The organism is Bradyrhizobium sp. (assembly GCF_049519115.1).
Taxonomy (GTDB): Bacteria; Pseudomonadota; Alphaproteobacteria; order Rhizobiales; family Xanthobacteraceae; genus Bradyrhizobium.
This window is the reverse complement of the sequence record NZ_JBEKRB010000002.1, coordinates 288,358-344,216: the sequence shown is the minus strand read 5'-3', so window position 1 is coordinate 344,216 and position 55,859 is coordinate 288,358. Positions and strand designations below refer to the sequence as shown.

At 61.1% G+C, this 55,859-nt stretch carries 53 protein-coding genes (1 of these 53 running past the window's edge); 27 read left to right on the top strand and 26 right to left on the bottom strand.

The genetic code is table 11. The features are described from left to right. Window positions 1-38: 38 nt before the first annotated feature. The 4 genes from ABSE61_RS03355 to ABSE61_RS03340 all read left to right on the top strand — a co-directional run bounded on the left by ABSE61_RS03355 (window position 39) and on the right by ABSE61_RS03340 (window position 2,795). Complete coding sequence (locus ABSE61_RS03355; protein ID WP_423869642.1) at window positions 39-716, top strand: Crp/Fnr family transcriptional regulator; 678 nt, start codon at window positions 39-41, stop codon at window positions 714-716. A 166-nt stretch (window positions 717-882) separates the two neighbouring features. After that, complete coding sequence (locus tag ABSE61_RS03350; RefSeq protein ID WP_423869641.1) at window positions 883-1,065, top strand: hypothetical protein; 183 nt, start codon at window positions 883-885, stop codon at window positions 1,063-1,065. Window positions 1,066-1,576: 511 nt separating this feature from the next. Beyond that, on the top strand, window positions 1,577-1,873 hold the full coding sequence (locus tag ABSE61_RS03345; protein WP_423869640.1) for a hypothetical protein: 297 nt from the start codon (window positions 1,577-1,579) through the stop codon (window positions 1,871-1,873). A 244-nt stretch (window positions 1,874-2,117) separates the two neighbouring features. Beyond that, window positions 2,118-2,795: a Crp/Fnr family transcriptional regulator gene (locus tag ABSE61_RS03340; RefSeq protein ID WP_423869661.1), complete on the top strand. Its 678-nt coding sequence runs from the start codon at window positions 2,118-2,120 to the stop codon at window positions 2,793-2,795. 80 nt (window positions 2,796-2,875) lie between these two features. Here the strand turns inward: ABSE61_RS03340 and ABSE61_RS03335 are convergent, their stop codons facing one another. Next, window positions 2,876-4,441 carry a DHA2 family efflux MFS transporter permease subunit gene (locus tag ABSE61_RS03335; RefSeq protein WP_423869660.1) on the bottom strand — a complete coding sequence of 522 codons (1,566 nt, stop codon included), beginning with the start codon at window positions 4,439-4,441 and terminating at the stop codon, window positions 2,876-2,878. 99 nt (window positions 4,442-4,540) lie between these two features. After that, the gene (locus tag ABSE61_RS03330; protein ID WP_423869639.1) at window positions 4,541-5,758 is read right to left on the bottom strand and encodes an HlyD family secretion protein; all 1,218 of its coding nucleotides are present in this window, start codon (window positions 5,756-5,758) and stop codon (window positions 4,541-4,543) included. A gap of 152 nt (window positions 5,759-5,910) precedes the next feature. Between ABSE61_RS03330 and ABSE61_RS03325 the strand changes: the two genes are divergently transcribed. Next, window positions 5,911-6,627, top strand: a complete 717-nt coding sequence (locus ABSE61_RS03325) for a TetR/AcrR family transcriptional regulator (RefSeq protein WP_423869638.1) — start codon at window positions 5,911-5,913, stop codon at window positions 6,625-6,627. Here ABSE61_RS03325 and ABSE61_RS03320 read toward each other — a convergent pair. Genes ABSE61_RS03320 through ABSE61_RS03310 form a run of 3 tightly spaced genes read right to left on the bottom strand, consistent with a single transcriptional unit; the run spans window position 6,601 to window position 9,046 of the window. Then, window positions 6,601-7,050, bottom strand: coding sequence for a tautomerase family protein (locus tag ABSE61_RS03320; RefSeq protein WP_423869637.1), 450 nt, complete (start codon window positions 7,048-7,050; stop codon window positions 6,601-6,603). The genes ABSE61_RS03325 and ABSE61_RS03320 overlap by 27 nt on opposite strands. Window positions 7,051-7,083: 33 nt before the next feature. Beyond that, complete coding sequence (locus ABSE61_RS03315; protein ID WP_423869636.1) at window positions 7,084-8,652, bottom strand: MFS transporter; 1,569 nt, start codon at window positions 8,650-8,652, stop codon at window positions 7,084-7,086. A 13-nt stretch (window positions 8,653-8,665) separates the two neighbouring features. Continuing rightward, window positions 8,666-9,046 (bottom strand): tautomerase family protein, encoded by a 381-nt coding sequence (locus tag ABSE61_RS03310; protein ID WP_423869635.1) that lies wholly within the window; start codon window positions 9,044-9,046, stop codon window positions 8,666-8,668. A gap of 95 nt (window positions 9,047-9,141) precedes the next feature. On the opposite strand from ABSE61_RS03310, the gene ABSE61_RS03305 reads away from it, so the two are divergent. The 3 genes from ABSE61_RS03305 to pdxA all read left to right on the top strand — a co-directional run bounded on the left by ABSE61_RS03305 (window position 9,142) and on the right by pdxA (window position 12,122). Further along, window positions 9,142-9,621, top strand: a complete 480-nt coding sequence (locus tag ABSE61_RS03305) for a MarR family winged helix-turn-helix transcriptional regulator (protein WP_423869634.1) — start codon at window positions 9,142-9,144, stop codon at window positions 9,619-9,621. 333 nt (window positions 9,622-9,954) lie between these two features. After that, entirely contained in the window at window positions 9,955-11,043 is a 1,089-nt protein-coding gene (locus tag ABSE61_RS03300; RefSeq protein ID WP_423869633.1) for a four-carbon acid sugar kinase family protein, read from the top strand. Window positions 11,044-11,099: 56 nt separating this feature from the next. Continuing rightward, window positions 11,100-12,122, top strand: a complete 1,023-nt coding sequence (gene pdxA, locus ABSE61_RS03295) for a 4-hydroxythreonine-4-phosphate dehydrogenase PdxA (protein WP_423869632.1) — start codon at window positions 11,100-11,102, stop codon at window positions 12,120-12,122. Window positions 12,123-12,151: 29 nt separating this feature from the next. Here the strand turns inward: pdxA and ABSE61_RS03290 are convergent, their stop codons facing one another. The 8 genes from ABSE61_RS03290 to ABSE61_RS03255 form a co-directional block, all read right to left on the bottom strand. After that, complete coding sequence (locus tag ABSE61_RS03290; protein ID WP_423869631.1) at window positions 12,152-13,537, bottom strand: MFS transporter; 1,386 nt, start codon at window positions 13,535-13,537, stop codon at window positions 12,152-12,154. 174 nt (window positions 13,538-13,711) lie between these two features. Continuing rightward, on the bottom strand, window positions 13,712-14,173 hold the full coding sequence (locus tag ABSE61_RS03285) for a DUF2478 domain-containing protein (protein ID WP_423869630.1): 462 nt from the start codon (window positions 14,171-14,173) through the stop codon (window positions 13,712-13,714). Between the two features lie 78 nt (window positions 14,174-14,251). Continuing rightward, window positions 14,252-15,658, bottom strand: coding sequence for an aldehyde dehydrogenase family protein (locus ABSE61_RS03280; RefSeq protein WP_423869629.1), 1,407 nt, complete (start codon window positions 15,656-15,658; stop codon window positions 14,252-14,254). Between the two features lie 390 nt (window positions 15,659-16,048). Further along, window positions 16,049-17,101: an ABC transporter substrate-binding protein gene (locus ABSE61_RS03275; protein ID WP_423869628.1), complete on the bottom strand. Its 1,053-nt coding sequence runs from the start codon at window positions 17,099-17,101 to the stop codon at window positions 16,049-16,051. Window positions 17,102-17,144: 43 nt separating this feature from the next. Beyond that, on the bottom strand, window positions 17,145-18,077 hold the full coding sequence (locus ABSE61_RS03270) for an NAD(P)-dependent oxidoreductase (RefSeq protein WP_423869627.1): 933 nt from the start codon (window positions 18,075-18,077) through the stop codon (window positions 17,145-17,147). A gap of 36 nt (window positions 18,078-18,113) precedes the next feature. Further along, window positions 18,114-18,914: an N-acyl homoserine lactonase family protein gene (locus ABSE61_RS03265; RefSeq protein ID WP_423869626.1), complete on the bottom strand. Its 801-nt coding sequence runs from the start codon at window positions 18,912-18,914 to the stop codon at window positions 18,114-18,116. Window positions 18,915-18,917: 3 nt separating this feature from the next. Next, window positions 18,918-19,901 (bottom strand): NAD-dependent epimerase/dehydratase family protein, encoded by a 984-nt coding sequence (locus ABSE61_RS03260; protein ID WP_423869625.1) that lies wholly within the window; start codon window positions 19,899-19,901, stop codon window positions 18,918-18,920. 40 nt (window positions 19,902-19,941) lie between these two features. Then, window positions 19,942-20,661, bottom strand: coding sequence for an enoyl-CoA hydratase/isomerase family protein (locus ABSE61_RS03255; RefSeq protein ID WP_423869624.1), 720 nt, complete (start codon window positions 20,659-20,661; stop codon window positions 19,942-19,944). A gap of 305 nt (window positions 20,662-20,966) precedes the next feature. On the opposite strand from ABSE61_RS03255, the gene ABSE61_RS03250 reads away from it, so the two are divergent. Continuing rightward, the gene (locus ABSE61_RS03250) at window positions 20,967-22,463 is read left to right on the top strand and encodes an aldehyde dehydrogenase family protein (protein ID WP_423869623.1); all 1,497 of its coding nucleotides are present in this window, start codon (window positions 20,967-20,969) and stop codon (window positions 22,461-22,463) included. 72 nt (window positions 22,464-22,535) lie between these two features. Here the strand turns inward: ABSE61_RS03250 and ABSE61_RS03245 are convergent, their stop codons facing one another. Genes ABSE61_RS03245 through ABSE61_RS03235 form a run of 3 tightly spaced genes read right to left on the bottom strand, consistent with a single transcriptional unit; the run spans window position 22,536 to window position 23,903 of the window. Then, a complete protein-coding gene (locus ABSE61_RS03245; RefSeq protein ID WP_423869622.1) occupies window positions 22,536-22,706 on the bottom strand; it encodes a hypothetical protein in 171 nt (56 codons plus the stop codon). Window positions 22,707-22,717: 11 nt separating this feature from the next. Then, a complete protein-coding gene (locus tag ABSE61_RS03240) occupies window positions 22,718-23,110 on the bottom strand; it encodes a hypothetical protein (protein WP_423869621.1) in 393 nt (130 codons plus the stop codon). Between the two features lies 1 nt (window position 23,111). Further along, window positions 23,112-23,903 carry a sterol desaturase family protein gene (locus ABSE61_RS03235; protein WP_423869620.1) on the bottom strand — a complete coding sequence of 264 codons (792 nt, stop codon included), beginning with the start codon at window positions 23,901-23,903 and terminating at the stop codon, window positions 23,112-23,114. 96 nt (window positions 23,904-23,999) lie between these two features. Here ABSE61_RS03235 and ABSE61_RS03230 point away from each other — a divergent pair, with 96 nt between their 5' ends. Then, window positions 24,000-24,317 (top strand): DUF6166 domain-containing protein, encoded by a 318-nt coding sequence (locus ABSE61_RS03230; protein WP_423869619.1) that lies wholly within the window; start codon window positions 24,000-24,002, stop codon window positions 24,315-24,317. 23 nt (window positions 24,318-24,340) lie between these two features. Beyond that, window positions 24,341-25,450, top strand: coding sequence for a Zn-dependent alcohol dehydrogenase (locus ABSE61_RS03225; RefSeq protein WP_423869618.1), 1,110 nt, complete (start codon window positions 24,341-24,343; stop codon window positions 25,448-25,450). Here ABSE61_RS03225 and ABSE61_RS03220 read toward each other — a convergent pair whose 3' ends face one another. The 4 genes from ABSE61_RS03220 to ABSE61_RS03205 form a co-directional block, all read right to left on the bottom strand. After that, complete coding sequence (locus ABSE61_RS03220; protein ID WP_423869617.1) at window positions 25,451-26,116, bottom strand: GntR family transcriptional regulator; 666 nt, start codon at window positions 26,114-26,116, stop codon at window positions 25,451-25,453. It lies immediately after the preceding gene. A gap of 187 nt (window positions 26,117-26,303) precedes the next feature. After that, the gene (locus ABSE61_RS03215; protein WP_423869616.1) at window positions 26,304-27,710 is read right to left on the bottom strand and encodes an MFS transporter; all 1,407 of its coding nucleotides are present in this window, start codon (window positions 27,708-27,710) and stop codon (window positions 26,304-26,306) included. Between the two features lie 168 nt (window positions 27,711-27,878). Next, on the bottom strand, window positions 27,879-29,318 hold the full coding sequence (locus ABSE61_RS03210; protein ID WP_423869615.1) for an amidohydrolase family protein: 1,440 nt from the start codon (window positions 29,316-29,318) through the stop codon (window positions 27,879-27,881). Window positions 29,319-29,334: 16 nt separating this feature from the next. Continuing rightward, on the bottom strand, window positions 29,335-30,366 hold the full coding sequence (locus tag ABSE61_RS03205; protein WP_423869614.1) for an ABC transporter substrate-binding protein: 1,032 nt from the start codon (window positions 30,364-30,366) through the stop codon (window positions 29,335-29,337). Between the two features lie 296 nt (window positions 30,367-30,662). On the opposite strand from ABSE61_RS03205, the gene ABSE61_RS03200 reads away from it, so the two are divergent. From ABSE61_RS03200 to ABSE61_RS03180, 5 genes are all read left to right on the top strand, one after another. Further along, window positions 30,663-31,493: an ABC transporter substrate-binding protein gene (locus tag ABSE61_RS03200; RefSeq protein WP_423869659.1), complete on the top strand. Its 831-nt coding sequence runs from the start codon at window positions 30,663-30,665 to the stop codon at window positions 31,491-31,493. Further along, window positions 31,493-33,088, top strand: a complete 1,596-nt coding sequence (locus tag ABSE61_RS03195) for an amino acid ABC transporter permease/ATP-binding protein (RefSeq protein WP_423869613.1) — start codon at window positions 31,493-31,495, stop codon at window positions 33,086-33,088. The genes ABSE61_RS03200 and ABSE61_RS03195 overlap by 1 nt, the downstream gene beginning before the upstream one ends. A 63-nt stretch (window positions 33,089-33,151) precedes the next feature. Beyond that, window positions 33,152-34,393 (top strand): acetamidase/formamidase family protein, encoded by a 1,242-nt coding sequence (locus ABSE61_RS03190; RefSeq protein WP_423869612.1) that lies wholly within the window; start codon window positions 33,152-33,154, stop codon window positions 34,391-34,393. 290 nt (window positions 34,394-34,683) lie between these two features. Next, window positions 34,684-37,032: an acetamidase/formamidase family protein gene (locus ABSE61_RS03185; protein WP_423869611.1), complete on the top strand. Its 2,349-nt coding sequence runs from the start codon at window positions 34,684-34,686 to the stop codon at window positions 37,030-37,032. Window positions 37,033-37,042: 10 nt separating this feature from the next. Continuing rightward, a complete protein-coding gene (locus ABSE61_RS03180) occupies window positions 37,043-37,435 on the top strand; it encodes a RidA family protein (protein WP_423869610.1) in 393 nt (130 codons plus the stop codon). Window positions 37,436-37,458: 23 nt separating this feature from the next. Here the strand turns inward: ABSE61_RS03180 and ABSE61_RS03175 are convergent, their stop codons facing one another. The 3 genes from ABSE61_RS03175 to ABSE61_RS03165 all read right to left on the bottom strand — a co-directional run bounded on the left by ABSE61_RS03175 (window position 37,459) and on the right by ABSE61_RS03165 (window position 41,267). Then, window positions 37,459-37,839 carry a DUF779 domain-containing protein gene (locus tag ABSE61_RS03175; protein ID WP_423869609.1) on the bottom strand — a complete coding sequence of 127 codons (381 nt, stop codon included), beginning with the start codon at window positions 37,837-37,839 and terminating at the stop codon, window positions 37,459-37,461. An 86-nt stretch (window positions 37,840-37,925) separates the two neighbouring features. Continuing rightward, entirely contained in the window at window positions 37,926-39,446 is a 1,521-nt protein-coding gene (gene adh, locus ABSE61_RS03170; RefSeq protein ID WP_423869608.1) for an aldehyde dehydrogenase, read from the bottom strand. 348 nt (window positions 39,447-39,794) lie between these two features. Beyond that, window positions 39,795-41,267 (bottom strand): aldehyde dehydrogenase family protein, encoded by a 1,473-nt coding sequence (locus tag ABSE61_RS03165; RefSeq protein ID WP_423869607.1) that lies wholly within the window; start codon window positions 41,265-41,267, stop codon window positions 39,795-39,797. A 243-nt stretch (window positions 41,268-41,510) separates the two neighbouring features. Between ABSE61_RS03165 and ABSE61_RS03160 the strand changes: the two genes are divergently transcribed. Further along, a complete protein-coding gene (locus ABSE61_RS03160) occupies window positions 41,511-42,524 on the top strand; it encodes a helix-turn-helix domain-containing protein (protein WP_423869606.1) in 1,014 nt (337 codons plus the stop codon). Here ABSE61_RS03160 and ABSE61_RS03155 read toward each other — a convergent pair. Beyond that, window positions 42,409-43,056 (bottom strand): TetR/AcrR family transcriptional regulator, encoded by a 648-nt coding sequence (locus ABSE61_RS03155; RefSeq protein ID WP_423869605.1) that lies wholly within the window; start codon window positions 43,054-43,056, stop codon window positions 42,409-42,411. The two genes, ABSE61_RS03160 and ABSE61_RS03155, sit on opposite strands and share 116 nt — an antisense overlap. 74 nt (window positions 43,057-43,130) lie before the next feature. Between ABSE61_RS03155 and ABSE61_RS03150 the strand changes: the two genes are divergently transcribed. The 4 genes from ABSE61_RS03150 (at window position 43,131) to ABSE61_RS03135 (ending at window position 47,834) form a co-directional block, all read left to right on the top strand. Beyond that, window positions 43,131-43,871 (top strand): crotonase/enoyl-CoA hydratase family protein, encoded by a 741-nt coding sequence (locus ABSE61_RS03150; protein ID WP_423869604.1) that lies wholly within the window; start codon window positions 43,131-43,133, stop codon window positions 43,869-43,871. 447 nt (window positions 43,872-44,318) lie between these two features. Next, window positions 44,319-45,191 carry an IclR family transcriptional regulator gene (locus ABSE61_RS03145; RefSeq protein ID WP_423869603.1) on the top strand — a complete coding sequence of 291 codons (873 nt, stop codon included), beginning with the start codon at window positions 44,319-44,321 and terminating at the stop codon, window positions 45,189-45,191. Between the two features lie 23 nt (window positions 45,192-45,214). Continuing rightward, the gene (locus ABSE61_RS03140) at window positions 45,215-46,381 is read left to right on the top strand and encodes a zinc-dependent alcohol dehydrogenase (RefSeq protein ID WP_423869602.1); all 1,167 of its coding nucleotides are present in this window, start codon (window positions 45,215-45,217) and stop codon (window positions 46,379-46,381) included. A gap of 124 nt (window positions 46,382-46,505) precedes the next feature. Further along, entirely contained in the window at window positions 46,506-47,834 is a 1,329-nt protein-coding gene (locus ABSE61_RS03135; protein WP_423869658.1) for a cation:dicarboxylate symporter family transporter, read from the top strand. A gap of 9 nt (window positions 47,835-47,843) precedes the next feature. On the opposite strand, the gene ABSE61_RS03130 is transcribed toward ABSE61_RS03135, so the two are convergent. Together ABSE61_RS03130 and gspD are read right to left on the bottom strand one after the other, a co-directional pair. Continuing rightward, window positions 47,844-48,323 (bottom strand): tetratricopeptide repeat protein, encoded by a 480-nt coding sequence (locus tag ABSE61_RS03130; protein ID WP_423869601.1) that lies wholly within the window; start codon window positions 48,321-48,323, stop codon window positions 47,844-47,846. Continuing rightward, window positions 48,304-50,703 (bottom strand): type II secretion system secretin GspD, encoded by a 2,400-nt coding sequence (gspD, locus tag ABSE61_RS03125; RefSeq protein ID WP_423869600.1) that lies wholly within the window; start codon window positions 50,701-50,703, stop codon window positions 48,304-48,306. The genes ABSE61_RS03130 and gspD overlap by 20 nt, the downstream gene beginning before the upstream one ends. 285 nt (window positions 50,704-50,988) lie before the next feature. Here gspD and ABSE61_RS03120 point away from each other — a divergent pair, with 285 nt between their 5' ends. The 6 genes in view from ABSE61_RS03120 to ABSE61_RS03095 are tightly spaced (at most 18 nt apart) and all read left to right on the top strand, a layout consistent with a single transcriptional unit that may run on beyond the window. Then, window positions 50,989-52,674 (top strand): GspE/PulE family protein, encoded by a 1,686-nt coding sequence (locus ABSE61_RS03120; RefSeq protein ID WP_423869599.1) that lies wholly within the window; start codon window positions 50,989-50,991, stop codon window positions 52,672-52,674. Between the two features lie 10 nt (window positions 52,675-52,684). Next, a complete protein-coding gene (locus ABSE61_RS03115; RefSeq protein ID WP_423869598.1) occupies window positions 52,685-53,899 on the top strand; it encodes a type II secretion system F family protein in 1,215 nt (404 codons plus the stop codon). A gap of 18 nt (window positions 53,900-53,917) precedes the next feature. Then, window positions 53,918-54,409: a type II secretion system major pseudopilin GspG gene (gene gspG / locus ABSE61_RS03110; protein ID WP_423869597.1), complete on the top strand. Its 492-nt coding sequence runs from the start codon at window positions 53,918-53,920 to the stop codon at window positions 54,407-54,409. Next, window positions 54,393-54,863 carry a prepilin-type N-terminal cleavage/methylation domain-containing protein gene (locus ABSE61_RS03105; RefSeq protein ID WP_423869596.1) on the top strand — a complete coding sequence of 157 codons (471 nt, stop codon included), beginning with the start codon at window positions 54,393-54,395 and terminating at the stop codon, window positions 54,861-54,863. Before gspG ends, ABSE61_RS03105 begins: the two co-directional genes overlap by 17 nt. Further along, on the top strand, window positions 54,838-55,251 hold the full coding sequence (locus ABSE61_RS03100) for a PulJ/GspJ family protein (RefSeq protein ID WP_423869595.1): 414 nt from the start codon (window positions 54,838-54,840) through the stop codon (window positions 55,249-55,251). Before ABSE61_RS03105 ends, ABSE61_RS03100 begins: the two co-directional genes overlap by 26 nt. Next, window positions 55,248-55,859 carry the 5' portion of a PulJ/GspJ family protein gene (locus ABSE61_RS03095; protein WP_423869594.1) on the top strand. It continues 153 nt past the right edge of the window, so 612 of the gene's 765 nt are visible here — the first part of the coding sequence; its start codon is at window positions 55,248-55,250; its stop codon lies off the right edge, out of view. The genes ABSE61_RS03100 and ABSE61_RS03095 overlap by 4 nt, the downstream gene beginning before the upstream one ends.

The window sequence follows — 55,859 nt, the reverse complement described above, 5'->3', positions numbered from 1 at the left end:
TGAGACTAGTTTGGCAATTACGAGCCGCAGGAGTTCGGATGGGGAAGCCCGCCAAGAGTGCATTTGATGCCCAGGCCTTTTTGGCCAAAGTGGGCGAAGGCAAAAACATCCTTCAATTCAAAAAAGGTCAGAACGTCTTTATGCAAGGCGACCGCGCCGACACCGTGTTTTACATCCAGAAAGGCAGGATTAAACTCACGGTCCTATCCGATCAAGGCAAGGAAGCCGCGGTCGGTATACTGGGACCCGGCCAGTTTTTCGGTGAAGGTTGCTTGAATGGCCAAAAGCAGCGCATCGCCACGACGACGGCAATCGAAAATTGCGTCATCACAGCGATTACCAAGACTGCGATGATCGCCACGCTTCATGACCAGCCGCAATTTTCCGAGATGTTCATGGCCTATCTTCTGACCCGCAACAGGCGGATCGAGGAAGACCTGATCGACCAATTGTTTAATTCAAGCGAGAGGCGGCTTGCGCGTCTGCTGTTGCTACTCGCCAATTTCGGGAAGGAAGGCGGCCCCCAGCCGATCAATCCAACCATTGGTCAGGAAACACTGGCCGATATGATTGGCACCACCCGATCCCGGGTCAGCTTTTTCATGAACAAGTTTCGCAAACTTGGGCTCATCGACTACAACGGACACATTGAGGTTCACAATTCGCTGTTGAGCGCAGTCTTGCATGAAAAGCCCCAGCTAAAGCAGGACGCGTAGATACGACGGCTCTCCTCGCTTTGGCTTAAAAAACCTTGTGGAATTGAGCAAATTTGAGCAGCGGCCGATATTGAGGGAGATAACGTCTGTTATCACCGAGCGGCGCATTCGGCATTTACCGGTGACAGAGAGTGTTGTGCTCCCGCCCTTGTAAGGGAGCGGCGGAATGCCGGTATATCAGAGTATTCCCGAGCTTGACTTGTCTGAGAGATATCATCTGAAAGCGGTCGGCTGTGAGCGACAGGCCGAACACGCCTCCGACCTGACGACCGAACGGGAATGGCGAGAACTGGCGGCGCAGTGGCATGCGATGGCGGATCATGCCGCCACGATGTCAGACGAGGCTTAGCGGCCAAACTGGTCCGTTGTCGGTGGCCAATCTTTTTATTTTTTGAACAACTGACCAATTTTGCACAGCGAATCAAATTTCGAAGATTCATGATGGGCCATCACCGCTCGAACCATCCTATCAGCGACCCGTTCCCCGCGTTAAACGCCAAGGGAATCATCATGCCAAACATCCGCATCTCGCTTGTTTCCAGCCTCGTTCTGATTGAGCACTCGCTTTGCCCAAAGTGCGGCGGGCAAATGTTGCTGTCCGGTATGGTCCGCACGTTTGAGTGCATAGCGTGCGTCGAAGAGATTGCGACACGGACACGTATGATGCGCTGGATCAATTCCAGCGGATTACGACCGCCAAGGTAACTACTTGTAGCGATCAGGAATACACACCGCCGAATTGCCTGACATGGAACGCGTCATCCACAGGGGTCAAAAAAACTTGTGGCGATGAGCAATTTTGTACAGTGCAACGTGAGCTGTTTAGCTCAAATCGGTTTTTTCAAACATGGGAGGGCCTAATGCACACCAAACTCGTTCTTGCTTCCGCGCTGCGCGAAGCCGGCTTGCCGCTCATGGCTTTGAGAGCCGCAGAGGGCTATTATCACGACTACTTATCTCCGCTTGCGATGCCCGAAAAAACACTGTGCGACGAGTTGACGATCATCGGCACCTCTGCCGCTCTCGCGCTTTGCGAGCGCGTGAAGCAAGGGGACTATGACGCCAGCGACGAAGAACAGGAAGAATGGGCGAAAAGCCCTGACGGCCTTGCTGCAATGCAGGCGTGTGCGGAGAAACTCGACAGGAAGAGAGCTTAGGGAAAACAGGCGGCAGCGGCTGTCTGCGGTATTATACACGCGGCGAGCTTTCGGGACCCTCAGGGTTGATCACGGAGAAAGCTCGTATTCTGACGATTTGCTGCCCACGCTTCATTCGCTTGCTCGGTCAATTGCTTCGAGTTGAGCAATATTGAGCAGCTTTCCGACGGCAATGGGTCTAAGCCCGATCACCACCGCCCCGATTGACGGCGATTGGCGCGGCTTTTGTGCCAGAAGGTTCGGGATGAAAACACCAACGGAGAGAAAACTTGACGCTCAAGCTTTTTTGGAAAAAATGGGCGCAGGCAAGGCTGCCCTTACATTAGCAAAGGATGACACCGTGTTCGTGCAAGGCGACGCTGCCGAAACGGTATATTACATCCAAAAAGGCAAGATAAAGGTCACGGTCTTATCGGATCAGCACAAGGAAGCGGTCGTCGGCATTTTGGGGCCGGGCCAGTTCTTTGGCGAAGGTTGCATGAATGGCCATCGGCAGCGCATCTCGACCACAACGGCGATGGACGACTGCGTCGTCACGTCAATTACGAAACAGGCGATGAAAGACGAACTTTATAACCAGCCTGCTTTTTCCGAGTTGTTCGTGGCATTTCTTCTGACCCGGAATAGCCGGATCGAGGAAGATTTGATCGACCAGCTTTTCAATTCGAGTGAACGTCGGCTTGCCCGCATGCTTTTGCTGCTCGCAAACTTTGGTAAAGACGATAGATCTCAGCAGATCAGTCCGAACATCAGTCAGGAAACATTGGCGGATATGATTGGCACCACCAGATCGCGCGTCAGCTTCTTCATGAACAAGTTTCGTAAACTCGGCTTGATCACTTACAACGGGCACATTGAAGTGAACAACGCGCTATTGGACGCTGTCTTGCGTGACAAGCCTGAGTTAAAACAGGACGAGTAGAACGCGATCGATTTGTCGACCCTTAGGGTGGGGCTTTCGGAGGCGGTTTCGAAAACTTGTATCGCTCGATCGGCATACGTTCAGTGCCCACCACCCGCAGCCGCTCCACCTTTCGGTTTTCCCGTGAGCAGGATGGCGATGCCGGAAATCACCAGCACGACGCCGACCACCGCAAAGGCGTCGCTGAAGCCCATCACCAGCGCCTGCCGCTTGACGGCGTTGCCAAGCGCAATGATCGCCTGCTGATGCGCGGTCGCCGGATCGCTCACGCCGTGGGCGAGAAAGAAGTTGGTCATCTGATCGATTCGCGCGCGGACTTCCTCACGGCCCAGATGGACCGACTGGCCGATGATGTTGGAGTGGAACTGCTCGCGCTTGGTCACGATGGTGGAGAGCAGGGCGGTACCGATGGCGCCGCCGAGGTTACGCATCATGTTGGAGATGCCCGAAGCTGCCGCCGCATCCTGCGGCGCCACGCTGCCGAGCGAGATCGCGCTGAGAGGTGCAAGCGTCAACGCCTGGCCGATCGCTCGGATGATGTTGGGCACGAACAGCTGGTCGCCGGAATAATCGAGCGACATCTCGATGTTCATGAAGGCGCTCAGTGCAAACAGAGCCAGGCCCGCAAACGCGATGTAACGAATGTCGAAGCGCTGCATCAGCTTCGGTACCAGCGGGATCAGCAGAAGTTGCGGCAGGCCGGTCCAGGCCAGCACGGTGCCGATCTGCTCGGCGTTGTAACCCTGCACCTGGCCGAGATAGGCCGGCAGCAGATAGACCGTACCGAACAGGGCGAAGCCGAGAAAGACGGCGGAAATGGTGCCGAATCCGAAGCTGCGCTGGGTCAGCAGGCGCAAGCGCACCAGCGGCTTCTCGACGACGAGCTCATTGACGATGAACAACGCAAGACTAACTGCGGCGACAACGGCGAGCTTCACGATGAAGGGCGAGCCGAACCAGTCGTCCTTGTTGCCTTCCTCGAGCACCGCCTGCAACGAGGCCAGCCCAACCGCCATGGTGACAATGCCGAACCAGTCACCTTCGGCGAGAAGGCCGAGCTGCATCGGCTGGCGTTCCAGCGTGAAATAGAGCGTCGCCACCATGACGATGGTCGGGATCACGTTGACGAAGAAGATGGTCTGCCAGCCGTAATTTTCTGTGAGGTAGCCGCCGATGGTCGGGCCGATCGCCGGCGCAAAGGTCACGGCGAGAGCGAACATCGCCAGTCCGATCGACTGTTGGGGTTTCGGCAGTTTGGTGAAGACCAGCGTGAAGGCCATCGGAATCAGCACGCCGCCGAAAAAGCCCTGGAAGCCGCGCATCGCGATCATCGAGGGCAGATCATGGGTGAACGCACAGGCGACCGAGAAGACCGCAAACAGCGTCGCAAAGGACAGGATCACGTTGCGGTAGGAAAACATCCGGCTGAGATAGTCGGTCAGCGGGATCACCACGATCTCGCCGATCAGGTAAGACGTCGAGATCCAGGATCCATTGTCGACGCCGGTTCCGATGCCGCCCTCGATATTGAGCAGCGAGGCATTGGTGATCTGAATGTTCAGGATCGCCATGAAGGCGCCGATCATGGCGGCCGTCACGGAAATCCAGACCGTCGCGCTGGCGCGGTCGGCAGCCGCCGGCGTCATAGGGGCGCGGCGGGGAGGAGAGGAGGTCGCGAGTGCAAGGTCTGACATGACATCACCTTTGGTCTCTGTGTAGGCGCCGTCTCTTCGTCTCTCCCGGGGTTACTTCTGCAACCCAAGCAGCGCCACGCTGGAATGCGTGCCGAGAGGCGGTGCACTCACCGACACCGGTTCATGCTTTTGCGTTTGAATGGTCGGGATCACCGACATGCCCGGGCGAAGCTCGACGCTCGATGCGTCCAGCATGATCTTGACCGGAATGCGCTGCACCACCTTGGTGAAGTTGCCGGTGGCGTTGTCCGGCGGCAGCAGCGCGAACTCCTGGCCGCTGGCGGGCGCGAGGCTGTCGACATGGCCGTGCACGGGTTTGCCCGGGAACATGTCGACGTCGATGTCGACGGGCTGACCGGCCTGCACGTTCGTGAGCTGCGTCTCCTTGAAGTTCGCGATCACATAGGCGCCGCTGGCGGGCACCACCGACATCAATTGCGTCCCGGCTTGCACATATTGGCCGGCGCGGAGCGTCCGGTTTCCGACGACGCCATCGATCGGCGCGATGATCGTGGCATAGGAGAGGTTGAGTTCAGCCTGGTGCTGCAAGGCATTGGCGCGCGCGGCCGCCGCAACGGATTGCGCGATCTCCGCCTTGAGCAATTCAACCTGCTTTAAGGCCGAGGCGAGATTTGCCTTGTCGCGTTCGATTGCGGCCAGCGCGCCGGCATTGCGCGACTGGGCAGACTGCGCATTCTGCACGCTGCCGTAGCCGGTGGCGGCCAGATCCGTATAACGCTTGTTCTCTTGCGTGGTGAAGGTCGAGGACGCGGTGTCGACGTCCAGCGTCGCCTTGGCCGCGTTGATAACGGCTTGCTGCACATCGAGTTGGGCCTGCTTGCTGGCGATAGCGGCTTCTGCTGCGGCGACGTCGGCCTTGGCCTGGTCGAGCGCTACTTTGAAATCGCGGTCGTCGATTCGCGCCAGCACCTGGCCACCCCTGACGCGCTCGTTGTCGCCCACCAGCACTTCATGGAGATAGCCGGAGACCTTCGGAGCGACGGTGGTGTTGTCGGCCTTTATGTAAGCGTCGTCGGTCGAAACCAGGAAGCGACCGGTCGTCCAATAGTCCCAGCCATACCAGGATGCGCCGGCCAGCACCGCGACAGCGGCACCAGTCAATAAAAGCCGGCGAAATCCACCGTTCTTGGCGGCTTTTGCCACGGGTTGACTGGCTTCCACTGCCGGCGAAGGCGAGGGGTCCAGTTTTTGTATGGTGTCGGCCGGAAGCGCCTGTTCGGCCTCGAAATCGGTGGAATGACGGGTCATGGCGGTCCTCTTTGGCTTAACCCCTTGCCGTAACAGCAGAATTCATTTCCACGGCGGTCAAGGGTAATTAGGAAACTTGACATTTTCCAAAATACGCCGCATATTAGGATTGTCAATGGGATGATAGTCATCATTCAAATGCATGGCTCGCGATGACCAAGACGACCACCGAAGTTGAGCGGCAAGATCCTTGCGCCGAAGTGCGGCGCGGCCGTGGGCGGCCGCAGGCGCGATGCGACGATGAAACGCGCGCCGTTATCTTCGACGCAGCGCGGCACGAATTTGCCGCGAGCGGCTATGCCGCAACCAATATGGAGAGTGTGGCGCGCCGGGCCGGCGTTTCCACCAAGACGCTCTACCGGCTGATCCCCAACAAGGCGGCCTTGTTCGAGGCCATGATCACCGATCGCATCGATACCTTTGCCTCGGTCGTCCGGCTAAAGGCGTGCGACGACAGGGGCATCGAGGCGGCGTTGCGCGAGGCGCTGATCGTTTGCGGCGAACTTATTTTGGATAACGACGTGATCACGCTTCAGCGCGTGATACTGGGTGATAGCGAGAAATTTCCGGAGATCGCGGAGACCTTCTATCACAAGGCGATCCGGCGGACCGAGCACACGCTTGCCAACTGGTTGCAGGCGCAGAGCGAGCGCGGCCTGATCAAGGTCGACGATGCGGAAACCGCCGCCGGTATGTTGCTCGGCATGTTGGTTTTCCAGCCGCAGCGCGCGGTGCTGTTTGGCCATGCGCCGATCCCGTCCCGTGAAGAGCTGGAGCGGCGTGCGGAAACGGTCGCTGAATTATTCCTGCGCGGTTGCAACGCCCACTGTGCGCGGCAACACTCACATCGCAACGCCGGCCGCAGCTAATTGCTGGCGCTTCGATGGGCTCAATGCCTCCTGCCATTGCGCTTCGGCTCCGGGCGCCGGCAACACGCGTCCGAACTCGACCATCTGCTCCGGCGGAAGGTCCTGGACATAAACCCAGATGTCCTCGGCGCCGACGCCGGAAATTTCTCGTACCTTCAGTGTGATTTGCTGGATCAAGCCGGTCTTTGTCGTGGCGCTACGGCCGGCCCGTATCAGGCCGTGAATAAAGATATGCGGCGTAGAGTTGGGCTTGCCGCCGATATAATGTTTTCGCTCCGGCAGCGTGACGAACAACACCTGCGCGAAGAAGCCCGGTGCGCCCGTATTCTGGTGATGCGCCTCGGTGATGGCCGCCGCAATCTCACTTTCCTGCGCTGAGGTCAGCACGACGTTCGCGGTCGTAACGGTGTAGGTCGGCATCATTCCCTCCTTTGTTTCCGGCTTCTTGCTTATCTTTTAACGTTTCCGGGCTGGATTGGCTGAAGCATGGGCCGGCGGCGTTTCGGCCGCGCTGACGAGCCGCCAAGTCAATAACGTGGAGACCAGCATGAACAAAGCGGCGGCCAGAAACAGCCACCGATATCCGCTGGCGAAACTGGCCTCAGCGATGCTGTGGATGGCGGCAGCGTCATGGCCTGCCAACGTGCCTCCAGCCAACTGACCTGCGGTGATGTCTTGCACCAGCCGCAGCGAGTCTAAGCCGCTAACCTCGGGCAAAGCGTGTCTGACCGCCTCTGTAACGCCGCCGTACAGCACGGCGCCGAGCGCCGCGATACCGATCACCAGACCGGAGAAGCGCACCGTTCCGGAGACGCCGGACGCCATGCCGGAGCGTTCCTTTGGAATGACAGTCATCCCGACCTTGGTGGTCTCGCCGTTGAGGAGGCCCGCGCCGATCCCCGTCAGCAACATGCCGCCGATCATTGGACCGTATGCGAGTTCACGCACAACGGCTGCGAACCAGAAAAGACCGAGACACACAAGGAACAGGCCGAGGGTTAGTAGCGCGCGCCCGGACCAGCGATAGGCAAGATAGCTCGCCACCATGCGCGGCACGATAAAGAGCGGTATCACCATCGGCAGCATCATCAGACCCGCGATCGCGGAGGGGTGACCCAGGCCATTCTGCAGGAAAATCGGAATGAAGGTGAGCATGGTCAAAAGGCCGGCCGAAAAGGAAAGCTGCGCCAGATTGGCGCCGAGATAGGTGGGTTTGCGAAAGTACGACAGATCCAGCATCGGCCGCGTCTGCTTCCGCTCAACGATGATGAACAGCCCAAACAGAACCACAGCACTTGCCAGCTCAGTGACGATCCAGCGATCGCTCCAGCCGCGATGATTGCCTTCGATCAAAGCGAGTGTCGTCAGGAACAGGGCGCCGGCGAAGCAGGCGACGCCGGGCAGGTCGAGCCGCACCGCGCCGGGATCCTTCGAGGATTCGATCACCCTCATGATCAACGCGATCAAGGCAATGCCGATCGGGAGATTGACATAGAAGGCCCACTCCCAGCCAAGGCCTTGCGTGATCAGCCCCCCGACAACCGGACCGCATGCGATGCCGATCCCGACCACTGAGCCCCAAAAAGCAAAAGCTCGCGCGCGGGCTTCCCCCTGGAAAGCATGCGACAGCGTGGCAAGCGCGGAGGAGAGCTGCATCGCGGCGCCCGCGCCCTGGAGCGCCCGTGCCGCGATCAATACCGTTAGATTCGGCGCCGCGCCGCATACGAAAGACGCGAAGGTGAACACCGACAACCCGGTGATGAGCAGTCGCTTGCGCCCAAAGCGATCCGCCAGCGCGCCCGCCGGCATCAGCAGCGAGGCAAAGCTGAGCATATAGGCGGTGATGACCCACTCGATGCCGGCGAAGCTTGCGTTCAACGAATGGGCGATCGAAGGCAACGAGACGGAGACGATGTTGGCATCGAGCTGAAGCATGAAGGACGGCGCCGAGGTGCAGATCAGCACCAACAGCGCCTGACGTTTTGCCGAAGCTGCAACCTCGACCGGGTCGACTGCGATGTGCATGCGACGCTCACCATCACGTCGCGTATTGCGCGATGCCGTTACCGAATGACCAGTTCTCTTTCTTGACCTCGACGAGGTCGATGAGGACGTCTTCGGTTCGCAGGCCGATGGCGGCCTTCAGGCCGTCGGCGATGGCTTTGAATAGCGCTTTCTTCTGCTCGACCGTACGGCCTTCGTTCCATGTGATCTGGATCATCACGAGGTCGTCGCTGCGATGAATGCCGAGATAGTCGGCGTCGAACAGAAAATTATCGGCGTCGTGCTCGTTGATGACCTGAAAGCGGTCCTTCTGCGGCACGCCGACGCTGACCAGCGCCTCGTAGACGACGCGGCCGATTTCCCGGCGATAGGCGGCGTCCTTGCCTTTGCGAAGGTCGATGCGAGCGAACGGCATGGTCAGTTCTCCTAGAGTTATCAGCATAGTCTTGCAATTATCGGAAATATCTGCATATGCTGATATCAAGAGTCAAGGGGGCACTGGAGAGAACGATGGCAGGAAGGAAAGGGGCTGCGGACGCGATCAACGCCAGCCGTTGTAACTGCACCGCCTTGCGCAAGGCGACGCGCCGGATCTCGCAGCTCTATGACACGGCGCTGGCGCCAAGCGGCCTCAAGACCACGCAGCGCGCGATCCTCGCCCAACTCGGCCGGTCAGAACCGGTCACAGTCGGTCAATTGGCCGAGGCGTTGGTGATGGACGCCGGCGCGTTGGCGCATACGCTCAAGCCGCTGGAGCGCGAGCGTCTCGTCGCTGTCACGGTTGATCCGGGCGACAGGCGAAACCGGTTGATCAAGTTAACCCGGCAGGGCCGCGCCAGGCTCGCCGAGAGCGATGCGCTCTGGGCAAAGGCCCAGAGAGGCTTTGAGGTCGCCTTCGGGCGCGTTGAATCGGAAGCGCTGCGCCAGGCGCTGCAATTGCTGGTTTCAGAACGATTTAACTCGACCTTTGAAGAAGCTTTGTCAGCATAGCCACACGCTCACGACAGATCTTTCGTGGCCAGCCAGCGCGTTATTGCCAGTTTCGCGGGCCTTGCTCTCAGGTCGGATTTTCGGGGTGAAGTCCTGTTTCCGGTTCGATTCCTGGGAAAACCGGCGCCGGAAAGCGATTGAGCGGAAAGTCTTTAGCCTTCCTTTACGGAGGGCGTGTATCTGAAATTATTAAGGTAATTCAGTGCTTTTCGGTCCGGGCGCCGCAAAGGCTTGCTGCACAGGAGCAATCTACTTATAGTTGTTATTTGAAATAATACTCGTAAGAGGTATCTTGGCGGCGCGGGTGAACGCCCGTTGGGAGATACTGATCGCATGTCTTCATTGAGGCTTCTCGCCGACGATTTGACTGGTGCGCTCGATACGTCGGCCGAACTGGTCGGCAAGTTCGGCCCGTTGGAAGTGTGCTGGTCCATCTCATCGATCGCGCCGGCCCAGCCGAGTTTTTCGATCGATAGCGGCACGCGGGAACGCGCAGCCGACGATGCCTTCGCCATCGTGCAAAAGCTCGCGCCGCGGCTTGCCGGCGCCGCCACCGCCTACAAGAAGATCGATAGCCTGCTTCGCGGCCATTGGGCAGCAGAACTGGATGCCTGTTGGCAAACCGGGTTTTGGGATGCCTGCATCCTTGCGCCGGCCTTTGCCTATCAGGGCAGGCGTACGCTCGACGGCCAGCAATATGCACGCGGTGCGGATGGAAGGTGGAGTGCGGTCGGCAAAAGTCTCGTCGAACAGCTTCACGACCGAAAGCTCGATGCCCGGCGAACCCGGCCCGCGGACGGTCTTCGGCCCGGGATCAATGTCTTTGACGGCGAAACCGACAATGATCTGGATTGGGTCGTGAAGGCCGGTCAAACTTATTCCGGGCGGGTGTTGTGGTGCGGCAGCGGCGGACTTGCGAGCGCACTTGCGCGCGGAGCCGATGTCTGGGTCTCCGATAAACTAAAGAGCCCGGTACTCGGCGTGTTCGGGTCCGATCATCGCACGACGGCTCTGCAACTCGACGCGTGCGGCGCCGTCGTTATACCGAGCGGCGATGTCGAGCGTGATATCAATCGGATCAAGCAAGCCCTGGACAAGGGTGTTGCCTTCGTCAGACTGGAAGCGCCGGATGCGCATTCGCGCGACGGCGTCGCGCAGCATTTCTCGCGCGAGATTTTGCGGTTGAGCCGATTGATCGATCCGCCGGGCAGCCTCGTGGTTGCCGGTGGTGAAACCGTCAAGGCTCAGATGATCGCCGTCGAGGCGCGGGCGCTGAGACCTCTGGGGCGGTTGGAGCCCGGCATTCCCAAATCGGTGATTGAAGGCGGCGATTGGTCAGGCGTTGAAGTGGTCTCGAAATCCGGGGCCTTTGGCTCGGTAGACGTGTGGGCCAAGCTTTTGAAACAAAATGGCTTGATCTAGGGGGCCAGATTCGGCATTCGCTGGATACGCTTGCCTCTCTGGGATAAGAAAAATAAATGACCAAACGACATCTGGCGATCACGATGGGCGATCCCGCCGGCATCGGCCCTGAGATCATCGTCAAGTCCGGCGTCAGGCTGCGCGATCGTCTGGCCAGCGGCGACCTCAAGCTTCTGATTATCGGGAGCCGGCGTGCCTTCGATCAGGCCTATCGCCAGATCGGGGCCGATCTCGATGTGCCACAAGTCGCTGCCGACGCCGCCGATTGGCCGAATCTAGGTTTTTTGCAGGCCGATACCGAGAGCGACCATCTTGCGCCGGGCGTGTTATCCGCAGACGGCGGACGTTTTGCCTACAAGGCTGTCGAGCAGGGGGTCCGTCTTTCGCTGTCGGGACGGGTCGGCGGCATCGTGACCGCGCCGCTCAACAAGGAAGCCTTGAACAAGGCCGGCTATCATTATCCCGGCCACACCGAGATGCTTGCGGAACTGACCGGCGTTCGCGGCTCGGTGATGCTGCTTGCCCACGGCAACATGCGCGTCAGCCATGTCTCGACCCATGTCGCGCTTGCGGACGTTCCGGCGCGATTGACGCCGCAGCGTTTGCGCCTCGTCATCGACCTCACGAACAAGGCGCTGCTCGGTCTCGGGTTCGCGCGGCCGAAAATCGCGGTGGCTGCACTCAACCCGCATGCGGGCGAGGGCGGTTTGTTCGGCCGTCAGGACATCGACGTCTCTCAGCCGACCATCGAGAAGGCGGTCGCCGACGGGCTTGACGTGGTTGGCCCGGTCCCCGGCGATACCGTGTTCGTCAAGCTGCGCGCGGGCCAATACGACGCGGTGGTGGCGATGTATCACGACCAGGGCCACATCCCGGTCAAACTGCTCGGATTCGAAATCGATCCGAAAACCGGCAAGTGGCAGGAGCTTTCCGGCGTCAACATCACGCTCGGCCTGCCGATCATCCGCACCTCCGTCGATCACGGCACCGCCTTCGACATTGCCGGCAAGGGCATTGCCAACGAGCGCAGCATGATCGAAGCGATCGAATATGCCGAGCGTCTGGCCGGCAACGCCTAAAGCAACTCGCCGGCGGCAGCCAGTTGCCGTCAGGTCGCGATCGGTTCAAGCCGCGCGGCCTTGGGGGGCTCTTCACCGCCGACCCGTTCGATCGGGCCCATGACAAACAAGAACAGCAGGGCGGCCACGATGCAATGCGCGCCGACGAAGTAGAGCCCGGCGCCGTAATTGCCGTCCGTCATCGCCACGATGTAGCCGAACACAATCGGTGTCACGATGCCGGCGATGTTGCCGATGCAGTTAAAGATGGAGCCGGCCAAGCCGACCGCTTCCTTCGGCGCGGTGTCGGTCACCACGGCCCAGGTACCGGAACCGGCGGCGAGGCCCTTGGCGAAGTAGGCGAACGACATCAGTGCGACAATCAAGATGTTGCTGTCGGAGAGCGCGGCGAAGATCAGACTGGAAGCCGCAAACATGCCGACAATGTAGGGCGTCTTGCGTGCAAAAGTGACCGACCAGCCGCGCTTGATCAGCCAGTCGGAAATCCAGCCGCCCGAAATGCCGCCAGCGAAGCCGAACAATGCCGGCGCAACGGTGGCGAAGCCGGCGGACATGATGTCCATGTGACGCGCCTGCACCAGATAGATCGGGAACCAGGTGATGAAGAAGTAGCTGAGTGCAATCGTGGCATACTGGCCGAGATAGACGCACCACAGCATGCGGCTGGTCAGCAGTGTCCGCACGACTGCGCCGGAGACGTGAGGCTTCGTCCGCAGTTCCTCGCTGTCATCGATGTCCACCAGCGCACCGCCGGCGATGATGTAGTCCAGCTCTGCCTGCGACATCATGGGGTGGCGGCGCGGCTCATGCATGAACCAGACCCAGACGAACGCAGCGGCGAAACCGATCGCGCCCAGCACGAAGAAAGGCCAAGGCCAGCCGAAGCTCGACACCAGCCAGCCGGCGAGCGGCGAGAAGATGCCCACCGCGAAATAGGAGGCCGAAGCGAACAGCGAGGTGACCCGGCCACGCTCAAGCTTGGGAAACCACATGACGGCGATGCGGGCGTTGGCCGGAAAGCTCGGCGCCTCGATGAAACCAAGGATGAAGCGCAGCGCGAACAGAAGCGCAACGACCCCGGCGACGCCGCTGGCGAACTTCCCGACAAAGCCGAGCAGGAATGTCGCAAGAGACCAGATAACCAATGTAACGCCGTAGACACGCTTGGTCCCGAGTCGATCGAGAAGCAGCCCACCCGGAACCTGGCCGATGACATAGGCCCAACTAAACGCCGACAACACAAACCCGAGCTGGACCGTGGTCAGGCCAAACTCGTCCTTGATGCCGGACGCCGAGATCGAAAGGATCGACCGGTCGGCATAGGCCACAGTCGACAGAAGCAAGATCAGCGCGCAGATCCAGACACGAACATGCGTTCTCTCGCCTGCAGTGGTTCGAGGCTGCGCGGTTTCCATGAATATCGTTGTATCCGACTGCTTGCGATCAAGCTATCAATTCGCTCAATCGACGCAAGCGCGCTGCCCGCGGGCGAATGCGGCCCGGGATGCTCGGCACGCGCGGAAGGTTTCGAGCGTGATGCGGTGGATCGCATTGAAACGCCGTGCCACCACGCCTCCAGGGCACGCTTATTACATGCCAGTTTCACGGTCATGCCTTGGGCGATTGATCCACTCGGCAAAATGGCGGCTTGAGACCGCGATCACCGCAGGCAGGTCCGCATCGATCGCGCGCTCGATCAAATAGATCAGGCCCTTGCCGTCCCGTTCCCGCTTTCCAAACCGGTTGACGATGACGATGTCAGCGCCTGCCTCGAGTGCGCTGGCGATCCTGAGGCCCGCATGGTGAAGCCGGTCGACGTCCAGGTGGCAACCTTTGGCGTTGGGGTCGAAATCCTGTGCGAGATTTAGCTTTTCGCCGTCGTGAAGAAATACAGCCGAGAAGCTCAAGTCGGCGCATTGACCGGTCTGCACCATGCCGACAGCCCGGTAGCCATGCGCGTTCAGGTTTGCCGCGAAATCGCGCAGGATCGCATCGGGATCCTGATCCGCCTCATAGACAAGGGCTGCGATATCACATTCAGCGTCGAACATGACGTACCTCTTGTTCTCGCCTCTTCCTCTCGTGACGACGGGATCGCAGCGGCGGGCTGCGATCCCGTTTTTTGGCGCTCAGGCGCTGGCGCCTGGACCGTTGATGATCTGGAGTTGGGTGAACTCCGCTAACCCTTCCTCGGCAAACTCGGTGCCGATGCCCGACTGTTTGGCGCCGCCGAACGGAATATGCGGGGCCATATCCAGATGCTTGTTGATCCAGACCGTGCCGGCCTCGATCTGGCTCGCAACGTCGTGGGCGCGCTTGGTGTCGGACGACCAGACCGAAGCACCGAGGTCGTAGGTCGTGGCGTTGGCGCGGCGGATCACATCGTCCTTTTCGGAGTATTTGATGACGGGCAGTACCGGCCCGAACTGCTCTTCATCGACCAGCCGCGAACCTTCCTTGATGTCTCGTACGATCGTCGGCTCGATGAAGTAGCCGGGGCGATCCATGGCCGAGCCGCCGGCAATGACATTGCCGTTCTTGCGGGCATCTTCCAGGAAGACTTTCACCTTCTCGTACTGCATCTTGTTCTGCAGCGGTCCGAGTTTGGTGCCCTGCTTGGAGCCGTCGTCGACCACGGTGTTCTTGGCAATCGCGACCAGCTCGTTGCAGATTTCGTCGTACACGGACTCATGCACATAGAGCCGCTTGATGGCGAGACAGACCTGGCCGGAGTTCTGGAACGCGCCTTCGAAGATGCCGGGCGCGACTTTCTTCGGGTCGACGTCGTCGAGCACGATGCCGGCGTCGTTGCCGCCGAGTTCAAGCGTAATCCGCTTCAGCGTCTGTGCGGCGCTCGCCATCACCTTCTGGCCTGTGGCGGATGATCCCGTGAACGAGATCTTGCGGATATCCGGGTGCTTGGTCATGTGGTCGCCGAGGTCGTTGGTATCGGTGATCACGTTGAGCACGCCTTTCGGCAGCACGTCCTTGACGAGTTCGGCAAAACGCAGCGTCGATAGCGGCGTGGTCGGCGCGGGCTTGACCACCAGCGTATTGCCGGCCAGCAAAGCCGACGGAAGCTTGAAGCTCAGGATCAGGAGAGGGTAGTTCCACGGGATGATGGCGCCGACGACGCCGAGCGGACGGCGATAGGCTTCGACCTTGCGGTCGCCGGAGTCCTCAATCACCCGCATCGGCAGGTCGAGCGAGGCGAGGTAGCGGAAGAAAGCCGCCATGCCCAACACTTCCCCGGTTGCATCCGCCAGCGGCTTGCCTTGCTCGCTGGTGAGCAGTCGCGCGAGTTCACCGGAATTGGCCTCGATCACATCGGCCATCTTGGTCACAAGCTTGCGGCGCTCCTCGATCGGGGTCGCGGCCCAGGCGGGAAAAGCGGCTTTCGCGGCCGCCTTGTCCAGCTGTTCCTTGGACGCGCGCGGGCACTGGGTCAGCACTTCTTCCGTCGCAGGATTGAGCACTGGCATCTTGAGATCGCCAGGAACCATCTTGCCGTCGATGAGAAGGTTGAAATCACTCATTGGCTTTGCTCTCCCTCGGATTGTGGCCTGTTTCAGGCCTCGTTATATCCGAGTATATATCACGAAACCGGACGAGAGGCCATTGCTTCGGCGCAAGGGGGCGCCATCACGTCGGAGCCGACGTGTTCATTGATATATAAAGAGAACCGGGTGGAGATTTCGCTAGTGGAGTGGATTTGACATTCGCTGCCCATCGAGCCGCAGGTTCGCACAACGAATTTCAAATCCGAAACTCCACTGGAAACCTATATTTACTAGTGGTCCTTTGATTCTAACATTCGCAAAAGTGCCGGCTGAGACGGGATGCGAATGTTAGAATCGGACCACTAGACGGAAATAGCGACACCCTTGCTGACGTATCTCGCCCGCGGGCCAGCCTCCGGCGTGATGTTATTGCTGCACTGGCGAATGATATTTGCTGAGTGCGGCTTCGATCAATTTGTTGTCGTAGGTCAGGCTGAAATCGATCTTGGCCTGCTTGAGGGCCGGATCGAGCACTGCAATCGAATCCAGCACGTTCTTGGCAGCTTCCGGCGTCACCAGGCCGTCCCACTGGAAGGCGGACAGGTTGTTCTCTAGCGACATCCGATAGAGCCGCTCGTCACTCTTGTAGTAGGTGGGCGGCAGCGATTTCATGATGTCGTCGATAGAAGCGGTTTTCAACCATTGCATGGCGTGAACGACCGCGTTGGTAATCGCCTGTACCGTGTTGGGGTTGGCTTTGAGAAAATCGTTCTTCACCATCAGACAGTCGGCGAGGTAGCCGCCGCCGAAGGCTTGCTGCGTCCCTTCGGCCGTCCGGCTGTCGGTGAGGATCACCGCATCTCCGCCATCGACGAGCGCGTTGATCGCCGGATCGAGATTCACAAGGGCGTCCAGCTCGCCGCCCGTCTTCATTGCCGCCATTGCACTCGGGCCGGTGCCGATCGAGATGTAGCTTGCGTCCTTCCACGACACGCCCGCGCGCTCCATCAATCCGGCGACGAAGTTCTGCGTTGAAGAGCCGGGCGCCGAGATGCCGATCTTCTTGCCTTTGAGGTCGGCAACGGTCTTGATCTTGTCGGCCTCCGATTTCCGCACCACCAGCACGTTGCCGGGATAACGGCCGTAAGGCACCAGGCAGGTCATGTTCACGCCCTTGGTCTGCATGCGCAGCGTATGTTCGTAGGCGCCTTCCGCGACGTCGGCGCTGCCGCCGACGATGCTTTGCAAGGCCGCCGTTCCCGATGCGAACGCATTGGATTCGACGGTCAAGCCTTCCTGTTCGAAGTATTTGCGGTTGAGCGCCACGAAATAGGCAACCTTGTTCATCTGGCTGATCGAACCGCCGACCGCGATGGTGATGTTTGTTTTCTCGAGCGCGGGACTATCCGCCGCCGTTGCCGGGCCGTTTACCGCCAGCACCGTCAGGCTCACAGCCGAAATCGCCAGAAAATGCTTCATGGTTTCCTCCGTCACCTTTCGGCGCGATTTTTCATTTTCGAAATCAGAGCGGCTCGTTCTTGAGAATGTCCTGCAGCACGTTGCGGGGAACACGGATGTCGAGGCCGGCGCGTTCTTCCTGAATCAGCATGGCGGAGCGCGAGTCACGTTTGCCCCATCCCTTGTTCAGGGCTTCCGTCATTTCGGCGAGCGTCATGTTGGCAAAGCGCATCGGCACGCCGGTTTCGCGGCCGAGTGCGGTCGCGAGCGACACGTCCTTGTGCGCCAGTTCCAGTGCGAAGGCCGGATTGTCGAATTCGTGCGGCAGGAACTGATCGGTCATGCGATCGACCGCGCGCTGCCGCCCGAGCGAGCCTTGTCGGATTGCGCCAAACAGCGCAACCGGATCGACGCCGGCCTTGACGCCTAATGTAAAGGCCTCGGCCAGAACCATCTGGATGCCGTAATTGGCGCAGTTGTGGACGAGTTTGGCGACCGAAGCGTTGCCGCTTTCGCCGAGATAGCGCACCTGGTCGCCGAGCAGATCGAGGATCGGCTTGCAGCTATCGTAAGTCGCCTTCTCGCCGCTGACCCAGATCGCGAGCTTCCGGGAAGCGGCACCCTTGGGGCCGCCGCTGACGGGCGCATCAAGCATGGAAACACCGGCCTTGGCGAGGTCAGCCGAAAGCTGACGCACCAGCGCGGGCGAGTTGGTGGAGAGATCGACGTAAGGCATTCCGGATTTGAAGCCGGCGCGCAGACCGTCGTCTCCGGCCATGATTGCTTCGATCTCGGGAGGGCCGGGGAGTACGGTCAAAACGAGGTCCGAACTCGCCGCCAGATTCTTCGGCGTCTCGGCCCAGATCGCGCCTTTGACAATGGCAGCTTGAGCGGATTCGCGCCGTCGCGCCAGGACATAAAGCGTGTGCCCGGCGTCCAGCAGATGCCCGGCCATCGGACCTCCCATGGCGCCCAGTCCCGCAAAGCCGATCTTCATCACGCACTCCTTGTTAGACGTTTATTTCTTAAACGTTCACTCGCTCGGCGGATCGTCGAGGCGCACGACAATGCCCTCGAGTTCGGGGCGCGGGGCCTTGTAGCGTTTCATCACCAGCGGATCATGGCCGGGAATAATGTGTTGAGGCGAGGGCGCCGCCGCGCGCAGTTTGTCAAAACCCTCGAGCATCTGGCCGATATGAAACGCCGTCACATAGGGTTTGTAGGCGTCCATGTTCTCGTAGAAATGCGTGACGTCGGACGCCAGAACGACCCAGCCGCGCTTGGTGTGAACCCGCACGAACTGGAGTCCTGCCGAATGGCCCGGCGCGGGATGGATCGTGATCCCCGGCGACAGTTCCGCCGATCCTTCATAGAAATTGACGCGGCCGGCGTAATTGGCGCGGACGATGCCGACGACGTCCTCGACCTCGTAGGAATGTTGCAGTTTCTTGTAGCGCATGTAGCGCCCGACGGCGTAGTGCAGCTCGCTTTCCTGCAAGTGGAAGTTTGCGGCGGGAAGCTTGTCGAAACTGCCGACGTGATCATAGTGCAGGTGGGTCAGGATGACGTCCTTGACCTTGCTTGGCTCAAGGCGAATCAGCTTCAGCGACTCAATCGGGCAACGCAAATAGTCGCGCTTCCGCTTTTTCGCGATCTCGGCGGTAAAGCCCGTATCGATGACATAGTTCCGATCCGGTCCGATCGCCGCCCACACGTAATAATCGAGTGGCATCGGTCCGTCGTGCGGGTCGCCGCCGATGAAATTGTCCGATCGCTTCGCAGCGCGGGTGGCGTAGCGGATGGCATAGACTTCGTAGTTGGGAAGGGTGGACATGAGCTACTCTTTGGAGGAACGGGAAAGGTGGCGCCGGAAGGTTTCGGCATATTCCGCAATGCCCGCTTCGAACGGCCATTTCGGCGACCAGTTCAGCAAGCGCTTGGCCGCGTTGATATCGAGCGAAGCTCGCATCTTGACGTTCTGCTCTTCCAGCGGCGTTAAATCATCATTGATTTCGATGTCGGCGCCCGGAATCGTATCGCGAACGATCTTGGCGACTTCAGCCGCGGTTCGCGCGCTGCCGCTTGCAACATTGATGACGCGCTGTTCGCCCGATTTCCACGGCGGTGCTAAAAGAGCGGTGACGACGCCGTCGCTGCAATCCAAGACATGGGTGTAATCGCGCTTCATGCGCCCGCCGGTCGCGAAACGGGTGGGGCGGCCGAGCACCGAATTTTCAACCATCGGCTTGATGTACATCGGGCTTCGCATGCCGAAGCCGTAGATGGCGGTGATGCGCACCGAAAGAAAATCGACATTCTGGAAACTCGCATAAGCGAGCCCAATGGCTTCGCCGGCCATCTTCGAGGTGCCGTAGTGTCCGGCGGGATTAGCTTCACGGATCGAGAAGGCCGGATCGGTTTCGACCAGTGTGGCGCCCGAACCCTTGTGATAGGCGGCGTTGCTCGACACAAAGACGACGCGTCGCATCTCCAGTTGCCTTGCGACTTCGCAGACATTCACCAGGCCCATGATGTTGGTCTGATAGGTCGCAATCGGCTGCTCCAGCGACGGCTCAAGGCCGACCATTCCCGCCGAGTGAATGATGGCCTCGATCTTCTCAGTGCGGCAAACCGCAAAAAGTCGCGCGATGTCGTTGATCTGGCCGGAGCGGAAGCGCGCCGCGATATCGGGCGAAACCGCCAGCGTATCTGCAGACGGCGGCGCGATATCGTAGGCGAAGGCCTCATGTCCCTGCCGCAACAAGCTGGCCATGATGTAGCCGCCGAGAAATCCCGCTCCGCCCGTCACTAATACGTTCATTGGCTGGTCCGTTCGTTCGCGCCGCTGGTCGGAGCCGGGTTCAATGCGCGGCGTTCCGCTCGGCGAGCATCACGCTCATCAAGGCGACCGCGTGCTCGCTTCCGGATTTGGAGTGCACCTCGGCGGCCTCGCGTCCGAACTTGCGGAGAAGCCCCATCGCCTTTGGATCGAAGGCGGCCATCTGGTTGGCGACTTCCAGCGCGCGCTTCAATGTGGAGCCGGCCGGTACGATCTCCGTCAGGATGCCGGCATCGGAAGCTTCTTTTGCCGAGATCTGCCGGCTGGTGACGGCGAGTTCAAAAGCTCGCTTATAGGGCACGAAGCGGAACAAATAGGTGAACACGATCAGCGGCGGCAGGCCGTGAGACATCTCGGGCAGCGAGAACACGGCGTTTTCGGCCGCGACCGCATAGTCGACCTGGGCGGTCATGCCGAAGCCAAATCCGAAGGCCTGACCTTCGACGGCGACGATGACCGGGACGCTCAAGGCGTTGAGCGCCGTATTCACTTTCAGGATCGCACCGAGGTCTTCGGCCACTTCAGAGGCGCGCGTCAGGCCTTTGGCCCCGATCCGGCCCCCGCAAAATGTGTTGTTGCGGCCGGTGATGACGAGCGCCCGCAAATCCTTATCGGAGGCGCATTTGGTGAGAACTTGCGCCAGATCGAGTAAATCCTGGGTGTAGAGGAAATTGCCGGTATCATGGCCTGCCAGGGTGATTACTGAAACGCCCTTTCCCTGGGCACTGATCTCAATCGCCATGACGGCATCCTCCTGCTTTTATTGGTATTGCGTCCCGGGCTCTGGCGGACGCCATGACAAGGGACGAATTGTCTAACAATCTGTCAATCCCTTGTCACGCCACCTACAGGTTGCGGTCTTCACATCTTGCTTCGCTCGAACCCGGTCGGCAGGTGACCCCAGTCCTTCTGCATGACAGGGCATCGTGTCGCGTATCGGTCCGGTCGCTTTACGATCACCGGCCGTCACTATAAAATCTCAAATATAACGAGAATAACGGTGCCCGCGCGATGCGGAGCCAATCAGGGAAGAACAAGGAAAACACCATGGCTGTTTCACAGGCAATTCCGATCACGCGCCATCCTTACGCCGATGGTTCCTACAAGAAGATGCTGATCGACGGCCAGTGGGTCGATGCCGCTTCAGGCAAGAAATTCGAGACGCTCAATCCCGCGACCGGCGAACTGCTGGCGACCGTGGCCGAGGGCGACGCCGAGGACATCAACCGCGCGGTCGCCGCCGCCCGCCGTGCCTTCGAAGGGCCGTGGAGCAAGGTCAAGCCGTTCGAGCGGCAAAACCTGCTGCTGAAACTCGCCGATCTCGTCGAGAAGAATTTCGAAGAGCTGTCGCAGCTCGACACGCTCGACATGGGCGCGCCGATCAGCCGCACCCGCGGCAACAAACTGCGCGTGCTCGGCATGCTCCGTTATTATGCCGGCCAGGCGACGTCGATCCACGGTGAGACCATCGAAAATTCGCTGCCGGGCGAAGTGTTCTCCTACACCTTGAAGGAGCCGGTCGGCGTCGTCGGCGCGATCATTCCCTGGAACGGTCCGCTCGGCGCCAGCGTCTGGAAGATCGGTCCGGCGATTGCGACCGGCTGCACGGTGATCCTGAAGCCGGCCGAAGAAGCGCCGCTGACCTCGCTGCGGCTCGCCGAGCTTTGCATGGAGGCCGGGATTCCCGCCGGTGTCGTCAACGTGGTGCCAGGTTTCGGCGAGACCGCGGGCGCGGCGCTGGCTTCGCATCCCGGCGTCGACAAGGTCGCTTTCACCGGCTCGCATGTCACCGGACAGTCGATCGTGCGGGCATCCGCCGGCAATCTGAAGCGGGTGTCGCTCGAACTCGGCGGCAAATCGCCGGACATCGTGTTTGCCGATGCCGACCTCGATGCGGCGGTGCCGGGGGCGGCAATGGCGGTGTTCGCCAACTCGGGGCAGATTTGCAGCGCGGGAACGCGGCTCTTCGTCGAGAGCAAGATCTATGACGAATTCGTCGGCCGCGTCGCCGAGTTCGGCAAGAAGCTTCATGTAGGCAACGGCCTCGATCCAAACACGCAGATCGGACCGCTAGTGTCGCAGCAGCAGCTCGAACGCGTCTCGGGCTATCTCGACATCGGCCAGAAAGAGGGCGCCAAGGCGCTGGCTGGCGGCTCACGGCTGACCGAGGGTGCACTGTCGAAGGGTTACTTCGTGCCGCCGACGGTGTTCGCCAACGTCCAGGACAATATGCGAATCGCGCAGGAGGAAATCTTCGGGCCTGTCATCTCGGCGATCTCGTTCAAGGACACGGACGATCTGATCAAGCGCGCCAACGCCACGACCTTCGGCCTCGGCTCCGGCGTGTGGACCACCAATGTCAGCAAGGCGCATCAGGTTGCGAAGTCATTGCGCGCGGGCTCGGTCTGGGTGAATTGCTACCAGGCGATGGATCCCGCCGTTCCCTTTGGCGGCTACAAGATGAGCGGCTATGGCCGGGAGTCCGGCAAGCAGCACGTTGAGGAATATCTCAACGTCAAGGCGGTCTGGGTCAAGACCGCCTGAGGCGTTCGCACTCGCTTGAAACAAAAATGGCGGCCGTGTTGGCCGCCATTTTTTATTAAGGTTGGTGTGTCTTTACTTCCGCGTGACTTCCGGAAAAATCCACATCGCGACGACCATGAACGGCGCGAGGAACATGATCGCGATTTTCGGTCCATGCTGGCCGATCGAGTCCTGGTAGAAGTAGGCGGCGAGCGCGACAAGCAGCACGATGATCGACAATGCGGTCTTGATCGGGAAAGGCATCGGCGTAGTCCCTATAAAGTGGATAGTACTTGAAGCGGAGCGGCTAGCAGCGCGAGCGAAGCAAGCTGCAGCGCGATGAGCACGGTCAGTCCGCCGCGGCTGTCGCGCCAGCCGTTCGGAATGATCTCGAAGATCGACGGCGCGAACAGGAAAATCAGGCCGCCGGCCACGACCACGGTGGTCCAGCGCAGCGTCTCGTGCGCGAATAGCGCTACACCCATTAACAGCGCCGCCAGCAGCGCCAGGTTGAGCAGCACCAGCAGGTTACCGATGTGTCCTGCGATCGGAAGCGGGCGCGCCCGCGCCGGAAACATGCCGGTCAGCGTAAAGAAACTCAGACAGCACTCCGCGAAGGTTGCGGCAAACAGCGCCAGAGCAACGCCATTGGGTTCGATCGCCTGCATTCTACTCGGCCGGGACCGTGTGGATCTGCGGCTCGACCCGCGGGGTGCGCGCCGTCTTGCGCATGTCGCGCTTGACGAAACGGGTGTCATAGCCGTTGAAGACATGGCCGAGCAGGCCGCGGTTGAGATCGGAAGTTCCGAACAGCCAATCCATGATCGGAAAGGTCAGGTTCATGTTGCGCTCCATCATGATCGATTGATCATGATGGGCCGCGTGATGACGGCGGATCGTATTCACCATCGGCACATGGCGGACGAACCAGTTTTCGTCGACGTGGCAGCAGAAATGCATGAACTCGTAGATCAGGTACATCGAGGTCGTGGTCGAAATCAAAAGCCAGCCGACATTCGGCGAGATGATGGCACCCGCCGCGATCGCGAGCGGTATCGACATCAGCGTGAAGGTCGCGAGCGCGTAAGGCGGGAAGAAGGTCACGCGCCAGTCGTGGTGATCGGCAAAACGCATTTCGCTGTCGGTGAAGAACTGGTGATGCATCAAGGTGTGCCGGTTATAGATCGCGCGGAAAGCCTTGACCTGGGAGGGGCGGTGCATCACGTAGCGATGGATCCACCATTCGAAAAAGTTGGCGCCGAGAAAAGTCACGGGGACGATCAGAAGCTCCCATGCGCGCAAGTCGCGCAGGTTCGCGAGATAAATGTAGAGCGCTGTGAATCCGATCACGTAGATGATGAAGACATGCAGCCAGCCATTGTACCATCCGGCGACACGCTCGCGGTACGTCTCGCGGTAGCGGCGCTGGCGGTCTGACATGGGGGTCGATGCGAGTTCCATGTGGCGTCCTTTCCATGTCGAAATCGGCGGTGACATCGAGTCTGTGGCGTGATATATCACTCATCTATCAAAGCGGCAAGCTGGCCGGGAGGACTTATGAAACGCTTTAGCGGCGATCGCACGATCGACGGCGTCAAAGCCATTGTCGATGGCCGGCCGCTCGATCAACGGCTGGACGTTCACCGCTACACGGCCAATGGTTTTGAATGGAGCTATGAGGGGGACGAACCGCGGCAGCTTGCGCTGGCGATTTTGGTCGAACATTTGAACGATCCGGTCGCGGCCAGGGCGCTGGTCGAGCCGTTCATGAAGGCCGTTGTCGCCAACTTCGGCAATGAGTGGGAAATGACCTCGGCCGATATCGACGCCGCGCTCGATGTGCTACGGAGCGCGACGCTCCGGGTCGCGTCCTGAAACCCTGAGCGGAAAGTTTTCCAGTGCCTCTCACCTACAAGGCTGCCGTTCTTCACGGGCCGAAATCGCCGCTTGCGATTGAAACGGTGGAAGCCGCGGATCTTGCGCCTGGCGATGTGCTGGTCCGGGTCAAGGCGGCCGGCCTTTGCCACACCGATCTGGAGGTGATCGAAGGCTCGTTGCGCAATCCGATGCCGATCATCCTCGGCCATGAGGCTGCTGGAATCGTCGAGCAGGTCGGGCGAGAAGCTCGTGGTGTCGCGGTTGGCGACCATGTCGTGCTGTCGTGGAATCCGCATTGCGGGCATTGCTTCTATTGCGATCGCGATTTGCCGATGCTCTGTGAAAGCTATCTCGATCAGGCGCCGCTCGCCGTGCAGTTCGACGGTCAAAGCCGGGCGCGCCTGCGCGACGGACGCGAACTGAAACACCTGATGTATCTCGGCGCGCTCGCCGAATATTGCATCGTGCCGGCGCAGCAAGCTATCGTGGTGCCGAAGGAGTTGCCGTTCGATCAGGCGTGCCTGATCGGTTGCGGCGTGATGACCGGCGTCGGCGCCGCGTTGAATATTGCCTCGATCAACTATGGTGACGCCGTGATGGTGATCGGTTGCGGCGCGGTGGGCCTGGCGGCCGTGCAGGGCGCGCGCATGGCCGGTGCGGAGACCGTGATTGCGGTTGATCTCGCCGACGACAAGCTGCGTCTTGCCCGCAAGCTCGGCGCGACCCATGCCATCAATGCCGCAAATGAAGACGTAATCGAAGCCACGCGGCGGCTGACCAGCGGCCGCGGCGCCGATGTGGTGCTGGAAGCAGCCGGCAGCCCACGCGCCTTTCGGCTGACGAGCGAGGCGGTGCGGCCAGGCGGCGAAGTGATCTGGCTCGGCAAGATGGACGTCGCCGAAGATGTCGCGTTCCGCTGGGGATCCCTCATGCAGGAAAAGCGCATCCGGCGGTCGAGTTATGGTGGCGCGCGCCCCTTGCGCGACTTTCCGATGCTGGCACGGGCCGCGCTCGATGGTCGATTGAATCTGGGCGACCTCATCACCGCGCGCATTTCGCTCGAACAGGTCAATGAAGGTTTCGCGGCGCTCAAGCGCGGCGAGGCGATCCGCAGCGTGGTGGTGTTCTAATCACACCTCGATCGTCTTACGCGTAAAGCTCTCGATATAGTCGAGCAGGCGATCGGACGCTTTCGCGGCGGCTTCCCCGTCGCGTTTGGCGATCGCTTCGGCGACTTCGGCATGCAGGCGCGCCGACAATGGCAAGTCGCCGGATTCGCGATAGTGCTGATACCAGAAGCGGCGGGACAGGCCGTGCATCAGGCCCATCGCGCGCGAGGCGAATTCGTTGCGCGCGGTCTGGCTGACGAGCTCATTGAACTGGCGGTCGAGCCGCATGAACGTCATGTCGTCGCTCGCGTCGGAAGCGCGGCGCATCTCGCGGGCGATCGTAGCGAACCAGGCACTCTCCTCCGGCGCGGCGCGCTCGGCTGCGCCTTTCGCCATCAGCCGTTCGAGTTCGCGGCGTACTTCGAGCAGCCGCATCTGGGTCTTCAGGTTGATCTGCGATACCAGAATGCCCCGCCGCGGCAGGATCACGACGAGACCGTCGCGCGCGAGCCGCTGCAAGGCTTCGCGGATCGGGGTTCGTCCGATTCCCAGTCGCGCGGCAAGCGATTGCTCCGACAGAATCGTTTCCGGCGGCAGCGCCAGCGTGACGATCAATTCCTCGACCAGCCGATAGGCACGGTCGGTCAGGGTTTCCTGATCGTCTGCCTCGCGATCGGAATCGGCCATCTGGCTCTCCGCCTTCGAAGGCTTGGATGAGTCCCTGGACGCCGCAGGTTTTGCGCGCGTCCGCCCGGCTAGTCTCTGCACGGCCATTGATCTGAATTCTCCCTCTCCACTCGCGAGGGATGGATATTTCACAGGCGGACACAAGGTCAATCCATGTGGCCGCAATTCGCGTTAACGATCGCTTGTCTCAATGCGAGATGCTCTCGAGGGTGCGGCCTTTGGTTTCTTCGCCGAGCACCAGCACCACGAGGGCGGCGAGCGTGAAAGCACCGGCGCCGAGCGCGAACACGCCGGATTGTCCGGCGGTCGGCAGAATGAAGCCGATCACCGAAGGCCCGATCAGCGAACCGATCCGCCCCACCGCCGACGCAAAGCCGGTGCCGGTGGCCCGCACATGCGTAGGATACAGCTCGGGCGTATAGGCATAGAGCGCCGACCACATGCCAAAGGCGCAGAACTGCATGCAAAGCCCCGCGACGATCAACTGGGTCTGATCGGTGGCGCCACCGTAGAAGTAGCTGGAGATCGCAGCGCCCAAGAGAGTCGCGATCAAGGTCGGCTTGCGGCCGAGAGCCTCGATCATCCAGGCCGCGGTCAAAAAGCCGGGAATGCCGGCCAGCGAAATCAGGATCGTGTAATAGACCGATTTGGTGACCGGGAAACCCTTGGCCTGCAGCAGCGCGCCGAGCCAGGTCGTGAGACCGTAGAACCCAAGCAGCGCGAAGAACCATAGGCACCACAGCATCACGGTCCGGCGGCCATAACCGGCCGAAAAAAGTGTCGACAATCCTTGCGACGTGCGCGGCTCGACCTGTTCCGGCTGCGGGGCCGGCAGCGTCGCGCCGTTCAATCGCTGCGAGACGTTAGCTTCGATCTCCGACATCACGCGCTCGGCGCCGGCGGCATCGCCATGGCTTGCCAGCCATCGCGGCGATTCCGGCACATAACGGCGCACGATCAGAACGAAGATCGCGGGGATGCCTTGCAGGATGAAGACCCAATGCCAATCGGCAAAGGACAGCACCGCAAAACAGAGCAGGCCCGATGCGACGAAACCGAGCGGCCAGAAACCTTCCAATAACGCGATATATCTGCCGCGCTGCCCGGCCGGGATCATCTCCGAGACCATCGATTGCGCGACCGGAAATTCCATGCCCATGCCGAAACCGAGCAGGATGCGGGCGCCGGCCAGCATCTGCACGGTCGGCGACAGGCCGCAGAGGATGCTACCCAGACCCCAGAAGATCATGCTGACCTGAAACACCCGCGTGCGGCCGAAGCGATCGGCGAGCAGGCCCGCCGACGCGGCGCCTAAAAACATCCCGAGAAAGCTCATGCTGGAGAGGAGGCCAGTTTCGGAAGCCGAGAGCCCAAAACTCTGGCGGATCGGACCGAGCACGAAGGTCAGCGCGCCGAGATCCATGCTGTCGAAGAACCAGGCGGTCGCGATAATAGCAAACAGACCGCGCTGATAGGACGTCATCGGCAGCCGTTCGAGCCGCGCCGCGATCGCGGCGGTCTGTGTCGCGGCGGCGGCGCTATCGGCCGCCGAACGTGGAAACTCGATCGAGCTGCCGGTGGTCAAAGTGCTCATGAAACCCTCCCTGAATATCATTTTTGCATATGTCTGACATATTAGTGACATTTCTACAAGGAGGCCCAGCCGGCCGGGCTGCCGCAGCGATGCAGCCTTTGAATCCGATCGAAGTTTCGAGGTTCTCGGCGGCTATGGCGCGCGCCCGGTTGCGACGCGGGAAGCGCTTCACGTGCAGCTGAATTGCCGCTCCATGTGCTCAGCCATGGCGCGGTCAAGATGCGACAGCGCGGCCGCAAACGATGCCATCGCCGGCTGGCCCGCCCGCATGCGGAGCATGACCTCCTTGCGGGCGGATTCGAGATCGATGCCGAGCACGCGGCCGTCTTGCACGACGGTGCGTCCGGCGACGATGAGTTCGCACATGTGACGCGCGGTAGCCCGTGAGAACACAAGATTCACCGGATCGAGATCGTCGCGAAGGGCGTCGTCATCGAGCGCGTCATAGTCCAGCAGCAACAGATCGGCCGGCGCGCCCGCCTGGATGAGGCCGCCCTCGGCCGAATTGGTGACCGACAGGCGCCCGGTTTTCGAAGCAGCGGACAGCATGTCGTTCTCGTTTACTTTCGTCGTGAACCCTGAACCGAGATGCAACAGATGGGTGAGGCGAAGCTCGCGCAACATGTCGTCATCGTCATCGAGCGCGCCGCCATCAATTCCCATCGCCACGCGGCAACCGCAACCGAGCATCTTTGCAACCGGTGCCACCCCCGAACGTAGCTTCAAATTCGAGCTCGAATTGGTGGAGATGGTGACGCCGCGCGCCGCCAGCAGTTCCAGTTCGTCCGGCCGCGCCCATACGCAATGCGCCAAGGTCAGACGAGGCGAGAGCAGCCCGATACGGTCGAGAAATTTGACGGCGTCGCCGCCATAGAGCTGGTCGAGATAGCCGCGCTGATAGCGCGTTTCGAACAGATGCATGTGGATGCGCCGGCCGGACAGGTGTGAAGCTTCGGCAATCGCTTCCAGCAGCGCATCGCTGCACCATTGCACGCCGTTCGGTCCATATTGCACGTTGAAGGTTGGACCGTCGGCGGCCGCGGCGACATCTTCCACGAGCTTGATGTAGTCTTTTGGCGCCAGCGGCGGACGGACAAAGCGGCCGACGATTTCCTCTCGTGCATCTTTTGGAAGCGCATCGAGCAGCGGTTCGGGCGGCCCGTAGCCGATCGGATTGCGGTCCTTCATCGAAACTGCAAATCCGACCCGCACGCCGACATCGCGTGCCGCGCGCGCCACTTCGATAACTTCGGTCGGCAAATCGGTAAAACCCTGCGCGCGCGTGTAGTGCATCATGACGACGCCGGCGCCGCCGAGCGCGCTGTTGCCGAGGCAGACTGCGGCAGCGAGATAGGGATCGACGGCGGGAAACAACGCCAGGTATTGCAGCCAGGCTTCCAGCGGCTTGCCGCTGGCGCCGATCGAACTGGTGCGAACCGCGCGGCCATGATCATGGGCGTTGACGAGGGCCGGCATTGCCAGGATGCGAGGCTTCGGTGCCATAGCCGAGGCGTGGAGTGCGCTGATGCGTTCGCCATCGATCTCGATGGTTTGGTTATTCGCAACGCCGGCGCCAGTGAGCAAATGGGTGCAGTTAATTGCGCGCATCTTCAAGTCCCGTTTGTCAGTGATTGATGGCCGGAACAGGTCGGTCGGCCTTGGGCGGTAGGAAGCTGCGATCGAAAACCTGTGAGGCCTCCGGCTGTCGAGGCAGTTCGAAAGACGCGGAAATGATGTCGATCGAGGATCTCAATCTGACATCGTCGACATCGCCAATTCCCAGCCGTTGCGCCTCGGGCGTGTCGATCAGCGATCCCCAGACATACAATAGACGGCGCAGCTCGATATCCTTCTTGAGCAGCGGCTCTTCCGTCGCCAGAAGATCGATCGCCGCCTGCGGATCATTGATGGTCTCGCGGATGGCGCGGTTGATCGCTCGCAACAGGCCTTTGACCACTTCAGGCTTCTCGTGTGCGAGTTTCGGCGAGACCATGACGCCGTTCGAATAAAGATCGATGCCGTGATCGGCATAGAAGAACCAGCGAAAGTCCTTGTCCGGATCGAGCTTGAGCGACACCAGGTTCATATAGCTGGTGGCGCTGAATACCGCGACCGAGTCCACCTGGCCTTGCAGCAATATCTGTTCCTGAAGGTTCGGCGCGACCTGGGTGATCGTGAGGCTCGCATAGTCGATCTGGTTGTTCTTGGCGAGCACGGGCAACAACCTGAGCGCCGCGGCGCCCGCGGGCGCGCCGATTTTTGTGCCGGGCAAGTCTTTCAGGGACTTCAGAGGTCCGCTCGCCTTGGTGAGCAGCGCGAAAGGCGCCTTGCTGTAGATCATGTAGACCATGATCGGCGCCTCGGCAGGTCGTGTCGCCGCGTTCTGGATGATCGCATTGATGTCGCCGAAACCGGCATCGTAGGCGCCGGACAGGATGCGGGTTACTGTTGCCGCCGCGCCTTCGCCCTGATCGATGCTGACGTCGAGATTTTCCGCCCTGAAGTAGCCCTTCGCCTTGGCCCAGTAGAACCAGGCGTGAAGGCCCTGGATCTTCCAGTCGAGCGTGAACCTGATTTTGGTTGCGGGCGCCTCGGCCTGCGCGGGCGCCGTAGCCAAAATCAATGCCATCACTGCTGCGGCTAGCCACTTGTTCATCTTGCGCTCTGTCTTCTCGGGTTCGGGCTAGCAGATGAAGTAACCCGCCGCTGCTGACGCGAGTGATTAAATTAGTTGCAGGGCATGCCCGTTTTATAGCACGCGCTTATCCAATTTTTTGTGCGTCCCAAGACAAGCCAGACCGGGAACTCCGCCACTACGCTTCGCTCTCGAAATTGGATCATGGCGTGGCCATGACAGTGTCGAAGGAGAAGAAGATGCGAAAGCGATTGTTCATGGAAGAACTCAAGCGGCGCCTGCATGTCGCGGGCTCGCGCAGCGTCGTACTCGGCGCCATGGTCCTGGCCGGTCTTCTCGCGCCGGTGACCGCCAAGGCGGCGCCCTCCGCCTGTGCCGGCTTGCAGGAAAAGTTTCCGGACTGGAAAGGCAAGACTCTGGTCAATGCGATCAATCCGCATACGCCGGGCTATGAAGCGATCGATCCGAAAGATCCCAACAAGTATGTCGGCTTCGACATCGATCTCGGCGAAGAGATCGGCGAATGCCTCGGCTTCAAGGTGACCTACAAGGCCGTGACCTTCGCCGCACTACTGACGACGCTGGCGAGTGGCCAGGCCGATATTGTCATTTCGGACATCTATGCGACCGAAGAGCGCGCCAAGGCGGCCGACTTCATCACCTATTCCAAGGTGTTTGACGGCGTGCTGGTGGCCAAGGGCAACCCGAAGAAGATCGACGGCATCAACCTGTCGCTGTGCGGCGCGGCGGCTGCGGAAAATACCGGCTTCGTCGAGGTTCCGCTGGTCCAGGATATGGGCCCGAAGTGCAAGGAAGCCGGCAAGCCGGAGCCTACGTTGCAGCTCTATGACAACAACGCCAACTGCATCCAGGCGATCCTCGCCGGCCGCGCCGACACCTATGTCAACGACGTCAATACGGTCGATCAGGCGGTCAAGGCCAATCCGGGCAAGCTGGAGAAGGCCGTTGCGGTGACGATCCCTTATTCCGTCGGCATTGCCGTACCGAAGGACAAGCCGAAGTTCCGCGAGGCCGTGATGGCGGCGATGAACGAAATCTACAAGTCGGGCGACCAGGCCGCACTTCTTAAGAAGTGGGAGCTTGATCCGGCTAACCTGAAGGAGCCAGGCCTGCTCACGGTCAAGTAATGGCGTTATTCCTCCATTACCTCAGCCTGCCGTATCTGCTCGAGGGTATCGCGGTCACCTTGCAGGTGACCGGCCTCGGCCTGATCGGCGGGCTGATGATGGGAGTAATCCTGGCGGCCATGCAATTGAGCCGCTTCGGCGTGCTCGCAGGCTTGGCGCGCGGTTACAGCGTGATCTTCCGCGGCACGCCGCTGATCCTGCAAATGGTGTTTGTCTACGACGCCTTGCCGCATATCGGCATCAAGCTGCCGGCGATCCTGGCGGCCGGCACCGCGCTCGCCGCCAATGAGGCGCCTTTTATTTCCGAAATCCTGCGCGCCGGCGTGCTCGGCGTCGATCGCGGGCAAATCCTGGCGGGGCAAGCCCTTGGCATGACGCCCGGCGTGCTGATGAACCGCATCATCGCGCCGCAGGCGATCCGCGCGATGATTCCGGCGTTTGGTGCCGAAGCCGTCAGCGCGCTGAAGAACTCGTCGCTGGCTTCCGTGATCGCCGTGCAGGAGTTGACGCTGCGCTCGACGCAGCTGGCATCCTCGACGTTCGATTTCTTCTCGATCTTCTTTGCGTCCGGCCTGATCTATCTGTGCCTGACCGGCGCGGTCGCTGTGATTCAGTTGGTCGTCGAGGCCTGGCTTGATCTCGACCGCAAATCCTCGAACCGGCGTCTGCTGCGGTTGTTGCCCTGGTATCGCTTTCAGCCGCTCGATGAGCCGCTCGAAGTCTCGCCGGAGGCGATCAAGGACGCAGGCGTCGCCGAATTGCCGCCGCCACGGCCGAAGTTAGAGCTGGTCGACCACGCCAAGCGGGCGGAGATGCTTCGCCGCAACAACGTCGCCGTCGATGTGGAAGGCTTGCGCAAGCGCTATGACAAGCAGGCCGTCCTTGCCGGCGTCGATCTGACGGTGCGGATCGGCGAGGTGATCGCGCTGCTCGGCCCCTCCGGTTCCGGCAAGAGCACGCTGCTTCGCTGTATCAATCATCTCGAAGGCTGGGACGCTGGGACGATCAAGGTCGGCGGCCGGCGTCTCGGCTTCGGCGACAACGGCAAGCCGCTATCGCCGCGCTCGCTCGCCAACGAACGCGCCGAAGTCGGCGTCGGTATGGTGTTCCAGCAATTCAACCTGTTCGGGCATCTGTCGGCCAAAGAGAATATTGCGGGGCCGTTGCGTTGGGTGCACGGCTGGGGCCGCACCGACGCCGATCGGCGCGCCAGCGAGTTATTGGAGCGCGTCGGCCTCACCCAGCGTGCCGACGCGCTGCCGCGTCATCTGTCTGGCGGCCAGCAACAGCGCGTCGCCATCGCGCGCGCGATTGCACCCAATCCGAGCGTGCTGCTGCTCGACGAGCCGACGTCGGCGCTCGATCCCGAACTCGTCAACGAGGTTCTCGAGGTGATCCGGCGGCTCGCGATCGAGGACGGGCTCACCATGATCATTTCGACGCATCAGTTGCGCTTCGCCGAAGAGGTGGCCGACCGCGTCCTCTTGTTGTCGGGCGGCTCCATCGTCGAGGAGGGGCCGGCGCGGGAGGTGTTGACCAATCCGAAAACGCTGGTGGCGCAGCGCTTCCTCAGCGCCATGGCGGCGGAGGAATGATGATGTCGTCCGTTCGCCTGCCGTCGTTCCTGAAAACTCCAGCCGTCGCCTGAGGTCTACAGCATGAAACACCATCTGCTCCCGGTATCGCCCAAGACCATGCACTGGGGCTATTTCAGCAAGAAGGTCGCGCCGTCCCTGACGCTAAAATCCGGCGATCGGGCGACCATCGAGACGCTAACGCACCATGCCAATGATGATTATGAGCGCATGATTGCCGATGATCTAGGCGCCGAAGCCGTCTTCCACTGGACGAGGGAACAGAAGACCATGGCGCGTCGCGGGTCGGGCCCGACCGAGGGCCCGTTCATCCGCGGGGCAGGCGAGGGCGTTGGCGTCCACCTCCTGACCGGCCCGGTCGCGGTCGAAAATGCCGAGCCCGGCGACATTCTGGAGGTGCGGATCCTCGACATCCGGCCACGGCCGGCCTGCAAGGCCTGTTACGCCGGCAAGTGCTTCGGCTCCAATGCGGCCGCCAATTGGGGCTTTCACTATCACGACCTGATCGAGGAGCCGAAGCCACGCGAAGTGGTGACGATTTTCGAACTCGACACATCAGGCGAGCCGTTTGCCAAGGCTGTCTATAACTATGTCTGGACCCCGCAAACCGATCCCGACGGCATCGTGCATGCGACGATCGATTACCCCGGGGTGCGGGTCGATCACGCCACCATCCGCAAGCGCGACAACATCCTGACCGGCGTCAAGGTGCCGGCGCGGCTGCATTTCGGGACCATGGGGCTCGCGCCATCCGAGCAGGATTTCGTCAGCTCGATTCCACCGAATTATACCGGCGGCAATATCGACGACTGGCGGATCGGCAAGGGTGCGCGGATGTATTATCCGGTCGCGGTTCCCGGCGCGTTCTTTTCGGTCGGCGACCCCCATGCCGCCCAGGGCGACAGCGAACTCGGCGGCACCGCGATCGAGACCTCGCTCACCGGCGACTTCGAATTCATCCTGCACAAGAAGAACGATCTGGCCGGCACCGCGCTGGAGGGTCTTTCGCATCCCATGCTGGAGAATGAGCAGGCCTGGTCGGTCTACGGTTTTACCTACCCGAATTATCTGGCGGAGCTTGGCGCGGGCGCCCAAACCGAGATCGCCAACCATTCGAGCCTGGACCGGGCGATGCGCGACGCGTTCCGCAAATTGCGGCGCTTCCTGATGACCGTGCACAAGCTAAGCGAGGACGAGGCGATCTCGTTGATGTCGGTCGGCGCCGATTTTGGGGTCACCCAGGTGGTTGACGCCAATTGGGGGGTCCATGGCACGATCAGAAAAAACGTCTTCAGATGCGACTAAGGAGCTGACAGACAACGAAAAATAGCCATCGATGAGATTTTACTGCAACGTCTGTCACGGGTCGGGCGAACTAGAGTTCCGATTCCGAAGTTCGCAAACATTCGCGGCGGCCTCTAATGCGAACTTCGGAATCAAGGGAGCCCTAGCAACCATATGATTCTAGTGCGGCTTTGAATTTGAAGTTCCTATGAAGAACTTGCCTCCAAAACTGATAGGAACTTCAAATTCGCCGCACTGGCGCTGATGGCACGGAGGTTGCTTCGATTGAGCGTTGCGGTGTGGGTTGGCGCATGGGTTTTCGTCCGTTTACGAGTGAATCGTATGCCGAGCACGATCGGCTGGACGCGTGGCGCGATGTTTTGAGCACGGCCGGGCTGCAACCGCTGTCGAACCCGACCTTCTACGCCGGACATGCCACCGCTTTGCGCCGAAGCGCCAAGGGCATCACGCTGGTCAAGCTCGCGGCTGGCCCGCAAGGTATCGCGCCGTTGTCCGGCGCGGGCGATGACGCGCTCCCCATCGCTTTGTTGCCGACCGAAGACGGCGTCGTGCTGCACAATGGCGGCCACCAGATCGTTCCGGCCGGACATCTTTTGGTGCTGCCGCCGAATGGCGACTGGACCTTGTTCTTCCAGCGCGACCTGCGCGCGATCGGACTTTATGTCACGGGCGAGGCCTTCCATGGCCGCAAGACCGGCGCTGTCGGCTGGATCGAACCGCGGGCGATGGCGCCGCAAGGCTTTGCCGGGGTCGTTGCCCGCGCGCTTGCGTCGGCCGTGCAGTCGCTCGACGCGCTGTCCGATCTCGAATGGGACGTGGTGGCGCAGGGCCTCGCCGATCTGCTTTTCACGCTGACCCTGCAAATGGCGGCGCCGGTGTGCGACGGCGGCAGTTCGACCAAAGCCGCGATCATGAACCGCATCTACCAGACCATCGAACGCAGGCTGGAGGATCCCGACTTGGCGCCGGCGCTCGTGGCGCAAAGCGAAGGAATTTCCGAACGATACCTGCAAAAACTGTTCGAGGGGGTTAGCGACAATTTCAGCCATTACGTCCGTGAGCGGCGGTTGCAGCGCGCCTGGGCCGACCTCGCCAATCCGGCGGAAGGCCATCATACGATTTCCGAAATCGCCTACCGCTACGGCTTCGGCGATTCCGCTCATTTCAGCCGCACCTTCCGCGCCCGGTTTGGTCTCTCGCCGCGCGAATTCCGCCAGCAGGAGGCCGAACGCGTCGCGACCTCGACGACAGTGACCGGCCAACGCGGCTGGCCGCAGGACGCACTCGCCCAGCTTCGACAGCAGCGGACCGTCACCGTTTCTGCCCAGATCGCCGCGCCTCCCGCCGCCAATGATGAAACCGATCTCGCGACTGAACCTGCCCATCATCACCTCGAGATCGCGGCCGAGCGCGTTCATTGGGGGTTCTTCAGCCGGTCGCTCAAGCCGCAGGCCGAGATTCGTTCCGGCGACACCATCACGATCGAAACCATGACCCAACATGCCTCCGACGATGCCGAACGCATGATCGCGGGCGACGCGGCGGCCGAGGAACTGTTTCGCTGGACACGCGAGGGCAAGACGGTGGATCGGCGCGGGGCCGGCCCGATGGATGCCTCGGTGTTTGGCCGCGGCGCCGGCGAGGGGTTTGGGGTGCACATCTGCACCGGCCCCGTCGCCGTCAAGGACGCCCAGCCCGGCGATGTGCTGGAGGTGCGCATTCTCGACATCGTGCCGCGTCCGAGCCAAAGCGCCGAGTATGAGGGGCGGGTGTTCGGCTCCAGCGTGGCGGCGTGGTGGGGCTATCACTACGATGAATTCCTCGCCGAGCCGAAACCGCGCGAGGTGGTGACGATCTACGAGATCCTCGACGATGCATCGGGGCCGCATGCGCGCGGGATCTATTCCTATCGCTGGGAACCGCAGACCGATCCGTTCGGCGTCGTCCATCACACTTACGATTATCCCGGCGTGCCGGTGCCGCCGCGCAGCGTCAAGAAACGGCACGACGTCCTTGACGGCATCCGTATTCCCTTGCGTCCGCATTTCGGCGTGATCGCGCTCGCTCCGCGCGAGGCCGATTTCGTCGATTCCGTGCCGCCTTCTTATTTCGGCGGCAATCTCGACAACTGGCGGCTCGGCAAGGGCTCGACGATCTATCTGCCGGTGTCGGTGCCCGGCGCGCTGTTGTCGGTCGGCGATCCCCATGCCGCGCAAGGTGACGGCGAGATCAGCGGCACGGCCATAGAATGCTCGATGACCGGCACGTTTCAGGTGGTCCTGCACAAGAAGGGTCAATTGGAGGGCCGTCCGTTTGCCGACCTGACGTACCCGTTGATCGAGACCGAGACCGAATGGGTGTTGACCGGATTCAGCCACCCCAACTACCTGGCCGAGTTCGGCACCCAAGGCCAAAGCGAAGTTTACGCCAAATCGTCGCTCGACCTTGCGATGAAGGACGCGTTCCGCAAGATGCGCCGCTTTTTGATCAACATCAAAGGACTGAGCGAGGACGAGGCGATTGCGCTGATGTCGGCGGCCATCGATTTCGGCGTCACGCAGGTCGTCGACGGAAATTGGGGCGTGCACGCCGTCTTGCGCAAGAGCATATTCGACGACGCACCGCGTCTCACCAAATAGGGAATCCACCTTGAAATTTCACATGATTGCCGGCGGCCCGAAGCCGGTCGCGCCGTTCAGCCATGCGGTCGAAACCGACGGCTTCGTTTTTGTCACCGGCCAGATGCCGGATCGTCCGGAAACGCCGGGTGTATTGCCCGACGGTATCGTTGCCCAGACCCATGCCGTGATGGCCAACCTCAAGATCGTGCTGGCCGGAATTGGGCTTGGCCTCGAACACGTCGTGATGTCGCGCATCTATCTGACGCGCTTTGACGACGACTATGCGGCCATGAACGAGACCTATCGCAGCTATTTTCCGGTCGACCGGCTTCCGGCGCGCACCTGTGTCGGCGTCATCGGGCTGGCCTACAAGGCCCTGATCGAGATCGATCTGGTCTGCAAGCGGCCGACGGCTTCGTAGTTTTGTGATGCTTCGTCCGGCCGTCACGCCGCTCGCGCTGGAGGGCCGGCCGCTTCAAGCTCTGCAACTTCTTCAACGGTGAAGACCCGGCTCCGGGTCAAAAACCTGACCCCCTCCGGGGCTTCGGCGGAGAATCCAGAACCGCGCCCGGGAACGACATCGATGATCAGTTGTGTGTGCTGCCAATATTCGAACTGCGCCGCGCCGATATAAAAATCGCAATCCGCGATCTTGCCGAGGTGCACGTCCTGCGGGCCGACCCGAAAGTCGCCCGCCGGATAACACATGGGCGCAGAGCCGTCGCAGCAGCCGCCGGATTGATGGAACATCAGCGCGCCGTGTTGCGCCTTCAGCCGTTCGACGATCTCGACGGCCTTGTCCGTAATCTCAACCCTGTCGACCATGCTCTGACTCCGAACAATTCCCAGCTCCGCACAGCAAGCATCACAGGCGCGGGCAGGGCCCACGCCTGTCATGGCAACTATTCCGCTCAGAAGAAACCGAGCGCCTTGTTCGAATAGCTGACCAGGATGTTTTTGGTCTGCTGATAGTGGTCCAGCATCATCTTGTGGTTCTCACGCCCGATGCCGGACGCCTTATAACCGCCGAAGGCCGCATGCGCGGGATAGGCGTGGTAGCAATTGGTCCAGACGCGGCCGGCCTGGATCGCGCGGCCGAACCGGTAGGAGCGGGTGCCGTTGCGAGTCCAGACCCCGGCGCCAAGTCCGTAGAGCGTGTCGTTGGCAATCGCCAGCGCATCGTTCTCGTCCTTGAATTTCGTCACCGAAACCACGGGCCCGAAAATCTCCTCCTGGAAGATGCGCATCTTGTTGTTGCCTTCGAAGATGGTCGGCTCGACGTAATAACCCTCGGCCAGTTCGCCCTCCATCTTGGCCCGATTACCGCCGGTCAGCACCTTGGCGCCTTCCTGCTTGCCGATATCGAGATAGGAAAGGATCTTCTCAAGTTGGTCGTTGGAAGCCTGAGCACCGATCATCGTCTCGGGGTCGAGCGGGTGGCCTTGTTTGATCTTCTTGGTGCGGGCGACTGCCTTCTCCATGAACTTGTCGTAGATCGTTTCCTGCACCAGCACGCGGCTTGGGCAGGTGCAGACTTCGCCCTGGTTCAACGCGAACATGGCGAAGCCTTCCAGCGCCTTGTCGAGGAAGTCGTCGTCGGCCTCTGCTACGTCGGCAAAGAAGATGTTCGGCGATTTGCCGCCGAGCTCAAGGGTGACGGGAATGATGTTGTCGGACGCATATTGCATGATCATGCGTCCCGTCGTGGTCTCGCCGGTGAATGCGATCTTGGCGATCCGCTTGTTTTGCGCCAAAGGCTTGCCGGCCTCGATGCCGAAACCGTTGACGACATTGATGACCCCGGGCGGCAGGATGTCGGCAATCAATTCCATGACGACGAGGATGCCGAGCGGGGTTTGCTCGGCCGGCTTCAGCACGACGCAGTTGCCGGCGGCCAAGGCGGGCGCGAGCTTCCAGGTCGCCATTAGGATCGGGAAGTTCCACGGAATGATCTGGCCGACGACGCCAAGCGGCTCATGGAAGTGATAGGCGACGGTGTCGTGATCGATCTCGGAAATGCCGCCTTCCTGGGCGCGCACGACGCTGGCGAAATAGCGCCAGTGATCGACCACCAGCGGCATGTCGGCATAGGTGGTTTCACGGATCGGCTTGCCGTTGTCGAGGGTTTCCACCAGCGCCAGAAGTTCCAGATTGGATTCGAGCTTGTCGGCGATCTTGTTCAGGATGCGGGAGCGTTCCTGCACCGAGGTGCGGCCCCAGGCGTCCTTGGCTTTATGGGCGGCGTCCAGCGCGAGCTCAACGTCGGCCGCCGTGGAACGCGGAATGTTGCAGAGCCGCTTGCCCGTGATCGGACTCGGGTTCTCGAAGTATTTGCCTTCCGTGGGCGCTACCCATTTCCCGCCGATGAAATTTTCATAGCGATCGCGGATCAAAACCTGCTTCGAGACTTTCTCTAAAGCCTGCTGGTACATGGCATTTCTCCCTGATATGGTGGCGCCTTTTTTTGGCGTCCGTTTATGGCGATGGGGTTCGATGTTACTCCCGTGCGTGCACCGTCCCGGGAAACCGGGACATGCACGATGGAGGGCAGCGATGGCGAGCTTGGATTCGCGACATGGTTGAACTGATCTGGGGCGAAACCTGAGAGCAGTCTGCGCCCGGCTCCGGCCCGGCGTCAACGCTATATTCAATCAAATATTGCGCGGATCATCGCGGCGAATTCTGGGCACCGACGGCCCATCACGGCAATTGCGAGGCGATCGTCGATCACCTCGCAATATCGGTTAGCGGTTCGGGTCGAAATGTCGCAGCGTGGAAAATCACATCGGGAAGCCGCGTTGTCCGCGTTGCATGGTGATCCATTTCACCTCGGTCATTTCTTCCATCGAGAACCGACCGCCCTCGCGTCCAAAGCCACTGTTCTTGACGCCGCCGAACGGAACATGAGGCTCATCGGCAACGGTACAGTCATTGAGATGGACCATGCCCGACTCCAGTCCGAAGGCGAGGTCGAGCGCCTTTTGCATGTCGTTGGTGATGACGCCCGCCGAAAGGCCGTAATCGGTGTTGTTGGCGATTTCGAGCGCTTCTTCGTGGTTTTTGACACTGATGATCGACGTGACGGGACCGAAGCTTTCCTCATTGAAGATGCGCATCTCCGGCGTGATGCCGCTCAGGACGGTTGGCCAGTAATACTGGTCCTTGTGGGTGGCGCCGCAGAGCAGTTTCGCGCCCTTGCTGACGGCGTCCTCGACATGACCATCGATCACGGCGCACTGCGTTCCCCGGATCAGCGGACCGATCACCGTGTCGGGTTCGCGCGGATCGCCCACTTTCAGGCTCTTGGCGACCTGGGTAAAGCGTTCGCAGAACGTATCGAAGATCGGCTCCTCGACGAGAATGCGGGAGTTGGCCATGCAGACCTGGCCCTGGTGAAAGAAGATACCGAAGGCCGCCGCCTTGACGGCGTAGTCGACGTCGGCATCGCCAAGCACGATCAGCGGGCTCTTGCCGCCCATTTCGAGCGTGAATTTCTTCAGTGTCTTGGCGGCCTCTACGGCAAGGTGTTTGCCGGTATGGGTCGAGCCCGTGAAGGTGATCATGCGCACGCGCGGGTCGGCAAAGATCGCCGCGCCGATCTCCGAGGCCGGACCGGGGATCACATTGAGGAGGCCCGCGGGGAGTCCGGCTTCGTCAAAGACCTCGGCGATCTTAAGACCGGTGACCGGCGTGAGCTCTGAAGGTTTCAGGACGAAGCCGTTGCCGGCGGCCAGCGCCATAACGACTTTCTTCATCGCCAGCAGGAACGGCGCATTGAACGGAGCGATCCCGGCAATGACGCCAAGCGGCTGCCGCACGGTGAAGCCGAACTGTCCCGGAGAGGTCAGGGGCATCGTCTCGCCGGGAGAACGCCGCATCTCCGCGGCCGCGGTTCGCAACAGGTCAAAACAGTAGCCGACCTCAAATCCGGATTTCCCGGCGATCGATCCGGATTCGGAAATGAGCACCTCGATGATCTCGTTGGCCTTGCTGGCAAGGACGTCGGCCGCCTTGAAGAACACCGCCTCGCGTTGCGAGACCGGCGTCGCAGCCCAGGCCTTGTAGGCGCCGTGGGCCGCGGTAATGGCGCGTTCGGTTTCCGCTTTGCCTGCTTGTTGAACCCGGGCGAACAGCTCACCCGTGGCCGGGTTCATGCTGTCCGTCGATTCATTCCGGAGCGAGCGGGTCCACTCGCCGTTGATGTAGAGATTGTAGTTCGGCGTTCCGTTGATCATTTCAAATGATTTGGTCACAGCGGCCCTCCTCAAGCTGCACAGATTTTCGGCTGACCCGATCATCTCGCAGTCAAACCGGCCCGTCTTGACAGGAACCGTGGCCAAATTTGACCGAAACGCAGATCACGCATGACAGCCAGCAAGCCATATGGTTTGCTGGGAAGGACTTGCTGACGACAGTCACCCGAACGGCCGTGCCCGATGTCGCTGTCTCGTACGATGGAAGTGGTCCCACCCGGAACTGCTGCTGGGCTTGTCGGGATGCTAAGCACTCGCTCCGTTGCGGAATCCGATCGTCTGGACTTTTGGCGCGAAGTCGTGTGCCGCACCATCGCCGGCGTCGAGGCGACCGCGCTTGTCAGTGACCAGCCGTATTCCGGATCGATCCGGACGCAATCGATCCCGCTTGCACATCTGCCGAACTTCGACCTGATCCAGGTTGAAGCAGATGCGCAGTTTGTCACCCGGACCAAAAAGCTGATCGATCAAAGCGAAGGCGCCTGGCTGTTGATGATCCAGGAGGAGGGCGTCTGCGAGGTCGGACAAGGCGCCCGAAAGACCAAGCTCTCGCCCGGCGATATCGGTTTCCTTGATACCTCACGTCCCTATGAGGTGACGTTTCCCCGGCGTTTCAGGCAAAGCATCCTGAAGATGCCGGCGCTTTTGTTCCGGGATATCGCGCCGAGAGGCGATGATCTGGCGGGTGTCACGCTGCCGGGAGCACAGGCACTGACGGCGATCGCCCGTCAGAACCTTTTACTGCTTGAGCGCAACGCATCGGTCATCGAACCGAGCTTCCTTGCTGCCGCAGCCAATTCCTGCCTCGGCCATCTTTCGCTGGCGATGCGCGCGACGCGACGTGATGAAGGGCGGCAAATAGCGGGGCCTGCGATCTCAGATCATGTCGTGCGCGCTGATGTGTATATCTCGCAAAATCTACACGATGCGGGATTGTCCGTCGAACGGGTTGCCAGCTCGATCGGAATCTCCGCCGGTTACCTTCAGCAGCTTTATCGTGCCGCCAAAAATCTCGGCGTCGCGCAATCGATTCTCGATCAACGCCTGGCAAACTGTCGCGGAGAACTGGCGGATCCGAGTCTGGCGGAAGAGAGCATCACAGCTGTTGCCTTCCGTTGGGGCTTTTCGGAATCGAGCAGCTTCAGCCGGGCCTTTCGCCGGACATTTGGTTTAAGTCCCCGCCAGTACCGGCAGCAGCGGATCGCCGGTCCTGGCTTTTTGCGGCATCGAGTAGCTTTGCCAGCTCGGAAGCCGTGATTTCGATCGGGCGTCCGCTGCGTTCGACGCGCGCCTGGATCAGCGCGCCTTGCAAGGCGGAAGTGCAGAGGATGGCGAGCGCCTCGGCGCGGGACTTTTGAAAGCCGTCCGCGACAAGCGTCTCGGCCAGGATCGATACCCGCGCTCGGTAGGCCGTACGACCGGCTTCCGCGACATCGCGATCGCCGGGAGCGAGCTCCAGCAGAACCGTCGTGATGGGACAACCGTCGCGAAAGCCGGAGGCGCGCATCCACCCCGAGAGCAGTTCGGCATGCCGTCGCAGCAGCTCGCCGGTTGAGCGGCACTCCTCCGCAAGCTTGGCGAGGGTCGCGGCAACGCGGACGCCAGCCTCTTTGACGGCGGCAACCGCAATCGAGGACTTTCCAAGCGGAAAATAGTGATAGAGCGAACCTTTCGGTGCGCCGCTCACATCGACAATTTCATTGAGCCCTGTGCGCGAATAGCCCTGCCGCCGAAACAGCGTAACGGCGGTGTTGATGATCGGCTGTCGATGTCTGGGAACGGCAGGCACTTTTTGTCTCCAAATTATATTGATTGGTCTACATCAGCTTTTCACTGTCAAGCCGTCAACGACAGGAGAGGCGGATGCGGGAGCGGGTGAGTTATGTCGAGCGGGACGGGGTGGCTTCAATTCTGCTTGATGATGGCAAAGTCAACGTCATGTCGGCCAACATGCTTGCCGACATTGGCGCGGCACTCGATCGGGCGGAGCGGAGCGCCGACATGGTGATGCTGCGCTCGCTGCGTCCCGCCATTTTCTCCGCCGGCTTCGATCTGAAAATCTTCGCCGCGGGCGATGTCGAGGGAAGCCTCGAAATGGTCAGGGCCGGTGCCGAGCTTGCCCTGCGCCTGATGTCATTCCCGCTGCCCACCGTCGGGGTGATGGAAGGTCACGCCTTTCCCATGGGCACGTTTCTGTTGTTGGCTTGCGACGTCAGGATAGGCGTGCGGGGTCCCCACCGCATGGGATTGAACGAGGTCGCGATCGGCATTTCGCCGCCGGGTTTTGCGATTGAACTCGCGCGCAGCCGCCTTCACCCGGCCTGGCTGAGCCGCACGGTGACGACAGGCGAAATGTTCGAGCCGGATGATGCGGTGGTCGCGGGCTTGCTCGATCGGGTAGTGCCGCCGGAGAAGGTCGAAGCGGAGCTTGGCAAGGTCGCCTCGGCGCTTCGCGCGATTCACAAGGCCTCTCACGCCACCGCCAAGCAGCGGCTGCGGCAGGCGACCATGGATGCCATGCGCGCCGCGATCGATCGCGAACTGACGATTTCAGCCTATGAGACCAGCGGCAAAGCGCGATCGGCTGTCGTGTTGCGGCGCTAGTCGTCCGACTCTAACATTCGCTAACCTGCTCGCTGTAGTGGATGCGAACGTGAGAATCGTCGAGCGCGCTCGGTGAGCCCTCGCTTTATCGCTGCGACCGACCTCACCAAACCCCCTGTGACGGAGGGGCACCGAGGCTGCGGCGAGCAGCCTGAACAGCCGGACGTCTCGAACAGATATAAAGACAGCCGCGGTTGACCCCTCGCTCACGCGGAACCCGTTAGGGTCAATTGCAAACCCGCGTTGGCTCCGGTTGCCTCGTCGTTGAGATTTTTGTTATATTTCTCAGATAGATAAAGAGCCGGCTTGGTCCGGTGCCAATGGCGGCAGCGAGCGATATCGCGGAAATTTTCTCCTAATGAAATTTGTATTCGTAATGTGAAAATTAAGTTGCGTCGGCTCGGCAGATCGGGCCCTACTGGTCAAAACAACTGCCGGGAGGGCCTGATGTCGATGCCGTCCGAAAGAGCCAATGAGAGACGCGGCGTCATGCCGGCGCGTCCGCCGATGGGAAGGGACCATGGCGGCATCCAGGCGCTTGATCGCGCCTTCCTCATTCTCGACGTCATGGCGGATGCCGGCGGCGAAGCGAAGCTGACCGAAATCGCAGCAACCGCCGGATTGAACGTCTCGACCTGTCACCATCTGATTTCGACCCTGCATAATTGGGGTTACGTCTCGCGCGGCATCAACAGCCGCAGCTATGTTCTGGGATCGCGTATTCTTCATCTCAGCGCCGCCTGTCTGCGGCAGGTCGATTTGCCCCGGCGTGCGCAGAGCTATCTCGATCGTCTGAATGATCAGACCCAGGAATCCGTTCAGCTTGCGATCATGCAGGATACCAACCTGGTCCACGTCCTGCGCCGGGAGTCGCGGCATGCGGTCCGTGTCGATGCGGGCCTCGGCGGAAACGCAGGTGCCGCGCATGCGACCGCAACGGGCAAGGCTATTCTGGCGTGGCTGCCGCCGAACGAACTCGACCGGATCGTGGCAGACAAGGGTCTCACGACGTTTACGCCGCAAACCATTACGGACATCGAGGCGCTGAAGGAAGAGCTGCGGCTGACGCGCCGGAGAGGTTATTCGATCGACCGCGAAGAATTTCGGCTCGGCGTCATCTGCCTTGGCGCGGCCATTCGCGATCATGCCGGTGCCGTCGTCGGCTCCATCAGCGTGTCGTCGCCGGCCTTTCGCGCCACGACGGACTATATCGATCAACTCAAGGTGCACCTGATCGCCGCGGCTGATGAATTGTCCGCCGAGCTCGGCGCTCCCGGCGCCATCCTGCGCAGTTCAGTCAAAAGCCTGGCTGCGGAATAACAAATACATCCAGGAGTGAAACGATGTACAAGCCTGATCACGTCAAGACCTCGCCCGATTTTCCGATTCCAGACACGATGCGGGCCTGGGTGCTGGGCGATCCCGATCAACTGACGCTGACCAAAAAGCCGGTGCCGGTGCCGAAGCGCGCCGAGGTTCTCGTCCGCATCGACGCGGTGGCGATTTGCGCAACTGATCTTGAAATCATCCACCACGGTCCGCCGGCGATGATTCAGGGAGGTTTGCCCTTCAACAAGAATTTCACGCCGGGTCACGAATATATGGGCACGGTCGTGGCGCTCGGGCCGGGCGTCGACGAATACAAGATCGGACAGCGCGTCACCGTCGAAATCCACGCCGGATGCGGACAGTGCAAGCGCTGCCGCGAAGGCATGTATACGGCTTGCCACAATTACGGACTGAACTACGGCGACGTCGACAAGGGACATCGCGCCAACGGCTTTACGACCGACGGCGGATTTGCCGAATACGCCGTCAACAGCATCAACACGCTGGTCGCGATCTCCGACGAGATGTCGGACGAAGAGGCAACGCTGGTGGTCACGGCCGGCACTGCGATGTATGGGCTGACCGAACTGGGCGGGCTTGTCGCTGGCGAGAGCGTCGTGGTGACGGGCCCCGGTCCGATCGGATTGCTCGGCGTGGCGGTTGCCAAGGCGCTCGGCGCCCATCCGGTGATCCTGACCGGGACGCGCGACAATCGCCTTCAGATCGGACGCGAGCTTGGCGCCGACTACGTCATCAACGCCAAGAACGAAGACCCGGTTGCGGCCGTGCGCAAGCTGAACGGCGGCAAGGGCGTAGACTACGTCGTCGAATGCTCCGGCGCGCCGGAAGCCGTCAACGAAGCCGCGCGCATGGTCAACCGCGGCGGCCGTATCTGTCTGGCTGCCTTCCCGGGTAAACCCGCTGAGGTCGATATCGCCTATATCGTACGTAACAACATTTACGTCTACGGCATCCGCGGCGAAGGCAAGAGCGCGACGCACCGGGCCGAAGCGTTCATGGCGCAGAAGCGTTTTGATGCGACCAAGGTGCATACCCACACCTTCGCGCTGGAGGATCTGCCGACCGCGCTGAAATATGCCCGCGAGCGCATCGAGGACGCGATCAAGGTCGTGGTCAAGACCCATGGTCATGCCGCCCTCAATCGCGTGGCCGCGGAATAGGCCGGACCGGAATCCATAAAGGCGAGGGGATGACGGCACGGCCGGAAAGGCCGAATCCGTTGTCCGCCGGGTGTTCGGAGTAAAATCGATGACCGCGTTCGAAATCGATCGTCCGTCCTCCGAGATGGCCGCGTCGCATCCTGCGAGCGGCAAAACCGCTTCGGCGAGCGTGCCGTTTTATCGCAAGCTCTATGTGCAGGTGCTCGCCGCGGTCGCCCTCGGCGCGGTGTTGGGCTACGTCGTTCCAGACTTCTCCGTAAACCTCAAACCTTTTGGCGATGCCTTTGTGAAGGCCATCAAGGTCGTGGTGTGTCCGATTATCTTCACCACGATCGCGCTCGGGATCGCCAAGATGCGCGACATTCGTCACGTCGCCAATGTCGGGGCCAAGGCGCTGATCTATTTCGAGGTGGCATCGACGCTGGCGCTGATCATTGGGATGACCGTCGGCAACGTCTGGCAAGTCGGAAGAGGTCTCAATGCCGACCCGGCTGCGTTTGATCCGAAATCCGTCGAAGCTTACGCCAATGGTGCCAAGAGCGTCGGCTTGACGGATTTTCTGCTCTCGATCGTGCCCTCTTCCTTTGTCGAACCCTTCGTCAGGGGCGACATCATGCCGGTTCTCTTCATTGCGGTGTTGCTTGGACTGGGCCTTAGCATGGCTCAAGACCGTGGCAAGCCGGTCGTGGTGTTTCTGGAGGCGGCTGCGGCGGCGTTATTCGGCATGGTGCGGATCATCATGTACTGCGCGCCGATCGCAGCTCTTTGCGCCATGGCTTTCACCGTCGGCAAATACGGCCTGCGGACCTTGCTCGATCTCGGGCAGCTTGTCGCGTCGGTCTATATCGTCAGCATCCTGTTTGTTCTGATCGTGCTTGGCAGTTTTCTCAGGCTTTCCGGCTTCGGTATTGGCCGCGTGCTGAATTACTTCAAGGATGAAATCCTGTTCGTGTTCGCGGCGACGTCGGCTGAGACCATGATGCCGCGCTCGATGCAGAAACTGGAAAAGCTCGGCGTCTCCAAGGAAGTCGTGGGGCTGGTGATGCCCGGCGGGTTTTCCCTGAACATGGACGGCACGGCCATCTACATGACGATGTCGGTGCTGTTTCTGGCGCACGCCTTCAACGTTCAATTGACGATCTGGCACCAACTGAGCGTGCTGTTCGTGATGCTGTTCACTTCCAAGGGCGCGGCCGGCGTGACTGGCGGCGGCTTCATTGCGCTGGCCGCGACGCTTCCGGTGGTCGACGCGGTTCCGGTCGCCGGCATCGCGCTGCTGCTCGGCGCCGACCGCTTCATGGCGCAAATCCGTGCCGCAACCAACCTGACCTCGAACATCATCGCGACGCTGGTGGTCGGGCGCTGGGTCGGCGGCGTCGACATGCGGACGGCAAATGCGGAACTGCAGGCCGGATTTATCGAGACCGCCGGCATGGCGGGCGCCGATCACTAGTGTGGCGTTTCAGTAGCGCTCTGCCGCCCAGTTGCCGGCCCACATCAAGGCCAGCCTCTGGCCCTCAGAAACCTGGGCCAGCGACATCTTCGAAGCGACGGCATCGCGAAGCCTCAAGTAGAAGTCACGCTCACGCCCTGGCGCCTTCGCCGCCGCAAGGTCGAGCCATTTGTAGGAAAGAATGAAATCCTGCGGCACGCCGTGGCCCTTGTCGTAGCTCAGGCCAAGTCTGCATTGGGCGAACGTATCGCCTTGCTCTGCCGCACGGCGGTAGAGATCGGCGGCCGCGATATAATTCTGCGGCACGCCGAAGCCGTTTTCGTACCGGAAGCCGAGGCGTCCCAGCGAACGGGCATTGCCACGCGCCAGTACGACCGGCGCTCCATCGCCTCGATAGCGAATGGTCTCGCCGGCGACACCGTCGGAGCCCACGACGCAGGCCAAAACCAGTGCGAGCGCCGGCAGCAGATTAGTGAGTATGCGTTTCATTGGGAGAGCTCGCACTAACGGTGCCGCGCAGCTTGGAGCGAAGTTCTTCGGCGATCGTATGCGCGTCCGCGCTGTTTCGAATGATCTGGGGGCGGATGAAGATGATCAACTCGGTGCGCATCTTCGTGTTGTCCTGATTGGAGAACGCATTGCCTATGCCCTGAAGATCATCAAGTAGCGGAATGCCGCTTTTGTTCTCGTTCTTCTGGTCCTGGATCAGGCCTGCCAGCAGCACGGTTTGGCCATTGGCGATCGAAATCGAGCTCTTGACCTTCCGCTCCTGAATGGTCGGGTTCAGGGCGTTGGCTGCGCTGCCGGGCAGCACGTTGCTGATCTCCTGCTCGATCTCGAGCCGCACGTCGCCATTGGCGCTGACGCGGGGAGAGACGTGAAGGATGATGCCGGTGTTGCGATAGTCGACGGTGTTGACGATCGTATTGCTGCTGGCGGTCGCGGCATTGAGAACGCTGGCCGAGCCGGTCGAGATCGGAACCTGGTTGCCGACCTGAAGCGTTGCCGCCTGGTTGTTGACGACCACCACTGACGGGTTGGACAACACCTTCACGCCGGTGACCGTGTGCAAGGCGGTCAGGATCGCAGCCGGCTGGGCTTCCTGGCCGACGAGGAAATTGAATCCTGGTACCGTGCGGCTGAGCAAGGCGTTGGCAGCCGTGCCAGCGACGGTGCTCGCCGTCGTTGTTGCGGTCGTTGCCGCTGTCGCTGTCGTTGCCGCTGTTGCCGCGCCCGGTATTGTGGTTGTGGCCGTCGTCGAAGTGGAGTTGAGAATTGAGCCCTGATCGGGCCTCAGTCCCAGCGCGTGACTGGTGAGAAAGAATTGAACGCCGTATTGAAGTTCGTCGGTGAGGTCGACTTCGGCGATCGTGGCGTCGATCGCGACTTGCAACTGCGGCTGATCGACCTGCTGCAACGCCGATTCAATGATCTTGTAGTTGCCCTGGTCGGCGTAGATCAGAAGCGAATTGTTGACGAGGTCGGGGGTGATCCGGACGTTTTGCAAGAGCGGTGGTCCACCTGAGCCGGCGCCGTTCCCCTTGTCCAACTGACCGAGATTTCCTCCGTTGGCGCCGTTTTGTGGACCGCCAAAAGCCGTCCCCAGGCGCGTGCCGAAGCCGCTGCCGGGTTGTTGCGAGGAGGAATTGCTGCTGCTCGTGCCGCCGCTGCTATTGCTGTTGCTGTTATTACCGAAGGAACCGCTGCCGCTCGACGAAGTTCCGGACCCCGGCGCGATCTGATTATCGGCGCTGTCGAGCAGGCTGCTGTTGGAAGAGCCGCCGCCGAACATGTCGGTCAGCACGCGGGCGATCTGCTTCGCCTCGCCGTACTTCACCTTGTAGACGTGCACGCTGGTCCTCGTGCTGTCCGAACGGTCGAGGCGTTTGATCCAGTTTTCGACCGTGCGCAGCAAAGCGGGCTTCTTGGTCACCACCATGATCGCGTTGAGCCGGGCGACGGCTTGCAGCTTGACCAGGTTCTGATTGAGGCCATTTTCGCCGGAATCCACGATCTTCTCGAGTTCGGCGATGACGGGTTCTGGCCCGCTATTGGCAATGGGGTAGATGCCGATCGACTGACCCCGCATCCAGTCGACATCGAAGCTCATCGCGGTTTCGACAGCGGTGCGGCGCTCGGGGCCGGTACCTTGAATCAGCAGCAGGTTGCGCGTGGAGTCGGCGCGGACCACGCCGGGCTTGGTCGCGAAACTGTCCATCAATTTGAGCAGCGTCTGCGCCGACACATATTGCAGGGGCACCACTGAGACGCCGTATCCCGGCTCGGGGTTGTTTGGCGTTGCATCGACGTGGCCTCCGCCAACCGCATCGCCCACCGGTGTCAGGCGATAACCCGCGGTATCACGAACCAGCGCGATCCCGCTGATCCGGAGGGCATTTTCGAGGACGAAGATGATGTCTGACTTGGGCACCGGTCGCACCGAGACCAGGCTGACCGTACCTTGGACACGCGGGTCGATCGTGTAGCCCGTTTGCAGAATGTCCCCCAGCACCACCTTGGCGACGGTCGCGACCGGGGCGCTTTCGAAATTGAGATCGAAGCCGTTTCCGCTCGCCGCCGGTTGCGGCCGCGGCTCGGCGATATCAGTTATTTCGGTGCCCTGGAAAACCACCGGCTGGGCCCTCGGGCCGCTTGAGGTGGTGGTGGAGCCCGCCTGCGTCGGATAGCGCGGCAAGATGTCGAGCGAGCGCACCTTGTCCATGACATCGAGGTCGCCGGGCCCGGTGCCGCCGGAATTCACCGTGGCGGAATTGCAGGACGTCAACAAGAGGACAGCCGTCACCATCAAAGCAGCGCCGATACTGCGCCCGACCGAGAGGGACGGGCAGCGTTTGCCGACACTAGCCATGTTCGCCGTTCCAACCTTTTACTAAACACCCCGGACCCCTTGGCGGGATCGGGCCCGAAGGCGGTTCTTACCGTCCGAACATGACAGTAATAATTGGGGTGCGTGTTATCGGCGCAGAATTACGCGACCCGATTTGTGAACCGCTGTCTTCGGCCGTTTCGTACGACTGTCATGTTTCCGATCAATAACCTCACCGTGGCCGAGTAGTAGGCGACCCGCGGCGGACGGCTGGGGCCGGCCGGACTGGTGCGCCCTCCCGGAAAAATGCCGCGACTGGAAACACCGATGATCAGCGACCAGTCCCAGCAATTTCTAGAGCACCTTCGTCGTCAGGACCATTTGACGAAATCGGCCGCGTCCAACGGTCAGCCGGTCGAGCAGGGCGCTGCCTTGCGCCCGCAATCCAAGCTGTGGGAGTTGACGAACCTTTCGGCGAGCGATTTCGCCGACGAAGCCGCCCGTTTTGCCGGCCTGGAGCGCGTCACGCTTCAGGAGCTTCTATCGGTACCGGCGCTCAACGAGACATTTTCGCAGCGGTTCCTGCGGGAAATGTCGGTCTTTCCCTATCAGGCCGAAGATGGCAGCGCTGCGCTCGCGGTTGCCGATCCGACCGACACGGCCGCGCAACGCGCCGCTGAAATCGTGCTCCGCCGGGATGTCACGATCAAGGTTGCCTCGGTAGAAGACCTCTCGGTCGTGCTCGATCGCCGTCTTGGTGAAGACACGACCGAGCCGGCAGATCTGGCCAGCCAGTTGCTCCCGCGCGAGGACGACATCGAGAGCCTGCGCGACCTCGCCAGCGGCGCGCCGGTGGTTCGCGCCGTCAACGATCTCCTGGAGAAGGCGGTTGAGCTGCGCGCGAGCGACATTCATATCGAGCCGTTCCAGACCGGGCTTGTGGTTCGCATGCGCGTCGACGGCTTGCTGCGGCCGGTCGTGGCACCCGCCGGCGTGCTGCCGCAGGCGCTGATTTCCCGCATCAAGATCGTCGCCAATCTCAACATCGCCGAACGGCGGTTGCCGCAGGACGGCGCCGCGCGGTTGCGGGTAGGTCGCGCCGATATCGATATTCGCGTCGCCATCATGCCGATGCAGCACGGCGAATCTGCGGTTATTCGTATCCTGCCAAAGGATCGCGGGCTGCTGATGGTCGAGAAGCTCGGCTTTTCGCCGGCCGACGATGTCAAGCTCCGGCGGTTATTGAAATTGCCCCACGGCATGATCGTCGTGACCGGGCCGACCGGCAGCGGCAAGACCACGACACTGGCAACCGTCCTGTCGATCCTCAACGAGCCCGGCCGCAAGATCCTGACCGTCGAAGACCCGGTCGAATATGACATCCCCGGCGTCAACCAGGCGCAGGTCAAGCCTGCCATCGGACTGACATTTGCCGCGGCGCTGCGTTCCTTCGTGCGTCAGGATCCGGACGTGATCATGGTCGGCGAAATTCGCGACAATGAAACCGCTCATGTTGCGATTCACGCGGCGCTCACCGGGCATCTCGTCCTGACCACGCTGCACACGGAATCGGCGGCAGCCGCAGTGCCGCGCCTGCTCGATCTCGGCGTCGAGGGATATCTGTTGCGTTCGACCCTGCGGGCGGTGGTGGCGCAACGCCTCGTCCGGCACCTGTGCGAACGGTGCAAGACGCCGAAGCCGCTCAGCGACGCCGAATTTGCCGATGATCCGCGCCTGGCCGAACTTGGTTTCCGCGCCGGAGAAATCCTTCACGTGCCGTGCGGCTGCGAGCGTTGCAGCGGCACCGGTTATCGAGGCCGGTTGGGCGTGTTCGAGATACTCGAACTAACCGACGAAATTCGCTCGCTGATCGGCGAAAAGACCGATGGTCACAAGATCGATCAGGTCGCGATTGGCGGCGGGATGACAACGATGGTCGCTGACGGCGTCGCAAAATGCCGCACCGGCCTGACGTCGCCCGCGGAACTGCTTCGCGTCACCACAGCGCGGTGAGGTTAGGATCGTGCCGAATTTCCGCTACCGGGCCCTGACGCAGAACGGAGAGGTCGTCAACGGCACGCTCTCGGCGCCGACGGCCGCCGAAGTCGCCCGCCGTATCGAATATCTGCGCCTGTTGCCGATCGAAACCGTCGAGGACAAGAAGGCCACGGCGGCGCAGGGCGACAATTTCGGCTTTTTCAGCCGGCCAAGTCCGGCGGAGGTGACGACGTTTACGCGGGACCTGGCGCTGCTTTTGAAGGCCAGTGCCCGTCTCGACGACGCTCTCGAACTGCTTGCGAACGATGCCGATGTCGGCAGGCTTCGCCCGGTGGTCGCGCGCCTGCGGGCGTCCGTTCTTTCCGGCGAAAGCTTTGCAAGCGCGGTCGCTGAACATCCCTTGCTGTTTCCCGCGATGTACGTTGCACTTGTCAGGGTCGGCGAGGTGTCGGGAACGCTCGATCAGGTGCTCGAGATGCTGGGCGCCGAGCGCGCGCGGTCCGAGGCGATGCGCCGCAAATTGACCGACGCGATGCAATACCCGGTCTTCGTCCTGATCGCGGCGGCTTGCGTCATGCTGTTCTTTATTCTGTTCGTTTTGCCGCAGTTTTCCTCGGTCTTGCAGGACTTCAGCGCAAAGTCCGACACCGCGCTCAGCGTCTTTATCCGCCTGTCGGATTTTCTCCGCGCCAATGCGACCGCTGCCTTGCTTACCGTTGCTTTTACGATCGCAGGCCTGTGGTGGCTGTTTCGCCGGCCGGGTACCACCAACGCGGTGGTGTCGGTTATCGCGAGAACCCCCGGTATCGCCAACATCTTTCAATTCTACCGCACCAGCCTGTTCTGCCGGAACCTCGGCGTGCTGCTTGGCAGCGGCGTCAATCTCACAGCGACTTTACGTATTCTGGTGGACATCATGGCGGTGACCGGAAACGTCACAGTCTGGACCACGGCTGCCGATCGCGTGCGCCACGGCGGTAAACTTTCGGACGCCTTGCTGGCGTCGAGCAACATGCCGCCGATGGCCATCCGCATGCTCCGGCTTGGCGAGGAGACCGGCCAATTGCCGGTGCTCGCGGGCAGGGTAGCCGAATTCTACGAGGCGAAATTGCAACGCAGCCTCGACCGTATCGTCGGCATCGTCGGGCCGCTCGCGATCATCACCATCAGCACCGTCGTCGGGGGGCTGATCGTTTCGGTCATGACCGCGCTGCTGTCGGTCACCCAGTTGGTTGGATAAAACAAAGGATCGGATCAAATGCGCAAAAGCGTTGGCATTTTCTTCAAGGCAAGCGAGAAGCGCGAGCGCAGGCAAGATGTCGGCCAGCGGGGATTTACCCTGGTCGAGATGCTGGTCGTCATCACCATCATCGGCCTGATTATGGGTCTGATCGGCCCGCGGGTTCTCAACTATCTCAGTGAGTCCAAGGTCAAGGCGGCGAAGATTCAGTTGCAGAGTTTCGCGGGCGCGCTCGACCTGTTCTATCTCGACGCCGGCCGCTTTCCGTCGACGTCGGAAGGGCTTTCGGCACTGATGCAGCGAACGCCGGGCGTGGCGGCATGGAATGGGCCGTATCTAAAGGGCAACAGCCTTCCGAACGATCCCTGGAACCATCCTTACATATATCGCGCGCCGGGAGATCACGCGCCTTATGAAATCCTCTCCTACGGCTCGGATGGTCAGGAGGGCGGGAGCGGAATTGCAGCCGATATTTCCACCGAAAACCTGGTCAATGCCAAAAATGAATAGGGCCTTCGAGCGCGGCTTCACGCTGCTTGAAATGGTGTGCGTGCTGGCGCTCATCGCCATGCTGGCGGCGGTCCTTCTGCCGCTCGTTCCGCGCCATACGTCCCGTTCCCGTTTGCAGGCCTATGTGTTGCAAACGGCGGCCCTGCTCAAGGAGGATCGCAACGCGGCGATCCGGCGAGGAACGGGCGTGGCCACTCTCGTCGACGCCGGAAGCCGGGTCATTCGATCCGGCGCGACACCAGCCGTGGTCCGCATTCCGGACGACGTTCACTTCGAGGCGCTTCTGCCGCGCACCTGCAACCAGCGCGAGGCATTGTCGACGATCAGCTTCTTTGCCAGCGGAATGTCGTGCGGCGGGACCGTCGCTTTGACGCGGGCGGATGTCGGCTATGAGGTTCGCGTCAACTGGCTGACCGGAAGGATTGAAATTGTTTCGAGCAACCTCGCCAACTGACGGCCGCACGTCCGGCTTCACGATCATCGAGGTGCTGATTGCGCTTGCGATCGTCGCCGTCTCGGTTGTGGCGATCGGGTCGGTGATGTCGACGAATGTGCGCGGGGTTCGCTCGCTGGAGCAACACGTGACGCTGATGCAAACGATACGCTCCATCATGGCGACCGAACTGCCGTCGCACGCCAAGATCGGGATCGGGACGTGGTCGGGAAGGACCAACGACCATCAATGGCGGATCGACGTCGGTCCGATGGGCGAGGAATGGGACGCATCGGGTTCAGATGTCGCCTGGATCCCGGCGCTGGTCAGGATTCAGGTTCGTTCTCCTTCCGGCGCGGTGACCGATCTTAGGACCGTTCGCCTGATGCATGGACCGTCGCAACAATGAGAAGGCCGGCAGACAGACGAGCAAAGGAGGACGGCTTCACGCTGATCGAATCCCTTGTGGCGCTGGCGCTGATGGGTCTGGTGCTGTCGGCACTCGCCAATCTCACCGCGCGATGGCTTCCGAACTGGAATCGTGGCCTTGACCGCATTCAGCGCAGTGAAATGATCGGCATCACCTTGCAGCGGATTGCCGACGACCTGGCGGCCGCCCAATATGTGCCGGCGAGCGGCAGCGACAGCCAGCCGCTGTTTGCAGGATCCGAGCAATCGGTCACGTTCGTGCGTACCGCGATCGGGCCGAACGCTGGCATCGGGCTCGATGTGGTGCACCTGTCGGAAACCACCGACCCCGGCGGGCTTGTGACCGTCCGCTCGCGGACGCCGTTCCACCCGCTGCCGCCCGAGTCGGCTTCAAACCAGCTTCATTTCGGCGAACCGGTGCTGCTGCTGCGCGCGCCCTACCGGCTGTCCTTTGCCTATGCAGGCGAAGACCAGCAATGGCAAAACAGTTGGCGGGATTCCGAAAAGCTGCCGGCCAAGGTCAGGTTGACCGTGCGCGATGCATCAAATGCGCGCGCGATTTCGACGGTCGCATCCATTCACGTCCAG

Bases quoted from the DNA above. Each gene is read 5' to 3' on its own strand.
- ABSE61_RS03340 (WP_423869661.1), top strand. From the start codon at position 2,118: ATGAAAACACCAACGGAGAGAAAACTTGACGCTCAAGCTTTTTTGGAA.
- ABSE61_RS03345 (WP_423869640.1), top strand. From the start codon at position 1,577: ATGCACACCAAACTCGTTCTTGCTTCCGCGCTGCGCGAAGCCGGCTTG.
- ABSE61_RS03230 (WP_423869619.1), top strand. From the start codon at position 24,000: ATGAAACGCTTTAGCGGCGATCGCACGATCGACGGCGTCAAAGCCATT.
- ABSE61_RS03140 (WP_423869602.1), top strand. From the start codon at position 45,215: ATGTACAAGCCTGATCACGTCAAGACCTCGCCCGATTTTCCGATTCCA.
- ABSE61_RS03130 (WP_423869601.1), bottom strand. From the start codon at position 48,323: ATGAAACGCATACTCACTAATCTGCTGCCGGCGCTCGCACTGGTTTTG.
- ABSE61_RS03260 (WP_423869625.1), bottom strand. From the start codon at position 19,901: ATGAACGTATTAGTGACGGGCGGAGCGGGATTTCTCGGCGGCTACATC.
- ABSE61_RS03205 (WP_423869614.1), bottom strand. From the start codon at position 30,366: ATGAACAAGTGGCTAGCCGCAGCAGTGATGGCATTGATTTTGGCTACG.
- gspD (WP_423869600.1), bottom strand. From the start codon at position 50,703: ATGGCTAGTGTCGGCAAACGCTGCCCGTCCCTCTCGGTCGGGCGCAGT.
- ABSE61_RS03265 (WP_423869626.1), bottom strand. From the start codon at position 18,914: ATGTCCACCCTTCCCAACTACGAAGTCTATGCCATCCGCTACGCCACC.
- ABSE61_RS03300 (WP_423869633.1), top strand. From the start codon at position 9,955: ATGTCTTCATTGAGGCTTCTCGCCGACGATTTGACTGGTGCGCTCGAT.
- ABSE61_RS03120 (WP_423869599.1), top strand. From the start codon at position 50,989: ATGATCAGCGACCAGTCCCAGCAATTTCTAGAGCACCTTCGTCGTCAG.
- ABSE61_RS03240 (WP_423869621.1), bottom strand. From the start codon at position 23,110: ATGCAGGCGATCGAACCCAATGGCGTTGCTCTGGCGCTGTTTGCCGCA.
- ABSE61_RS03105 (WP_423869596.1), top strand. From the start codon at position 54,393: ATGCCAAAAATGAATAGGGCCTTCGAGCGCGGCTTCACGCTGCTTGAA.
- gspG (WP_423869597.1), top strand. From the start codon at position 53,918: ATGCGCAAAAGCGTTGGCATTTTCTTCAAGGCAAGCGAGAAGCGCGAG.
- ABSE61_RS03250 (WP_423869623.1), top strand. From the start codon at position 20,967: ATGGCTGTTTCACAGGCAATTCCGATCACGCGCCATCCTTACGCCGAT.
- ABSE61_RS03160 (WP_423869606.1), top strand. From the start codon at position 41,511: ATGCTAAGCACTCGCTCCGTTGCGGAATCCGATCGTCTGGACTTTTGG.
- ABSE61_RS03320 (WP_423869637.1), bottom strand. From the start codon at position 7,050: ATGATGCCGACCTACACCGTTACGACCGCGAACGTCGTGCTGACCTCA.
- ABSE61_RS03315 (WP_423869636.1), bottom strand. From the start codon at position 8,652: ATGCACATCGCAGTCGACCCGGTCGAGGTTGCAGCTTCGGCAAAACGT.
- ABSE61_RS03195 (WP_423869613.1), top strand. From the start codon at position 31,493: ATGGCGTTATTCCTCCATTACCTCAGCCTGCCGTATCTGCTCGAGGGT.
- pdxA (WP_423869632.1), top strand. From the start codon at position 11,100: ATGACCAAACGACATCTGGCGATCACGATGGGCGATCCCGCCGGCATC.
- ABSE61_RS03275 (WP_423869628.1), bottom strand. From the start codon at position 17,101: ATGAAGCATTTTCTGGCGATTTCGGCTGTGAGCCTGACGGTGCTGGCG.
- ABSE61_RS03235 (WP_423869620.1), bottom strand. From the start codon at position 23,903: ATGGAACTCGCATCGACCCCCATGTCAGACCGCCAGCGCCGCTACCGC.
- ABSE61_RS03150 (WP_423869604.1), top strand. From the start codon at position 43,131: ATGCGGGAGCGGGTGAGTTATGTCGAGCGGGACGGGGTGGCTTCAATT.
- ABSE61_RS03270 (WP_423869627.1), bottom strand. From the start codon at position 18,077: ATGAAGATCGGCTTTGCGGGACTGGGCGCCATGGGAGGTCCGATGGCC.
- ABSE61_RS03220 (WP_423869617.1), bottom strand. From the start codon at position 26,116: ATGGCCGATTCCGATCGCGAGGCAGACGATCAGGAAACCCTGACCGAC.
- ABSE61_RS03145 (WP_423869603.1), top strand. From the start codon at position 44,319: ATGTCGATGCCGTCCGAAAGAGCCAATGAGAGACGCGGCGTCATGCCG.
- ABSE61_RS03290 (WP_423869631.1), bottom strand. From the start codon at position 13,537: ATGGAAACCGCGCAGCCTCGAACCACTGCAGGCGAGAGAACGCATGTT.
- ABSE61_RS03190 (WP_423869612.1), top strand. From the start codon at position 33,152: ATGAAACACCATCTGCTCCCGGTATCGCCCAAGACCATGCACTGGGGC.
- ABSE61_RS03310 (WP_423869635.1), bottom strand. From the start codon at position 9,046: ATGCCGTTCGCTCGCATCGACCTTCGCAAAGGCAAGGACGCCGCCTAT.
- ABSE61_RS03335 (WP_423869660.1), bottom strand. From the start codon at position 4,441: ATGACGCCGGCGGCTGCCGACCGCGCCAGCGCGACGGTCTGGATTTCC.
- ABSE61_RS03255 (WP_423869624.1), bottom strand. From the start codon at position 20,661: ATGGCGATTGAGATCAGTGCCCAGGGAAAGGGCGTTTCAGTAATCACC.
- ABSE61_RS03350 (WP_423869641.1), top strand. From the start codon at position 883: ATGCCGGTATATCAGAGTATTCCCGAGCTTGACTTGTCTGAGAGATAT.
- ABSE61_RS03185 (WP_423869611.1), top strand. From the start codon at position 34,684: ATGGGTTTTCGTCCGTTTACGAGTGAATCGTATGCCGAGCACGATCGG.
- ABSE61_RS03355 (WP_423869642.1), top strand. From the start codon at position 39: ATGGGGAAGCCCGCCAAGAGTGCATTTGATGCCCAGGCCTTTTTGGCC.
- ABSE61_RS03175 (WP_423869609.1), bottom strand. From the start codon at position 37,839: ATGGTCGACAGGGTTGAGATTACGGACAAGGCCGTCGAGATCGTCGAA.
- ABSE61_RS03285 (WP_423869630.1), bottom strand. From the start codon at position 14,173: ATGTTCGACGCTGAATGTGATATCGCAGCCCTTGTCTATGAGGCGGAT.
- ABSE61_RS03330 (WP_423869639.1), bottom strand. From the start codon at position 5,758: ATGACCCGTCATTCCACCGATTTCGAGGCCGAACAGGCGCTTCCGGCC.
- ABSE61_RS03325 (WP_423869638.1), top strand. From the start codon at position 5,911: ATGACCAAGACGACCACCGAAGTTGAGCGGCAAGATCCTTGCGCCGAA.
- ABSE61_RS03215 (WP_423869616.1), bottom strand. From the start codon at position 27,710: ATGAGCACTTTGACCACCGGCAGCTCGATCGAGTTTCCACGTTCGGCG.
- ABSE61_RS03210 (WP_423869615.1), bottom strand. From the start codon at position 29,318: ATGCGCGCAATTAACTGCACCCATTTGCTCACTGGCGCCGGCGTTGCG.
- ABSE61_RS03245 (WP_423869622.1), bottom strand. From the start codon at position 22,706: ATGCCTTTCCCGATCAAGACCGCATTGTCGATCATCGTGCTGCTTGTC.
- ABSE61_RS03305 (WP_423869634.1), top strand. From the start codon at position 9,142: ATGGCAGGAAGGAAAGGGGCTGCGGACGCGATCAACGCCAGCCGTTGT.
- ABSE61_RS03200 (WP_423869659.1), top strand. From the start codon at position 30,663: ATGGTCCTGGCCGGTCTTCTCGCGCCGGTGACCGCCAAGGCGGCGCCC.
- ABSE61_RS03280 (WP_423869629.1), bottom strand. From the start codon at position 15,658: ATGAGTGATTTCAACCTTCTCATCGACGGCAAGATGGTTCCTGGCGAT.
- ABSE61_RS03135 (WP_423869658.1), top strand. From the start codon at position 46,506: ATGGCCGCGTCGCATCCTGCGAGCGGCAAAACCGCTTCGGCGAGCGTG.
- adh (WP_423869608.1), bottom strand. From the start codon at position 39,446: ATGTACCAGCAGGCTTTAGAGAAAGTCTCGAAGCAGGTTTTGATCCGC.